This is a genomic window from Kribbella qitaiheensis (assembly GCF_014217565.1).
Lineage (GTDB): Bacteria > Actinomycetota > Actinomycetes > Propionibacteriales > Kribbellaceae > Kribbella > Kribbella qitaiheensis_A.
On record NZ_CP043661.1, the window covers coordinates 2,852,539 to 2,910,209 of the forward strand.

Annotated in this window: 47 protein-coding genes and 1 pseudogene (2 of these 48 only partly in view); 25 read left to right on the forward strand and 23 right to left on the reverse strand. The window is 64.2% G+C overall.

What is annotated here, in order from left to right:
• From F1D05_RS13110 to F1D05_RS13125, 4 genes are all read right to left on the reverse strand, one after another.
• Positions 1-25, reverse strand: partial view of a copper resistance CopC family protein gene (locus tag F1D05_RS13110; RefSeq protein ID WP_246486654.1) — the 5' portion only. 485 nt of this gene lie to the left of the window's left edge; only the first 25 of its 510 coding nucleotides appear in the window; it begins with the start codon at positions 23-25; its stop codon lies beyond the left edge, outside the window.
• A 2-nt stretch (positions 26-27) separates the two neighbouring features.
• Complete coding sequence (locus tag F1D05_RS13115) at positions 28-705, reverse strand: YcnI family protein (protein WP_185447965.1); 678 nt, start codon at positions 703-705, stop codon at positions 28-30.
• 62 nt (positions 706-767) lie between these two features.
• Positions 768-1,367, reverse strand: coding sequence for a hypothetical protein (locus F1D05_RS13120; RefSeq protein ID WP_185447966.1), 600 nt, complete (start codon positions 1,365-1,367; stop codon positions 768-770).
• 137 nt (positions 1,368-1,504) lie between these two features.
• Positions 1,505-2,338 carry an alpha/beta fold hydrolase gene (locus F1D05_RS13125; protein WP_185447967.1) on the reverse strand — a complete coding sequence of 278 codons (834 nt, stop codon included), beginning with the start codon at positions 2,336-2,338 and terminating at the stop codon, positions 1,505-1,507.
• Positions 2,339-2,406: 68 nt separating this feature from the next.
• On the opposite strand from F1D05_RS13125, the gene F1D05_RS13130 reads away from it, so the two are divergent.
• The 3 genes from F1D05_RS13130 (at position 2,407) to F1D05_RS13140 (ending at position 4,555) form a co-directional block, all read left to right on the forward strand.
• Positions 2,407-3,255: an ROK family protein gene (locus F1D05_RS13130; protein WP_185447968.1), complete on the forward strand. Its 849-nt coding sequence runs from the start codon at positions 2,407-2,409 to the stop codon at positions 3,253-3,255.
• A gap of 9 nt (positions 3,256-3,264) precedes the next feature.
• Positions 3,265-3,960, forward strand: a complete 696-nt coding sequence (locus F1D05_RS13135; protein WP_185447969.1) for a pentapeptide repeat-containing protein — start codon at positions 3,265-3,267, stop codon at positions 3,958-3,960.
• A 244-nt stretch (positions 3,961-4,204) separates the two neighbouring features.
• On the forward strand, positions 4,205-4,555 hold the full coding sequence (locus F1D05_RS13140) for a hypothetical protein (RefSeq protein ID WP_185447970.1): 351 nt from the start codon (positions 4,205-4,207) through the stop codon (positions 4,553-4,555).
• On the opposite strand, the gene F1D05_RS13145 is transcribed toward F1D05_RS13140, so the two are convergent.
• A complete protein-coding gene (locus F1D05_RS13145; protein WP_206686192.1) occupies positions 4,542-5,276 on the reverse strand; it encodes a TetR/AcrR family transcriptional regulator in 735 nt (244 codons plus the stop codon). The two genes, F1D05_RS13140 and F1D05_RS13145, sit on opposite strands and share 14 nt — an antisense overlap.
• A gap of 61 nt (positions 5,277-5,337) precedes the next feature.
• Here F1D05_RS13145 and F1D05_RS13150 point away from each other — a divergent pair, with 61 nt between their 5' ends.
• Positions 5,338-6,171, forward strand: coding sequence for an alpha/beta fold hydrolase (locus F1D05_RS13150; protein ID WP_246486655.1), 834 nt, complete (start codon positions 5,338-5,340; stop codon positions 6,169-6,171).
• A 2-nt stretch (positions 6,172-6,173) separates the two neighbouring features.
• Here F1D05_RS13150 and F1D05_RS13155 read toward each other — a convergent pair whose 3' ends face one another.
• The 5 genes from F1D05_RS13155 to F1D05_RS13175 all read right to left on the reverse strand — a co-directional run bounded on the left by F1D05_RS13155 (position 6,174) and on the right by F1D05_RS13175 (position 12,526).
• Positions 6,174-7,214 carry a metallophosphoesterase gene (locus tag F1D05_RS13155; protein ID WP_185447972.1) on the reverse strand — a complete coding sequence of 347 codons (1,041 nt, stop codon included), beginning with the start codon at positions 7,212-7,214 and terminating at the stop codon, positions 6,174-6,176.
• 124 nt (positions 7,215-7,338) lie between these two features.
• Positions 7,339-8,325, reverse strand: a complete 987-nt coding sequence (locus tag F1D05_RS13160; protein ID WP_185447973.1) for a helix-turn-helix transcriptional regulator — start codon at positions 8,323-8,325, stop codon at positions 7,339-7,341.
• Positions 8,326-8,378: 53 nt separating this feature from the next.
• Entirely contained in the window at positions 8,379-8,720 is a 342-nt protein-coding gene (locus F1D05_RS38820) for a hypothetical protein (protein ID WP_206686193.1), read from the reverse strand.
• Positions 8,721-9,785: 1,065 nt separating this feature from the next.
• Positions 9,786-12,155: an ATP-binding cassette domain-containing protein gene (locus F1D05_RS13170; protein WP_185447974.1), complete on the reverse strand. Its 2,370-nt coding sequence runs from the start codon at positions 12,153-12,155 to the stop codon at positions 9,786-9,788.
• A 29-nt stretch (positions 12,156-12,184) separates the two neighbouring features.
• Positions 12,185-12,526: a VOC family protein gene (locus F1D05_RS13175; RefSeq protein ID WP_185447975.1), complete on the reverse strand. Its 342-nt coding sequence runs from the start codon at positions 12,524-12,526 to the stop codon at positions 12,185-12,187.
• A gap of 133 nt (positions 12,527-12,659) precedes the next feature.
• Here F1D05_RS13175 and F1D05_RS13180 point away from each other — a divergent pair, with 133 nt between their 5' ends.
• A complete protein-coding gene (locus F1D05_RS13180; protein WP_185447976.1) occupies positions 12,660-13,223 on the forward strand; it encodes a dihydrofolate reductase family protein in 564 nt (187 codons plus the stop codon).
• Between the two features lie 547 nt (positions 13,224-13,770).
• Complete coding sequence (gene fdhA / locus F1D05_RS13185; RefSeq protein WP_185447977.1) at positions 13,771-14,985, forward strand: formaldehyde dehydrogenase, glutathione-independent; 1,215 nt, start codon at positions 13,771-13,773, stop codon at positions 14,983-14,985.
• Positions 14,986-15,209: 224 nt separating this feature from the next.
• Here fdhA and F1D05_RS13190 read toward each other — a convergent pair whose 3' ends face one another.
• Positions 15,210-16,703 carry a S8 family peptidase gene (locus tag F1D05_RS13190; RefSeq protein WP_206686195.1) on the reverse strand — a complete coding sequence of 498 codons (1,494 nt, stop codon included), beginning with the start codon at positions 16,701-16,703 and terminating at the stop codon, positions 15,210-15,212.
• A gap of 240 nt (positions 16,704-16,943) precedes the next feature.
• Between F1D05_RS13190 and F1D05_RS13195 the strand changes: the two genes are divergently transcribed.
• Entirely contained in the window at positions 16,944-17,552 is a 609-nt protein-coding gene (locus F1D05_RS13195; RefSeq protein WP_185447979.1) for a hypothetical protein, read from the forward strand.
• A 694-nt stretch (positions 17,553-18,246) separates the two neighbouring features.
• Here the strand turns inward: F1D05_RS13195 and F1D05_RS13205 are convergent.
• Both F1D05_RS13205 and F1D05_RS13210 read right to left on the reverse strand, forming a co-directional pair.
• The gene (locus F1D05_RS13205) at positions 18,247-18,543 is read right to left on the reverse strand and encodes a hypothetical protein (RefSeq protein WP_185447980.1); all 297 of its coding nucleotides are present in this window, start codon (positions 18,541-18,543) and stop codon (positions 18,247-18,249) included.
• Positions 18,544-18,556: 13 nt separating this feature from the next.
• On the reverse strand, positions 18,557-24,868 hold the full coding sequence (locus tag F1D05_RS13210; RefSeq protein ID WP_185447981.1) for an RHS repeat domain-containing protein: 6,312 nt from the start codon (positions 24,866-24,868) through the stop codon (positions 18,557-18,559).
• A 304-nt stretch (positions 24,869-25,172) separates the two neighbouring features.
• Here F1D05_RS13210 and F1D05_RS13215 point away from each other — a divergent pair, with 304 nt between their 5' ends.
• Complete coding sequence (locus tag F1D05_RS13215) at positions 25,173-29,099, forward strand: RICIN domain-containing protein (RefSeq protein ID WP_185447982.1); 3,927 nt, start codon at positions 25,173-25,175, stop codon at positions 29,097-29,099.
• Between the two features lie 229 nt (positions 29,100-29,328).
• On the forward strand, positions 29,329-29,526 hold the full coding sequence (locus tag F1D05_RS13220) for a hypothetical protein (protein WP_206686196.1): 198 nt from the start codon (positions 29,329-29,331) through the stop codon (positions 29,524-29,526).
• A 152-nt stretch (positions 29,527-29,678) separates the two neighbouring features.
• Here F1D05_RS13220 and F1D05_RS38825 read toward each other — a convergent pair whose 3' ends face one another.
• From F1D05_RS38825 to F1D05_RS13235, 4 genes are read right to left on the reverse strand one after another with little or no spacing between them, the layout of a single operon-like run.
• Entirely contained in the window at positions 29,679-29,888 is a 210-nt protein-coding gene (locus F1D05_RS38825; RefSeq protein WP_206686197.1) for a hypothetical protein, read from the reverse strand.
• Positions 29,873-30,580: a haloalkane dehalogenase gene (locus F1D05_RS13225; RefSeq protein WP_281388976.1), complete on the reverse strand. Its 708-nt coding sequence runs from the start codon at positions 30,578-30,580 to the stop codon at positions 29,873-29,875. The genes F1D05_RS38825 and F1D05_RS13225 overlap by 16 nt, the downstream gene beginning before the upstream one ends.
• The gene (locus F1D05_RS13230) at positions 30,577-30,981 is read right to left on the reverse strand and encodes a pyridoxamine 5'-phosphate oxidase family protein (protein ID WP_246486657.1); all 405 of its coding nucleotides are present in this window, start codon (positions 30,979-30,981) and stop codon (positions 30,577-30,579) included. Before F1D05_RS13230 ends, F1D05_RS13225 begins: the two co-directional genes overlap by 4 nt.
• On the reverse strand, positions 30,978-31,805 hold the full coding sequence (locus F1D05_RS13235; protein ID WP_185447983.1) for an NAD(P)H-binding protein: 828 nt from the start codon (positions 31,803-31,805) through the stop codon (positions 30,978-30,980). The genes F1D05_RS13230 and F1D05_RS13235 overlap by 4 nt, the downstream gene beginning before the upstream one ends.
• A 98-nt stretch (positions 31,806-31,903) precedes the next feature.
• Here F1D05_RS13235 and F1D05_RS13240 point away from each other — a divergent pair, with 98 nt between their 5' ends.
• The 9 genes from F1D05_RS13240 (at position 31,904) to F1D05_RS42965 (ending at position 42,669) form a co-directional block, all read left to right on the forward strand.
• On the forward strand, positions 31,904-32,290 hold the full coding sequence (locus F1D05_RS13240) for a winged helix-turn-helix transcriptional regulator (protein WP_185447984.1): 387 nt from the start codon (positions 31,904-31,906) through the stop codon (positions 32,288-32,290).
• A gap of 126 nt (positions 32,291-32,416) precedes the next feature.
• Complete coding sequence (locus tag F1D05_RS13245) at positions 32,417-32,713, forward strand: hypothetical protein (protein ID WP_185447985.1); 297 nt, start codon at positions 32,417-32,419, stop codon at positions 32,711-32,713.
• 368 nt (positions 32,714-33,081) lie between these two features.
• A complete protein-coding gene (locus F1D05_RS13250) occupies positions 33,082-33,471 on the forward strand; it encodes a helix-turn-helix domain-containing protein (protein ID WP_185447986.1) in 390 nt (129 codons plus the stop codon).
• Between the two features lie 423 nt (positions 33,472-33,894).
• Positions 33,895-35,196 carry a hypothetical protein gene (locus F1D05_RS13255; protein ID WP_185447987.1) on the forward strand — a complete coding sequence of 434 codons (1,302 nt, stop codon included), beginning with the start codon at positions 33,895-33,897 and terminating at the stop codon, positions 35,194-35,196.
• Positions 35,197-36,004: 808 nt separating this feature from the next.
• Positions 36,005-36,493, forward strand: coding sequence for a hypothetical protein (locus F1D05_RS13260; protein ID WP_185447988.1), 489 nt, complete (start codon positions 36,005-36,007; stop codon positions 36,491-36,493).
• A complete protein-coding gene (locus F1D05_RS13265) occupies positions 36,490-39,606 on the forward strand; it encodes a hypothetical protein (protein ID WP_185447989.1) in 3,117 nt (1,038 codons plus the stop codon). The genes F1D05_RS13260 and F1D05_RS13265 overlap by 4 nt, the downstream gene beginning before the upstream one ends.
• An 84-nt stretch (positions 39,607-39,690) precedes the next feature.
• Entirely contained in the window at positions 39,691-41,091 is a 1,401-nt protein-coding gene (locus F1D05_RS13270; protein ID WP_185447990.1) for a Wadjet anti-phage system protein JetD domain-containing protein, read from the forward strand.
• Positions 41,092-41,365: 274 nt separating this feature from the next.
• Positions 41,366-41,800, forward strand: a complete 435-nt coding sequence (locus F1D05_RS38830) for a hypothetical protein (protein ID WP_206686200.1) — start codon at positions 41,366-41,368, stop codon at positions 41,798-41,800.
• 482 nt (positions 41,801-42,282) lie between these two features.
• On the forward strand, positions 42,283-42,669 hold the full coding sequence (locus tag F1D05_RS42965; protein ID WP_428995028.1) for a DUF2690 domain-containing protein: 387 nt from the start codon (positions 42,283-42,285) through the stop codon (positions 42,667-42,669).
• On the opposite strand, the gene F1D05_RS13285 is transcribed toward F1D05_RS42965, so the two are convergent.
• The 3 genes and pseudogenes from F1D05_RS13285 to F1D05_RS13295 all read right to left on the reverse strand — a co-directional run bounded on the left by F1D05_RS13285 (position 42,670) and on the right by F1D05_RS13295 (position 45,641).
• The gene (locus F1D05_RS13285) at positions 42,670-43,005 is read right to left on the reverse strand and encodes a hypothetical protein (protein WP_246486659.1); all 336 of its coding nucleotides are present in this window, start codon (positions 43,003-43,005) and stop codon (positions 42,670-42,672) included.
• A gap of 243 nt (positions 43,006-43,248) precedes the next feature.
• Positions 43,249-44,448, reverse strand: a pseudogene (locus F1D05_RS13290) (IS3 family transposase).
• Positions 44,449-44,681: 233 nt separating this feature from the next.
• Complete coding sequence (locus tag F1D05_RS13295) at positions 44,682-45,641, reverse strand: hypothetical protein (protein WP_185447993.1); 960 nt, start codon at positions 45,639-45,641, stop codon at positions 44,682-44,684.
• A 724-nt stretch (positions 45,642-46,365) separates the two neighbouring features.
• Between F1D05_RS13295 and F1D05_RS13300 the strand changes: the two genes are divergently transcribed.
• From F1D05_RS13300 to F1D05_RS40140, 3 genes are read left to right on the forward strand one after another with little or no spacing between them, the layout of a single operon-like run.
• Positions 46,366-47,016 carry a hypothetical protein gene (locus F1D05_RS13300; RefSeq protein ID WP_185447994.1) on the forward strand — a complete coding sequence of 217 codons (651 nt, stop codon included), beginning with the start codon at positions 46,366-46,368 and terminating at the stop codon, positions 47,014-47,016.
• Entirely contained in the window at positions 47,013-48,053 is a 1,041-nt protein-coding gene (locus tag F1D05_RS13305; protein WP_185447995.1) for a helix-turn-helix domain-containing protein, read from the forward strand. Before F1D05_RS13300 ends, F1D05_RS13305 begins: the two co-directional genes overlap by 4 nt.
• A gap of 36 nt (positions 48,054-48,089) precedes the next feature.
• Positions 48,090-48,602 (forward strand): tyrosine-type recombinase/integrase, encoded by a 513-nt coding sequence (locus F1D05_RS40140; protein WP_281388940.1) that lies wholly within the window; start codon positions 48,090-48,092, stop codon positions 48,600-48,602.
• Between the two features lie 244 nt (positions 48,603-48,846).
• Here the strand turns inward: F1D05_RS40140 and F1D05_RS13315 are convergent, their stop codons facing one another.
• The 3 genes from F1D05_RS13315 to F1D05_RS13325 all read right to left on the reverse strand — a co-directional run bounded on the left by F1D05_RS13315 (position 48,847) and on the right by F1D05_RS13325 (position 51,839).
• Positions 48,847-49,617: a hypothetical protein gene (locus F1D05_RS13315; protein WP_185447996.1), complete on the reverse strand. Its 771-nt coding sequence runs from the start codon at positions 49,615-49,617 to the stop codon at positions 48,847-48,849.
• Positions 49,618-50,308: 691 nt separating this feature from the next.
• A complete protein-coding gene (locus F1D05_RS13320) occupies positions 50,309-50,758 on the reverse strand; it encodes a hypothetical protein (protein ID WP_185447997.1) in 450 nt (149 codons plus the stop codon).
• Between the two features lie 67 nt (positions 50,759-50,825).
• Positions 50,826-51,839 (reverse strand): hypothetical protein, encoded by a 1,014-nt coding sequence (locus F1D05_RS13325; protein WP_185447998.1) that lies wholly within the window; start codon positions 51,837-51,839, stop codon positions 50,826-50,828.
• Positions 51,840-52,627: 788 nt separating this feature from the next.
• On the opposite strand from F1D05_RS13325, the gene F1D05_RS13330 reads away from it, so the two are divergent.
• The 4 genes in view from F1D05_RS13330 to F1D05_RS13345 are tightly spaced (at most 5 nt apart) and all read left to right on the forward strand, a layout consistent with a single transcriptional unit that may run on beyond the window.
• Positions 52,628-54,889: a sigma factor-like helix-turn-helix DNA-binding protein gene (locus F1D05_RS13330; RefSeq protein WP_185447999.1), complete on the forward strand. Its 2,262-nt coding sequence runs from the start codon at positions 52,628-52,630 to the stop codon at positions 54,887-54,889.
• On the forward strand, positions 54,886-57,021 hold the full coding sequence (locus tag F1D05_RS13335; RefSeq protein ID WP_185448000.1) for a DEAD/DEAH box helicase family protein: 2,136 nt from the start codon (positions 54,886-54,888) through the stop codon (positions 57,019-57,021). Before F1D05_RS13330 ends, F1D05_RS13335 begins: the two co-directional genes overlap by 4 nt.
• A 5-nt stretch (positions 57,022-57,026) precedes the next feature.
• Positions 57,027-57,224: a hypothetical protein gene (locus F1D05_RS13340; protein WP_185448001.1), complete on the forward strand. Its 198-nt coding sequence runs from the start codon at positions 57,027-57,029 to the stop codon at positions 57,222-57,224.
• Positions 57,221-57,671 carry the 5' end (the start) of an AAA family ATPase gene (locus tag F1D05_RS13345; protein WP_185448002.1) on the forward strand. 1,607 nt of this gene lie beyond the right edge of the window, so only the first 451 of its 2,058 coding nucleotides appear in the window; its start codon is at positions 57,221-57,223; its stop codon lies off the right edge, out of view. The genes F1D05_RS13340 and F1D05_RS13345 overlap by 4 nt, the downstream gene beginning before the upstream one ends.

The following is a 57,671-nucleotide window of genomic DNA, read 5'->3' on the forward strand; positions in this document are numbered from 1 at the left end:
CCAGTACTGCGATCAGTCGACGCACGATTACGGCTTCCGCGGCCGAAGCCCGAACGCGAGCCCGATCAGGCCGACCAGCAACCCGGCGCCACCGAGAATCCGCGCCAGGTTGCCCGAGCCGGACTTCGTCTCGTTTGTCGTCGCGGCGACCGGAGTGATCGCGGCCGTCAGCTTCAGCGCCGGGGCCGGATGTTCCGGCTTCTCCGCGCCGTCCTTGGCGAGCTCTTCCCACTTGACCACCTCGCCGTCACTGTACGTCTGGACAGCGGGGAAGTTGATCGAGTCGACACCCTCGGGCAGCCGGCCGACCGACAGCGCGAACTCGTCGAATTCGTTCGGAGGCACGCCGACGCCGCCGGGCACCGACGTCCAGGTGACGGTGGTGATCGCCTTGGTCAGCGTCACGTCGCCGGCCTTGACCGGCGCGGCCAGCTTCTCCTCGGTCTTCTCGACCTTCCAGCCGGCCTTCACCTGCGCGCCGACACTGGCGAACGGGAGATCCTTCGGCAACGAGACGACCAGCTTCGTCGTACTGGCCGTGTCGGACTCGCTCGGGACCCGGAACACCAGCTTGGCGTAGCCACCGGGCTTGGCGTCCGGCGACGACACCGTGACATGGGCCGACGCCGAGGTGGCGGCTCCGACCAGGACGAGCGCCGAGGCCGCGGTGATCGCGGCAGCGCGGAGTACGAATTTCTTGGACATGACAGTGAGACCCCTTTGCGGACATACGAGTTCACCCGGTCGACGGGCTTTCCCGTGACCGGTCAGGACGAGGCGAGCAACACTTGTCCGGCCGGCGGTCCGCGCCGCGATCCGTTCGAGTTCAGCCAGCGTTGGGTCCGCCGCGGCTCCTGTACTGCGATCAGCAGGCGCCGGACACCCGGTACGACGATCAGACCGGCCGGGACCTCGGGGACCAGCCGCGCGAGGATCCGAAGTACGCGAGTGACCCAGCCGTGCGCGCGGCCGATCACGAAGACACTGGCGAGCAGCGCCAGCAGGTGAGCAGCCGTCATCGCCAGCGCGCCGCTGAAGCCGGCATGCATCGGTGGCTCGGTTGCCATCGGCATCGGCATGTCCATGTCCATCGGCATCTCGTGGACATGGGCAACAGCGACCGGCTCTTGATGCGCCGCGCCCAAGGTCAGGTGGACGACGAGCTGCACCCCGGCCAGTACTACGATCGCGAGCGATCGCCGCCCGGCCAGGAACTCACCGAGCAACCAACAGGCACCAGCCAGCGCGAGTAGTTGCGGCACGACGGCGAGCGGGACGGAACCGCCCGGGACCAGGACGTGCCCGGTCACCGCGACCGCGACGCTCAGCGTCACGACAGCGGAGGTCGCACTCGTCTCGGCACGCAAACCGGTCACCTTCGTCGTCAGGGCGGCAGCAGCGTGACCGGGATGGGCGGGTCCCGCTGCTGACCATCGTTCCACAGCCACTACGCGCGGGCAGCCGACATCGGTTCCCCCTTGTTGCGGGAACGGTTACGGACTTTTCACTGCTTGGCCGTGAAGGCCTCGACCGCCGCGTAGAACGCCTCGGGCTCCTCGAGGTGGCCGAAATGGCCGCTGTCGTGCAGGACGATCAGCTCGGAGTCCTCGATCCCGTGGTGCAACTGCCGGCCCCACTTCTCGCCGCAGATGAAGTCGTACTCACCGACGATGACCAGCACCGGTACGGCGATCGCGCCGAGCCTGTCGCGGACGTCCCAGGGCGCGGGCTGCCGGTTCGGGTCGACCGTGATGTCGACCAGCGATTCCCAGTCCGCGATCCGGTCCTTGATCGCGGGGTAGTCCTTGAAATAGACGGGCAGCAGCCGGCCGAGTGCGTCGAGCTGGCTCGCCTTGTCCTCTTCGGTTTCCTCGGTCCACGCCGCGATCACCTGCGCCGCGAGCGGATCCCCGGCCGGCCTGCGAGCGGCGTACGCCTCGATCTGGCGGAACGCCTCCTCGCCGAGCTCCTGCCCGTTGAACGCCATCCCGTCGTACACAATGACTCCGGCGAGGTGCTCGGGATAGTCGAGCGCGAACTGCAGCGCGACGAAACCACCGTGCGAATGGCCCAGGAAGAACACCTTTCCGGCATCGAGGTGCTGGGCAACCTGGTCCGCGAAGTACGCATACCGCGCCACGCTGTAGTCGCCGTCCGGCAGCAGCCCGGAGTTCCCGGTGCCGACGGGCTCGACGTACACCATCGTCAGGTGCTTCTCCAGCTCCGGCATCCGCAGGTAGTCGTAGTGGATCCCGGGCCCACCCGAGTGCACCAGGCAGACCGGACCGTCCCCAGCGACGTGATAGCTGACCTTCACGCCGTCGACCATGATCTCCATACGGTCAGTTTGCCCCAGGCATCCAACCGATCCGGCCACCGGCCGCACTCGTCAGGGATGATGTGCGGATGGGTGAGACGGAAGTTGTGGCGGTGCTGGAGGTTGGCGGGAGTCATGTGACGGCGGCTTCGGTCCGGCCGGGGTCGTGGCAGGTCGAGGTGGCGCAGCGGGCGACGCTCGACTCCAAGGGGTCGGCGGGGGCGATCGTCGAAGCGCTGGCCGCCGCGGCCCGGCAGTTGCCATTGGCAACTGGGCTGGCGGTGGCGCTGCCGGGGCCGTTCGACTACGAGACCGGCGTCGCCTGGTATCGCCTGGACAAGTTCGCCGCGCTCTACGGGCTGGATCTGCGCAAGGCTCTGCGGGAGTCGCTCGGCGTCGAGCAGGTGGTGTTCCTGAACGACGCGGAGGCGTTCTCGGTCGGCGAGTGGGCCGCGGGCGCGCTCCGCGGCCAGGACCGCTGCGTCGGCGTCACCATCGGGACCGGGATCGGGTCGGGCTTCCTCGACGACGGCCGCGCGGTGCGGACCGGCGACAGCGTGCCGCCCGGCGGCGAGCTCTACCGCACCGACTACCGGGGCAAGCCGTTGGAGGACTGGATCTCGGCCCGGGCGATCCTGCGCCTGTACTCCGAGCGCGCGGGCGCCCTGCCCGAGAACTGGGGCGTCAAGGAGGTCGCCGATCACGCGCGTGGCGGTGATGCGGTCGCACGTCAGGTGCTGCTGGACACCTTCGGGGTGCTGGCCGAGGTGCTGGGCGGCTGGCTCGAACGGTTCGGCGCGAGCCGCGTAGTACTGGGTGGTGCGATCTCCGGGGCGTTCGATGTGGTCGAGTCGGTCTTCCCGTTCCACGCCGCCGCGACGGCCGATACGGAGCACTCCGCGATCCTCGGCGCGGCCGCTCATTTCGCTCGGAACTAAGGTGGCTGGATGGCCGCTCGCAAACCCGCTGTCCGGATCGCCACGCCTCGACTTCGGGCCCAGCTCGACGCGTACGAGGTCGGGCCGGACGGATTGGAGGACGAGGACCGGCTGACCGATGTGACGCTCGACGACCAGGACCTGAGCGATGTCGTCGCCGAGCACGTGGAGATCAGCGGCGGCCGGCTGACCCGGTGCAAGTTCGGTGGGTCGGACCTCGAGAAGGCGATCCTCGTCGACGTCGTACTCGACCACTGCGACCTCGCCAACGCCCGCTGGTCCGACGCCTCGGGGACGCGGCTCGCGGTCACCTCGTCGCGGCTGACCGGATTCGCCGGCCCTGGTCTGAGCCTGCAGCACACGACCCTGCGGGACTCGGTGCTCGACTTCAGCTCGTTCCGGTTCGCGAAATTCGTCAAGGTCGAGTTCACCGACTGCCGGCTGCAGAACGCCGACTTCGTCTCCGCCGACCTGACCGGCACGATCTTCCGCCGCTGCGACCTGGCCGGCGTCGAGTTCTCCCAGGTCCGCGCGACCGGCGCCGTCTTCGTCGACTGCCGCTGGGAAGGCACCAAGGGCATCGCCAGCCTGGCCGGCGCGAAGATCGCCAACACCTCCCCCATCGACACCCTCGCCGTCACCATCGCGATGGCCTCCGCCCTGGACATCACCCTCACCGACCCCACCGACCACCCCGAAGACTGACTTCCCCCCCGCCCCCATCCGTCCGCAGACCCCCTCGACCCAACTGCCTTTGTGCATGGACCCGGTACGCCGACGCGACGAACCCACGAATCTGGAGCACAAGGCGGCCACCCATCCGGTCGGAAGTCGGGCCCTCGGACACCAACCAGGGGGTCCGGTCACGTCATTACTTGTCCGAAGTGCCGGGTTGGTGTCCGAAGTGCGGCGTGGATGGTTGTATGCGACCAGGAGCTTCAGGGGTGAAGTGGTCGGGGGCCCGATCACGATGCTCGGGTGGCTGCCGTACCGGACGATCGGGTCGCGCGCGATCTCGCCGTACCCGGGCCGGTCGTCGGAGAACTCGCCCGCCTCCCAGAAGTCGTTCCAGACCAGGATGCCGTCTTCGTCGCAGGCCTGGAAGAACTCCGCCCGGGTGCTGGACCCGATCCAGTTCCGGATCGTGGTGAGGCTCATGCCCCGGTGCGTGCCGATCACCGCGCACATCTTCTCCGGCGACATCCGGAGCAGCAGCTCGTCCCAGCCCCAGTCGCCGCCCCGGCAGAACACCTTTGAGGATCTTCTGACGGTGCTCTGGCAAGGCGTCAGGAAGCGGTAAGGCGTGGTTCCAGCCCGTCGAGCAGCAGGGTGACGGCATCCCTGAACGCATCCTCGGCTGCCTTGATCCAGGGTTTGGGGCCGAGTTCGCTCTGGTCGTGGGACAGGGCCACGCTTTCGGGGAAGCGGGTGGCGAAGTCCGGGGCCACAGCCTGGAGAGCCTCTGCTCGGCCAGCCCACCATTCGGCGCCGTGCTCCGACTCCGCTGCCGCTTCGGCTTTTCGCTTGGCGGACTCGCGGACGATGCTGAAGAGTGCGCTCGTGACGGCACGGCGGTCACTTGCCGTCGTGCCCTCGCCGGCCAGGATCGCCAAGAGGCGCTCCAGCACCTCCTGCTCGTGTGGCCCGAAGACTGGGCGGGCCTGGGATATCTCCAGCACCCACGGATGCCGGAAGTACAGGTCGCGCAGGTCTGTCGACCACGCCATCACGGCCTTTCGCCAGCCCAGCCGTCCCCGACTGCTGGTCGCCTCCCCGTGCGCCCGGTCGTACATCAGGGCGACCAGTACGTCCCGGCCCGGCACGTAGGTATAGAGCGACATCGCCGTCCGCCCCAACTGCTGACCGACCGCTCGCATCGTGACGCCGCTCAACCCGTCGCGGTCGGCGAGTTCGATCGCCGCGCCGACGATCTCTTCCACGCTGGTCTTCTGGCTCGGCCCGCGCCTCGACGCCGGCTCCTGCCCCCAGAGCAACCCGAGCGCGCGCAGAGCGTCGTCCACTTTTCTCCTTACGCCGTAAAGTGTTACTCTCGAAGACACTATACAACGTAAGGAGTAGTTGGTGACGGCAATTCTGCACGACAGCAGCACTATCGAGTTCGAGGTGTACGGTCCCGTCGACGCACCGGCGCTGCTGTTGCCGGTCAACCCGGCCCCGCCGGTCGAAGGGCCAGAAGCCGACCAACTCCGCGCGTGGGGCGGCGATCCGGCCTTGGGCCACTCATTGATCAAGGGATTCAGCGAGCACTTCCGAGTCGTCGCCTTCGACTACGAGGCACAGCTCCAGACCAGTCCGAAGCCGGAAACGCTTACCCCGGGCAACCTCGCCGCCGACTTCCTCGCGGTCGCTGACGCCGCCGAAGTACCGACCTTCGCGTACTACGGGTACAGCTGGCTCGGTCTCGCCGGACTCCAGTTGGCCATCCGGACGGATCGACTGACCGCCTTGGTGATGGGCGGATTCCCACCATTGGACGGCCCGTACGCCGCGATGCTCCAGGTGACGGAAGCGACGTACGAGCTGGCCGGCGCCCCGGTCTCGACCACTCCCGTAGAACCGGGCGACTGGGATTCCACAGAAGTTGCCATGAGCAAGGAACAGGCGCAGCAGTTCGTCACTCTGTACCGGGCGCTGCAGTCCTTCGACGACCACGCTGTCCATGTCAGTTGCCCACGGCTCTGCATCGCGGGCAGCGCCGACAACATCCAGTACGGCGAACGCTGGGGGAACGCCTACGTCAGCATCGGCGCGGCGGTCGAGAAGAACCAGTCCCGGCTCGAGGAGCTTGGCTGGGCCGTCCACCTGCTCCCCGGCCTGGACCACCTGCAGGCGATGCACGCCGACAAGATCCTGCCGATCGCGGAACCGTGGCTCCGCGAGCAGCTCCTTGCCTGAGGTCAGGACGTGAAGGGGACCCGCGTCCAGCTGAGAACGGCGGGGGTGCCGGGGTTGATGGTGACGCGAAGGTAGTTGTTGACGCCGGAGGAGCCGTCGACGGTGATACGCGAGAGGTTGGTGACCGGCTTACTCACGCCGTACAAGGACGACCACTTCGAGCCGGCGGCCAGCGGCTGGTCACTGTTGTAGACGTGGCTGTCGCCGTTGAAGAGGTAGACCGGACCGCGAAAGGCGGCCGACTCCTGGGCGATCGCCTGCACGATGGGCTGGAACGCGAAGTAGTCCGCGAAGGTCGGGTCGGCCACCGTCGGGTCGAACATGTCGGCCTGAGTCAGCAGGACCACCGCCTTGTCGTGGTGCTGCCCGGCCCGCGCGAACGTCTCGCGAATGCTTTGGATGACCGCGGCAGTCCGGCCGAGCACCTCGGCGGTCTGCTCAGCCGTCGGCCCGGTCTTCCCGGTCCACGGCGCCAGACTGTTGTTGCTGCCAACGACGTGCAGCGCGGCGAACGCCACGTGCGCCCGGCTGAACTCGACGTCCTCGGGAATGCCCTGAGCGGCCTGGCTGGTCACCTTGGCCGGGTGCTCACCGAGCGTGCGGCCCGGCTGCGGGAAGAAGATGGAGCGAACCTTGGCCAGCCGCTCCAGCGGGTTGTATGAGCCGTTGTTCGCCCGGTGGCAGTCGGTCCACTCGTTGTCGCCGATCGTGTAGACGAGCGGGTCGGAGAACTTGTCGAACTGCGTCTTCACCTCAGCGAAGTACTCATCCGTGCACAGCGAGGAGCCGCTCTTGATGTCGCCGAGGTGGCTTACCAGGCGGACCTTGGGATCGGCATTGATCTGCTGGACGACCTTCGGGAAAGCGGCGATCTGCGCCGGCCCGTACGGGATGTCGCCGATGACGGCGAAGGTGTAGGAGTCGTCGTCATGACCGGATCCGTGGCCGGCACCGGCACTGCCGGCGGTGGCGGACGGAACGCCGACGGTCAGAGTGACCAGAGCGACGCAGGCGGAGATGACACAGGCACGGGGAATTCTCACGGCTACTCCAGGTTCAGAAGGGATACCCACTCACCTTTCGGCTTCTCCGTGAACGAGGCACCACCCCCGAATGAACATCACCGGCTGAGAACCGGCTGAGCGCCCGGGCCGAACCCATCGCGGTCTAACGGGCCAGATACTTGCGGATGTCGTCGGCCACCTGGGCACGCGTCGCCATCTGGTACTTCTTCAGGATCGCGCTCAGATGCGTCTTCACGGTGTTCAGGCTGATCCCGAGCTCGGCGGCGAGCTGATCGTTGTCCAGGCCGTCGACCAGGAGCACCGCGACACCTTGCTGGGCCTTGGTCAGACTCGCATACCGCTGCTCAGGCCCGAGATCGGTGTCCAGCATCATCTCGATCAGTTCGGACTGGATCTGCTCCGCGGCCTGGACCAGCCGGGTCAGATACTCCTGTACGACGGGGCTCGCGGCGGCCGGCTCCACCATCGCCTCGCCGGCGATCTCCCGCAGCGTCCCGATCCGGTGCGCCAGGTACTCCATCACGTGGTCCGAGGTGAGCAGGTTCGGCACACCGTCACCCGCGGGCAACCGGCGAAGTGCGTCCCGGTCCTCCACCTCACGGGTCAGCACCCGGGCCACCACTCCACAGATCCATTCGAACGCGCGGACCACGTTGTCGTCGTACGTGTTCGGCTCGTAGGTGTGCATCGAGATCATGCCGAACAACTGGCCGTCCCCCGACGGCACCGGCCGGAAGAGTGGCACCGTTACCACATCTGCTGACTCGCGCTTCGAGTCACCGAATCGATGACCGGCCCGGAGTACGGCACCGTCGTCGTAGGCATAGCGGTAGGTCTGCCGGTGTTTGAGCAGCCACGCGGTCTGGCCGCTCGGCCCGAAGTTGTGGGTGTCCGGCTCCTCGTACTTGCCGGAGTCGAAGCCGTACGGATACCGCACCCGGCTGGTCCCCTGCAGGAAGCCGACATAGAAGGTATCGACGGCGGCGATCTTGCCAACCACCGCGCGAACATAGTTGTAGAGGTTGTAGTGGTCGCCTCGGTAAAGCGCCTCGATCTTGTGATACGCCTCGCGCAGAATGATGGCGGTTTCGGCATCCACCCGCAGCGGAGCTGGCTTGTCTGCTTCCACGGCCGCGGACCCCCTCGTGTTCAGATCCATTCTGAACTATGCCGAGGTCACGCTCAGTTGCCAAGACCTCGGGGCCTGAGACGGTGCCAGCTGGGATCGTCGGACCAGATGGACAGCGGGTCGACGTACGGGCGGAGCAGGGTGGTGAGTTCGGCGTCGTCGGTGCCGTTCAGCTGGTCCGAGGCGATCTTGCGGGCGACGCCGGCGAGGAAGTCCGCGACCTGGACGCGGGGATGCGAGAAGGACTCGACCAGTTCCAGCTCGGCCAGGTTGCCAGTCAGCTGCCTCAGCTGGCCGATCCGGTCGGGCGAGAGCGTGGTCTGGCGGTCGTGGGCGATCGCGACGGTCCGGTCTGGTCCGCCCCAGTATTCGATCGCGCGCACGATGGCAGGCATCAGGGGATCCAGTGGCGGGATCGCCCGGGGATCCTCGAACAGGCTCGCACGCAGCGGATCGGCGTACGGCCGGGAGGCTTTCAGCGGCTCGAGATCGGCGAGAGGGAGCGCATCGAGGGCTTGGTAGAACGACTCGACCGGGTGTGGTCGCCTCCGGGAGATCCTTGGCGCGGAGGAGGTTGTTCGCCGTGGCGAGGAAGGCATCCCATTCCGGTCCCCCGGTACTGCGGCCCGCGGCGTACAGGCTGTCTGCCAGGCTGCCGTCGGCGCTCGTGAGGAAGCCGACCAGCCTGGAGACGAGGAAGTAGGCCTTGTCCACGAGGTGCACCTGGGCCTGTCCCAACAGCGGTCCCGACGGGCCGAGCAACCAGATGAGCACCGGGCGATGCTTGGACCGGAGTACATGGTTGGCCTTGTACTCCGTGGCAGGTGAGCGGATCCGCTCGCGGAGCTCCTTGATGCAGCGTGCCGCGTTCTCCTCGTCGAGCAGGACGGCGGCGTGCGCGAACACGTCCGTCACCCCACCGATCAGCTTCTCCCCTTCGTACCCGGACTCGTCACAGGCGATCTCCACGGGAGACTGCTCGGATCGGCCGGTCACGGCACGACTCTCTCACCGAACAGGGCCGTCGTACACGCAGAAAAACGCCGCTCCCGGATCGGGAGCGGCGGCCGCGGGTGATGCGGGACTTGTCCACCTATCGAGCTCACCACCAGATTGAGCCCGTTCTACTGGATTCCTCTCTCTGCCGGCCGAGGCGCCCTCCCAGGACCTCCACCGGACTACATCACCCGCGGCCACTCTCCGGACGCCTGTCAGTCGAGCCCCTGTCAGCCGATCCCGCGCCCCCACGTGATCTGCTTTCCCCCCCGACATACCCCCCGGCGTCCACCCAAGAGTCGCACTCCCCGTCGCCGGTTGCCTATCGCCCACCGCATGACCTTGAACGCTCACGCACCTCACTCCAGGGATGAGGTCCAAGCCCACGCCCCGCCATCCCCGCCAATCTATTTCTGAATCTCCAGGAATAGTGGCGGGAAATGACCTCCCGACATCGGTTGGATTCAGTTTCCGAGGTACGTCGCGAGGTGCTCGCCGGTGAGGGTGGAGCGGTCGGCGACGAGGTCGGCAGGACTGCCTTCGAAGACGATCCGGCCGCCGTCGTGGCCGGCACCGGGGCCGAGGTCGATGATCCAGTCGGCATGCGCCATCACCGCCTGGTGGTGCTCGATGACGATCACCGACTTGCCGGAGTCGACCAGCCGGTCGAGCAGGCCGAGCAGGTTCTCGACATCGGCGAGGTGCAGGCCGGTCGTCGGCTCGTCGAGGATGTACACGCCGCCTTTCTCGCCCAGGTGCGTGGCCAGCTTGATCCGCTGCCGCTCACCGCCGGACAGCGTCGTCAGCGGCTGGCCGAGGGTGAGGTACCCGAGGCCGACATCGGCGAGCCGCTCGAGGATCTTGTGCGCGGCCGGCAGCTTCGCGTCTCCGTCGCCGAAGAATCCCTCGGCCTCGGCGACCGGCATCGTCAGCACCTCGCTGATGTTCTTGCCACCGAAGGTGTACTCCAGCACCGCCGCCTGGAACCGCTTCCCCTCACAGACCTCGCAGGTAGCCGCGACCCCGGCGATCATTCCGAGGTCGGTGTAGATGACTCCGGCACCGTTGCAGTTCGGGCAGGCCCCTTCGGAGTTCGCGCTGAACAGCGCCGGCTTCACGCCGTTCTCCTTCGCGAAGGCCTTCCGGATCGGGTCGAGCAGACCGGTGTACGTCGCCGGGTTGCTCCGCCGCGAGCCACGGATCGCGCCCTGGTCGACCGACACCACGCCGTCCCGGCCGGAGACCGATCCGCGGATCAGCGAACTCTTGCCCGAGCCGGCCACACCCGTGACGACGACCAGGATCCCCAATGGGATGTCGACGTCGACGTCCTGCAGGTTGTGGGTGTCCGCTCCGCGAACTTCGAGCAGGCCTGACGGCGTACGGACCTTCTCCTTCAGAGTCGCCCGGTCGTCGAGGTGGCGGCCGGTGATGGTGTCGCTCTTCCGCAGCCCCTCGAAGGTGCCCTCGAAGACCACCTCACCGCCCTTGCTGCCGGCCTGCGGCCCGAGGTCGACGACGTGGTCCCCGATCGCGATCGTCTCCGGCTTGTGCTCCACGACCAGCACGGTGTTGCCCTTGTCGCGCAGCCGGAGCAGCAGCTCGTTCATCCGCTGGATGTCGTGCGGGTGCAGCCCGATCGTGGGCTCGTCGAAGACATACGTGACGTCGGTGAGCGACGATCCGAGGTGGCGGATCATCTTGGTGCGCTGGGCCTCACCGCCGGACAGCGTGCCGGCCGGCCGATCGAGGCTGAGATACCCCAGGCCGATGTCCACGAACGAGTCGAGGGTCTCGCCGAGCGCCTCGAGCAGCGGGGCAACCGACGCCTCCTTCAGGCCGCGGACCCAGTCGGCGAGATCGCTGATCTGCATCGCGCAGACGTCGGCGATGTTGACCCCCGCGATCTTCGAGGACCGCGCCTCCTTGCTGAGCCGGGTGCCGTTGCACTCGGGACAGATGGTGAAGGTGACCGCGCGCTCGACGAAGGCTCGGATGTGCGGCTGCAGCGAGTCGACGTCCTTGGACAGCATCGACTTCTGGATCTTCGGGACCAGCCCCTCGTACGTGAGGTTGATGCCGTCGACCTTGATCTTGGTCGGCTCCTTGTAGAGCAGGTCGTCGAGCTGCCGCTTGGTGAACTTCTTGATCGGCTTGTCCGGGTCGAAGAAACCGCAGCCGCCGAAGATCCGGCCGTACCAGCCCTCCATGCTGTAGCCCGGGATCGTCAGCGCGCCCTCGTTGAGCGACTTCGTCTCGTCGTACAGCTGGGTGAGGTCGATGTCGTTCACCGCGCCGCGGCCCTCGCAGCGCGAACACATCCCGCCGAGGACACTGAAGCTCCGCCGCTCCTTCGTGGTCCGGCCGCCGCTCTCGATGGTGACCGCGCCGGCGCCCGAGATCGAGGCGACGTTGAAGGAGAACGCCTGCGGCGAACCGATGTGCGGCTTGCCGAGCCGGCTGAACAGGATCCGCAGCATCGCGTTGGCGTCCGTCGCGGTGCCGACCGTGGACCGCGGGTCGGCACCCATCCGCTCCTGGTCGACGATGATCGCGGTGGTCAGACCTTCGAGGATGTCGACATCGGGCCGGGCCAGGGTCGGCATGAACCCCTGGACGAACGCGCTGTAGGTCTCGTTGATCATCCGCTGCGACTCGGCGGCGATCGTACTGAACACCAGCGAACTCTTGCCCGAGCCGGAGACCCCGGTGAACACCGTCAGCCGGCGCTTGGGGATCTCGATACTGACATCCTTGAGATTGTTCACGCGCGCCCCGTGCACGCGGATCAGATCGTGGCTGTCGGCAACGTGCTCGGGCGACTTGCTCATCATCTCTCCATCTGTCGTGCGGAACGGCAAGCCTAGTGCGGGTCCTGCACCAGCCCGAGAACATTTCCGTCGGCATCGGTGAAGGTGGCCACCAGGCGGCCCTCCGCGACATCGCGCGGCGCGTCCTTCACGGTGGCCCCGGCAGCGGTCACCTCGGCCAACTTCGCCTCGATGTCCGCCACATGCCAGTACGACACCGGCGAGGTCATGTCCTCACCCGGCACCAGGCCGATGTGCTGCCCCTCCACATCAAACCCCACGTAGTACTTCGAATCCGTCTGCGGCTCGATCCCGAGCAACGCGGTGTAGATCGCCTTCGCCTTCTCCAGATCCGTCACCGGGTGCAACACGGTCTTGATTCCCTCAGTACTCACGATCACTCCAGTTTCGCTTGATTGCCTTCGACACGACTCAAGCTATCCGCGCTCGCATCGCCGCCGCTTCTCGATTCCTGATCACTTCTCGGCCTACCCTGGCCTCCATCGCTATCAGCCTGCGGGAGGCTTCGTGCGCAAGCTCGTGCTCTACACCTTGATGTGCCTCGACGGTGCTGTCGACCACCCTCATCGGTACTTCACGCCGACCGAGAGAGCCGGCCAGCCGCCTGAGTTCGACGCCGTGATGGACGACCACGAGGCGAAGGTGATCGGCACCCAGGATGCGGTGCTGCTGGGCCGCAACATGTACGACGAGTGGTCGCAGTACTGGCCGACCGTCACGCAGCAACCGTTTGCCGACTTCATCAACACCGTCAAGAAGTACGTCGTCACCTCCACGCCCCTGTCGACCACTTGGCACAACTCCGAGGCAGTCGAGGGCCCGGTCGAAGACCTCGTCCAGGACCTCAAGGCCCAACCAGGCGGCGACATCGGCATCCACGGCAGCATCCGACTCGCCCAGTCCCTCCTCAACGCGAACCTCGTCGACGAGCTACAACTGGTAGTCGCCCCAGCCGTCGGCTTCCCGGGCCGCCACCTCTTCGAGAATCCCACCGACATCCGCCGCCTGGCCCTGCGATCCGCCACCTCGACGCCCACCGGCAGCCTCCTCCTCACCTACCGCACCCCCTGACCGGGCTCACTCGGTGACAGACGCCTCAGTGACTGTCGTCGACTGCTGGTCGACAGCGGACACTGCTGCGAACGACGGGCTCGGTCTCCACAGGCCGGCATCAGGAGTTCCCATCTTGCTGTACAGCCTGATCAGGCACTCTGGAAGGAGCCCTGATCCCAACCCCGATAACGGGGGAACGCCCCTACCGGAGACCTGTCAACGGGTTCGTCAACTCCCGAGGTTCGGAGCCGTTGACGGGTTCGGCGGACGGGACTAGCGTCGGGAGTAATCCCCTTACCGGCATTGGCTTTGCGCGAGTGCGCATGGGTTGACCGGACGGGATTCACCGGGGACGGGGCCGGGGACGACCGCATCGCTTCTGCCACAGGGCGGTCGCGGCCCATGGATCGATCGGCGGCGAAGCATGGCCGAACCAGGACGTAGTGCCGTCGGGTTCGTGAGGCGGTGATGTCACTGGTCCGTTTGCCATCACACCTCACAGCAGGCCGTATCGCATGGCTCCACGACGTTCAACTGCGGAGCTTCCCGGAGAGGAGCACTACTCGTGCCAGGCAACAGGGCAGTTATTTACAAGGGCCCGGGCAACGTGGCGGTCGAGACGATCGACTACCCGAGCCTGGAACTCAAGGACGGCCCAGGGGTCAACCCCGCCAACGTAGGACGCAAGGTCAACCACGGCGCGATCCTCAGGGTCGTCGCCAGCAACATCTGCGGCAGCGACCAGCACATGGTCCGCGGCCGTACGACGGCCCCATCAGGACTGCCTCTCGGCCACGAGATCACCGGTGAGGTGGTGGAGACCGGCCCGGACGTCGAGTTCATCAAGGTCGGCGATCTGGTGTCGGTCCCGTTCAACATCGCCTGCGGGCGATGCATCAACTGCAAGGAGGGCAAGACCGGCGTCTGCCTGAACGTGAATCCGGACCGGCCGGGGTCGGCCTACGGATATGTCGATATGGGCGGCTGGGTCGGCGGCCAGGCGGAGTACGCGTTGGTGCCGTACGCCGACTGGAACCTGCTGAAGTTCCCCGACAAGGACCAGGCGCTCGCGAAGATCCGCGACCTGACGATGCTGTCGGACATCTTCCCCACCGGGTACCACGGCTGCGTCACCGCTGGGGTCGGGCCCGGTTCGACCGTCTACATCGCAGGGGCCGGACCGGTCGGCCTGGCCGCGGCCACCTCGGCGTTCCTGCTGGGTGCGGCGGTCGTGATCGTCGCCGATCTGCAGCAGGAAAGGCTTGAGCAGGCCCGCAGTTTCGGCTGCGAGACGATAGATGTCTCAGCCGGCGAGCCGCGGGATCAGATCGAACAGATCCTCGGTGAACCTGAGGTCGACTGCGCCGTCGACGCTGTCGGGTTCGAGGCACACGGTCACGGCACCGACGCCCGGACCGAACGTCCAGCGACCGTGCTCAACACAGTCATGGAGGTCACCCGAGCCGGTGGCGCGGTCGGCATCCCCGGGCTCTATGTCACCGGGGATCCCGGCGCAGGTGACGATGCCGCGAAGACCGGTTCGCTGTCGATCCGGCTGGGCCTCGGCTGGGCGAAGTCGCTGTCGTTCACGACTGGGCAATGCCCGGTCATGCGCTACAACCGCCACCTGATGAAAGCGATCCTGCACGACCGCACGCAGATCGCGAAGAACGTGAATGCCACGGTCATCCCGCTGGACCAGGCACCGCAGGGATACGCCGAGTTCGACAAGGGCGCGGCTCGCAAGTACGTGCTCGATCCGCACGGAATGATCAGCTGATCACACCGGGCACCTGACGGGAGCAGGGTCACCGGCCCGGCTCCCGTCGTTCTTGCTCGCGGAGTGCCCGCTGGACCACGACGGCGTACACGCCTTGGGCATCGGCTCGAGCCGGCTGCGCTGGGAGCATGAGCCCGATCACGCTCCGCACATGCTTTCCTAACCCGGACTGATTACACCGGACGGTGCGCGCCGGGTCGGCGGCGCGCACCGTCGACGGGTGGCTACTGCACAGCCTTCAGGGCGTCCACCTCACCCGATCCGTAGAAGCTGTTGTGGCCGCTGCCACCCTGGCAAGTCTGCGGCGCACCACTGTTCTGCGGGAACGCCGCGTAGATGGACGTGTCAGGGCAACTCAGCGCGTTGGTCGCGCCTTGCAGGGCGGCCGAGAGCTGACCTGAGGTCATCGCGCGGTGTGCACTGAGCAACAGCGCCGCGACGCCGCTGGCATGCGGAGACGCCATCGAAGTGCCTTGCAGGTAGCAGTACTTCGCGCCGTTCTCGACCACCAACCGGCGCGGCAGGCAGATGGTCCCGACGCTTGAGAACGTCGAGAGGACCCGCCCGTTCGGTGCGTCGGCGGTCAACTGCAGGATCGAGTCGCCACCTGGCGCGGCGACGTCGGCGGACGACGTTCCGTACGAGGAGTAGAACGACTTGAGCCGCTTGTTGCCGGTCGCCGTCACACCGACCACCCCTGGTACCTCTACCGGCACCACGGCGCACGCGTTGGTGACATCGCGCTCGACCGAGGAGTTCGGTGGGAAGTCCGGGCTGACCACGTCGGTAGTCGGATGGGTGAGGTCTGTGCTCTCGTTACCCTCGGCCGCGACGACGAGTACGCCGTTGTGCTGGGCGTAGCCGATGGCCCGCCGCTCGGCGTTCCAGATCGCCCGCTGCCCGGCGTCGTTGCGGCAGTTGAACAGCCACGGGTCGGCAAAGTAGCTGTTGTTCGTGACGTCGATCCCGTGGGTGGCGGCCCACACGAAAGAGCAGATGACCATCTCGGGGAAGAAGAAGCCGTCGTCGTTGCTCGACTTGATCCCCGCGATGGAGACGTTCGGCGCCACCCCGACGATGCCGGTACCATTGGCCGCGGCCGCGATGGTGCCGGCGGTGTGCGTACCGTGCCCGTTCTTGTCGTTGCCCACGGCAAGGGGTTGCGGAGTTCCGCTGGAGCAGTCGGTACTGCGCGACGCGTCGTAGTTGGGCGCCAGATCCGGGTGGGTGAAGTCGAGCCCGGTGTCGATGTCACCGACAACGACCGACCTGATTCCTGAATTGATCGCGTGCGCCTGCGGGACGTTGATCTGCCGCATGTCCCATTGCAGGCCGGACAGCGAGTCGCCCCACGTCGCAGCCGCCGCGGCTACCGGCTGCTCGCTCGACGTGTCCGTGACTTTGGTGGCGAACTGACCGGTGGCGACAGCACTGTCGACCCCCCGGCTGCGGCCAACCGCTGCCGAGAAGTCACTGCGCGACGAGCGAGCAACCACTACGCCGATCGCCGAATAGTCGGCAACCAACGTGCCCCCGGCGGACTCGACAGCCTTCTGTGCGCCGGTGGTCCTGGCGCCCGCCGTGTAGAGGACGAGATAGGTGGACTGGACTCCAGTGTCTGCCGCCGCAGCAGGTGCCGCCAGGCTACCCCCTGCGAGCGCAACGAGTCCGACGGCAACGAATGCCCTGCGGATCCGGTAAATCGATGTACGGCTCACGGTTTCCTCCTTGGTCGACCTGTTGGTCTCTCCGTGTGCCGCGGGCCGGCTTACCCCAGGCGCCATGCTCTCGGTGGCCGGATCATAGATCTCGTCCCTCCGCCCAGCGCAAGAGCGGAGGGCCGATCAAAGATTGAAGAGGCCCCACAGTGCCGCCTCGTTCGTCGGGTATCGACGCTGGGGAGGGGCAGGAGTAGCGTCCGAAGGGATCCGAACCACATCCCCTGAAAGGAGCCAGCCATGTTTGTCCAGGTGATTCAAGGACAGGTAGCCGACCCAGAGCAAGCACGGGCAGCGCTCGACAAATGGGCGCAGGAATTGGCGCCCGGCGCTGAGGGCTGGCTCGGTAGTACAGCGGGAGTGACGGAGGACGGCAGATTCATCGCGCTCGCCCGCTTCGAATCCGCGGAGGCGGCCCAGCAGAACAACGACCGGCCGGAGCAGGACGCCTGGTGGGCGGAGACCTCCAGGCTGTTCTCGGGTGACGCCACCTTCCGCGACAGCACCGACGTCCTGGTCGACTCCACCGGCGATCCCGAGAGCGCCGGGTTCGTCCAGGTCATGCAGGGACGCGGCACCGATCCTGATCGGGCCCGAGAGTTGATGTCACAGGACTCGGATGCCTGGGCCGCCTTCCGCCCCGACCTCATCGGCAGCCTCGTGGCCCAACACGAGGCCGGTGCGTACACCATGGCGATGTACTTCACCTCCGAGGAGGATGCGCGTGAGGGCGAAGGCAAGGAGCCGCCACTGGAACTGAAGGCGCAGATGGAAGAGATGAACAAGCTCAGCATCGGCGTACCGGACTTCTTCGATCTGAAGCGACCGTGGCTCTACTCTCCGCGGTAAGAGCTCGGCGGGAGCCTGGCCGGGCTGGCCTGTGAGAAAGGTCGCTGCTGCTTTGCTGCCGCGCCGGATGGAGAAGGCCCCCCGATGACTCGGAAAGGGCCTCTGACCTGGGTGGACCTGCGGGGACCGCATTACAACACAAACGCGCAGGTCAGGGACCTGGAGCGGCTCGTCAAACAACTGCCGAAGCAAAACTCGTCACCCGAACCAGCCACAGCACCGCGGAAACGACCCCGGACAGCCAAGCAACTCAACGCCGAGCAGGCGGCACAGCTGATCGCCGGCTACCAGGCCGGAGCCAAATTGCGGGAGCTTGGCCGGCAGTTCGGCATCCACCCGGAGACAGCGGGGTTGATCCTGCGACGAAACGGGATCGAAATACGCCGGAGGGGACAGCTTCCTCGACTACCTGGCCACGGTCGGCCTGATCGCGCTGCTGCTCAACGTGATCAGCCTCGCCCTCGGGTACGTCGTCCCGCGGGCCGCGCGCCTCGGCGAACGCCAGTCCATCGCCTGCGCGATGGAGATCGGCATTCACAACGCCACGCCGGCGCTCACCATCGCACTCAGCCCCGTCGCTGCTGAACAACAGCGAGATGTCCGTCCCGGTCGCCGTCTACGGCATCGTCATGTTCTTCCCCACCGCCCTCGTCGCCTACCTGCTGAGCAGGCGGACGACGAGGGTTGCGGTCAGCTAGCCCAGGAGCCAGTCGAGGAAGCCGGCCGCGCCGAGGCGGGTGACGGCCGCCTCGGCGGTGGCGCGGCTGAGTTCGCCGACGACGATGACGTTGGCCTCGTAGAACAGGCCGCCGTTGTCCGTCTCGCCCGCGGCGTCCTGGGCGATCCGGTCCGGGTCGTAGACGATCACCGGGAAGGTGCGGTCACCGTAGCCGAGGTGACCGCCCATCAGCAGGCCGCGGTCCTCCACCTCGGACCAATCGAGGTTGTCGAAACCGTCCGGGGCGACGAGCCGCCAGCCTGCCTGGGTCATGTCTTCTCCTCAGCTACAGAAACTTCATCTTGTCGAGAAGTCCGTGGAAGGCTTCCTCGGTCAGCTTGCCGGCTTCTCTGGGCATGATCTCGAAGTGGCTGGCGCTTTTACCAGTCTGCCGGATCATGAGGTCCGGATGGATCGACGAGCGGTCGATCAGCCGGGGGTTCCAGCCGCCGCCGTCCAGCTTCGCGAAGTTGCTGTCGACCGACATCCCGTGGGTCGGCTTGACCATCCCGTTCTCGTCGAGCTTGTAATGGTTCTTTTCCAGCGCCTTGGGATCGACACCATCTTTCGCGCCGCGGTAGATGGGCTCGTCCGGTCTAGGCTCCCGGCCGAGGACCCGTTCCTGCTGCTGCGGACCCTTCGGCTTGCGCGGCTGCTGCTGCCGTGGCTGCTGCCGTGGCTGCTGGCCCTTGCCCGGATTGCCTTCCTGGGCCTTGCTCTTGGGCTGGTTACCCCGGTTCTGGTTACCCCGGTTCTGGTTACCCCGGCTGTTGCTCTTGCCGTCGTTACGTTGGGCCTTCTGATTGTTCCGGGGTTTCTTCTTGTCCGCAAAGTGTTTGATGATCGTGTGGTAGATCACCACTGTCTTCGCGACGATGCTCATCACGACCACCGTGATCAGTCGCCAGAGGGTGACGATCACGGTCGTGACCACCTTGACCAGCTTGACCACCGAGTGCCACGCCCATTTCAGGACGTCCCAGATGTTCTGGATCTTCTCCTCCCAGCTGATCGTCGTGACCGGCTGCTGGTAGGCCTGCAGCATCGCCACGAGCAGCAGGACGACGATCAGCACCACGACGATCACCGGTACGGCGACCACGACGACGAAGTTGCCGTTGGAGTCGTTGTAGCTGACCGGGTTGTGGTTCGCGTAGGCGTACCCGTTCATCTGCCGCTGGTCGGACATGTCGATGAGTGAGTCGACCGAGATGAAGCGCCCGATGCTCTTGTCGTACTGCCGTGCGCCCAACTGGACGAGCCCGGTGTCCGGATCACTGGTCCCGCCGTGGAAGTCGCGCTGCCCCGGCCAGTCCGTCGGCGCCGTACCACGGGTCTCGCCGTACGGCATCACCCGGCGCTTCTGCACGACCTGCGTGACCGAGTCGATCGCGGTCAGCGGCGTCCCTTGCAGGTCGCCGAGAAGCCAGCTCAGCTTGCCCTCGGACCGTGCAGCGACCACCCGGTCCCCGAACCCGTAGTAACGGTTACCGGTCACAGTCTGACCGGCCTTGTCGAGGTGCAGCTCGGTCTCACCGACGTACAGCGTGGTTCCGGAGGCGTCCCGGCGAATCAGCCGGCCGCCGTCCGCGTCGTAGACCGCACTGGTCGAGGCGGCGCCCTTCGTCGTACCGAGGAGCTGGTTCGACGCGTCCCACTCGAGGACCTCGTCCACCCCGTTGGCAGTCCGCCGGGTGGTGTTGCCGACCTCGTCGTAGCCGAAGGTCTTCGTCTTCGTACCGGCCGGGCCGGTGCTGGTGACGCCGGTCAGCGCATGCGGTTTCGCGCTGCCGTATTCGTACGTGCTCGTCGTGGTCCCGGCCGGTGTGGTCGTCTTCTCCGACTTGCGGTTGCCCGACTTGTCGAACGTCCACTCCTGTGCGTACGGCGCAGGTCCGCCTAGGTCCTGTGCACCTGCGCAGTCGCCACCCGTGTTGTCCGCAGCCGGCTTCGGAGTCCAGGCCTTGGTCAGCCGGCTCAGGTAGTCGTAGTCGAAGCACTGGGTGTCAGTGGCCTCGCCCGACTCCGCCGGGGCGATGTCGGTGGCCTTCTTGATGTTGCCGCCCGGGTCGTACTCGTACCGGGTGTCGGAGACCCGCTTGGGCGAGAGCTCCTTGTCCACCACGACTCGACTGACCCGACGGGTGATCTGGTCGTACTCGAACTTCTGCTGCACGAACGGACCCGACGCCGTTCCCAGCGTCAGTATGTCGGCATCCTCGAACGGCGTGTACGAGAGCTGCCGGACGTACGTGTCCTGACCGGCCAGCGACGTCGGCAGACCCTGGTTGTTGTACCCCAGCGTCAGCGTCTCCGCCCCGAGACCACCGGCAGCCGGAAGCGACCGGGTGGCCACCTTGCCGTCGTCGGTGTAGGTCTGGCCGACCGTGTAGCTACCGGCCAGCTTCCCTTCGGAGGCAGGCAGAGTGAGCGTGGTCCCGGTCGCCCGGCCGGAGACGTCGTACCCGGTGATCGCAGACGTGTAGGCCTCGGTCTTGCCGTCCTTGGTGACGTACCGGGTGGAGGACGTCGCCCGCCCGGCTGCGAGCGAGTCATACTTCCACTCGCTCTGCAGCGGCCCGTCCGGACCGTTCAGTCGCGTTGCGGTCTTCCGCCCGTTGCTGTCGTAGCTGTTGTACAGCTTGACCCCACGAGAGTCCGTGGTCGACACCAGTTGATCGGCAGCGTCGTACTCGTACTTGCTGATCCCCTTGTCCGGGTCGTTCTCCTCGATCTTGCGGCCCTGGGTGTCGTACTTGTAGCTCCAGACACTGCCGGCCGGGTCGGTGACACTCTTCAGGCCGCCGCTCGGCCAGTAGGTGTACTTGGTGCTGTCGTAGTCACCGGTCGCGCTGTCGCCGCGGTACTGGCGCAGTTCGGTGAGGTTGCCGTCGGCATCCATGATCCGGGTGGTCGGCGTCTGGCCGGTGGGCGGATCGATGGTCTGCTTGTTGGTGCTGATGTCGTGCTCGATCGACCACTTCTGCACGCCCATCGAGCGGAACGTCTGGCTCTTCGGCCGCTCGGCCGCGTCCCAGACGGTCAGCTCCTGCTTCGGCAGCGTGGCCTCGTCGACGACCTTCAGCTCGCCCTCGGCCAGGGTCGCGGTGTAGTACGGACCGTTGACCTTGGTCTCGAGACCCCGCGAGTCGTACCGGTTGTCGGTCACCAGCCAGCCACCGCGCGGGGACTGCTCGTGCGTCTGCCGGATCCGGCCCAGACCGTCGTACAGGTCGTAGGAGATGTCGTAGACGCCGCTCTTGACCCGGCGCTTGGTGGTCACCATCGACGGACCGTCGTCGCGCAGCTTGTACTCGAACTCCATGTCGGCCGGACCGCTGGTCGCGTGCCCGGAGTCCCAGGTCTTGCTGACCCGGCCGACCGCGTCGAGCTGACGGACCCCGCGCCGGCCGTCCGGCATCTGCAGGGCGGTCTCGGTGCCGAACGCCGGTTCGAGCTCCTTGATGACCTGCTGGCCGTTCGCTGCGGTCTCGGTGATCTTCGTGATCGGCCCGTACGTCGGGTCGTACGTCCTGCGGGTGGGCCGGTTCACCGCATCCACGGACTCGGTCTGGCGGCCCTGGGTGTCGTACTTGGCCGTGTAGACCAGCTCGTACTTCGGCTGACCCGCAGTGTCGAAGCCGGCGAGCCGCTCGGCGCGGGTGATCTGTCCCTTGACCGGAACGGCGGTCACCGAGGTCGCGTCGTCGTAGAACAGCCGCTCGTCGGTCAGTACGTCGGTATTCGTGAACGGCTGGTCGCACCGCTTCGCGACCTGCTGCAACCGGGCCGGCAGCTCGCGCAGGTTCTTCGCCGGGTTCTCGACGTAGCTGTAGCGCGTGCAACTGTCGTCGGTGGTGTCGGTGAGGTCGCCGGCCTCGTCCTTGCTGCTCAGCCGGCCACCCGCGTCGTAGCTGTTCTGGGTATCGAGCTTGAGTGTGCCGGTGTCGGTCGGCTGGTACTGCGTGAGTTGCTTCTGCCCCGAATACCGCGAGGTCAGGGTGCCCCACGGCCGCGTCATGGTCGCGGTCGGTGCAGACATGTAGTAGTCGGCGATGCTCTTGTTGATCACGGTGGCGCCGTTGTAGGTCATCTGCTCGCGCGCCTGACCGGCGTACTCGTTGACGTCGTCCACTGCGGTGCCGGTGGAGTCGGTGATCTTGACGTCCTTGGCACCGCCGGCGGCGGTCCGGTCACCGTCGAGACCGCGGAAGTACAGGGTCTCGTTGACCGACTGCGGCTCGTCCGCACGGCCCTTGATCACCTTCACGCGCCCGAAACCGCGCCACTCCGACCAGGTGGACTCCTTCAGGTCGGTGCCGGCATCCTGCTCCGCGAAGCGCCAGGCCGGCTTGTCGAGGTACTCGACACTCGTGACGACCGGAATTGGCGCCTGCCACGGGTCGTTGGCCGCGACCGTCCGATCGGTCTCCTGCACAGAGGTGACGACGTACTTGTGGAACCAGTCCGTGCGATCCGGTGAGTCGTCCAGCAAGGACCACTTCTGCGGACGGCAGCGGCGGTCGTTGTTGTCCGGCGCCGGCAGACCCGTCGGCAGACAGTCGATGGCGCTGTAGTTCACCGAGACGTCGCCACCGGTCCCACCGTGGACGGCGTTGATCCGGAACCACTCCAGCGGCGGAACGGTGTCGCTGCCGGTGTCGACCCGGTTCGCCAGCGGGACACCGTCGAAGCTGGTCGAAGGCATCTGGACAGGCGTGCCGACCAGACCGGTCGGGCTGATCTCCTTCAGCCACAGGGCCGGACTGCTGTTGTCACCGCGCAGGTACTCCTGCCGCAGTGACCACGACTGCACATCCTCGTGCTTGTTGCTCGCAGCACGCCAGACCTGCGTGGACACCTTGTCGAGCCGGAGCTGGGTCCAGAACGTCGGGGTGAAGTGGTTCTCGCAGTTGGTGGTGCTCGCGCAGGTCAGGTCCCACGGAGTGTCCGGGTACGTCGTCTTCTGGGTCGGTCCGCAGGGCAACGGCGTACAGCGCTCGGCCGTCGTGAACAGGATCTGGCCGACCGGCTTCTGCGCGAACACCTGGCCGTCGGTCTGGCCGTACTCGATCCGCTTGGGGTTACCGGCGCGCACGTACGTGCTGACCGAGGCCTTCGTGAGGTTCCGGGCGTACCGGTCGACCTCGGTGTTGTAGAACAGGCTCATCGTGTTGCCGCTGGAGTCGACCACGTAGTCGAGGTTCCACTCGTACGCCTGCTGGCACCACGAGTCCGCGAACGCGGTCTTGTTGCACTGCTCACCGCTGTTGTTGCCGAAGACGGGCACTGTGAAGGCGGACTTGGTCTCGTCCTTGCCGGTGGCCCATCCGGGCAGCCGGTTCAGGCCGAAGTAGTACTTCGTCCCGTCGGACGACGTCATCCGCCAGTACTCGCCCTTGTCGGCGGCGGCCACGCCGTCGTCGCCGTTCGTCGCGCCACTGAGCCGCTCGATGATCGCGCCGTCGTCGCCGCGCATCCGCCAGACCTCGCCACTGGCGTCCTTCTTGGCCAGGACCAGGTCGCCGGACTTGCCGTTGACCGAGATGTTGATGCTGTCACCGGCGAAGCAGAGGTCACCGGTCTTGCGGGTGCCGTTGTTGCCGTTGAGGTCCTTCGAGCAGCTCCGGTACCGGCGCTCGACCTTGCCGCCGCCGCTGGTCGTGAACCCCTGGCCGATCTGCGAGGTCTGGTTGTTGGTCGCCGACGACAACCCGTCCAGCGCGCCGGACGAGTAGTTCAGGCCGATCGTCGGCTCCGGACCACCGGTCGACGGCGGCGTGTCGAACGGCATCTGCCACTCGAAGTCACCGGACGAGCCACCGACACTCCAGGTCGAACTGCCGTCGCCGGACGAGGACTTCTTGTAGTCACCCGCACCGCTCGAGTCGCCGGCCGCGACCATGACGGTCTGCGCCTGCGCTGCGACCGGTACGTCGGCAGTCACCTGACCGGAACCGTTGTTGCGGCTCGGCAGCACGACCGTCTTGCCGTCGCGCTGAACGGTGAACCGCAGCCGGGTGGCCCAGTCGCCGCCGAACGTGTCGCGGAACTCGCGATAGTCGACACCGACAGCGACCTGGCCGGACTTCGCCGAGCCGTCGGCCCGGCTGAGCTTCAGCTCGAGCGCGTCACCGCGCCTGCCGAGCAGCTCGACCTTGACCTTCGCAGGTGCGTTGGTTGCAACGCCTTTCGCGAGTACTTCGCGGGCGGTCGCAGCGGTCGGTGCGATCCAGACCGGCAGCTGACCGGCCTTGGCTTGCTGGGTGACGCGGCCCCCGTTGAGGGCCAGCTGCCACGTGCCGTCGGCGGCGGGCGCCGGTACGGCGACCTCGGCGGAACCGGCCGTCGGCCACTGCACGGCCGGCGATCCGTGGAACTCACGCGCAGCGGTCTTGGCCGCCGGGCGGGGATCGGCCTTGGCAGTGCGGCCGTCGACGGACTTGTACTGGGTGGAGTTGAACGCAGGGTCAGGCCGGGCTGCGGCCGCGGCGGTAAGACCTTGTTGCTGGGTGGACAGGACCAGCGAGACAGCCAGTCCAGCGGCGATGGCCGTGAACGTGGCAGCGCGGTTCGAACGGAACCGTCGAGAGGACATGGGCGGGCCTCCAAGGTAGACGCCCACACCTTGCGGCCTGCGCACTCATCGTCACCAGGTAAGAAGTGGACAACTTCCGGAACCGGCCAGTCTCCCGGGGCCGGAAACCGTCCGAAACATGTCATTGTCTTCTTCGTCCGGCGGAGAACTCTGACGTGAGGGTGGTGGGGGGATGCGTCGGCGACGCTTGTCCTTGAGTGTGGTCCTGATGGCGTTGGCTGCAGTACTGGTGGCTGGTCCGGCCGGTGCTGGTGCGCCTGCCCAAGCTGCACCGGTTGCGGCTCCGCCTGTCATGGATCCGAACGTGGCATCACCGGAAGCCCGGGCGATGGCAACAGCGCTGCGGACCGGCCAACGGGTCGAACAGGCCGAACACCGCACCGAGACCGGTCAGGTGTTCGCCAACCCTGACGGCACCAAGACGATGGAGCAGCACAGTCAGCCGGTGCGGGTCCACAAGGGCCGCGACTGGGTCGACCCCGACCCGACGCTCAAGCTGGAGGCGGACGGCCTGGTTCGACCAGTGGCCACGGTCTCGCCACTCGTCCTGTCCGGTGGCGGCAACCAGGACCTGGTGTCGATCGGTGCTCCCGGCGCCCGGATTCGCCTCGGCTGGCCGGGCGTGCTGCCGAAGCCCGTGCTGAGCGGGAACATCGCGACGTACCCGTCGGTGCTGCCTGGGGTCGACCTGCAGATCACGGCTGAGGTGGATCGGTTCTCCGAACTGCTCGTGGTCCACGACCGGGCCGCTGCGGCGAACCCGGCACTGGCCACGCTGCGCTTTCCGGTCAGCGCCGAGGGCATCACCTTGCGCGTCCAGCCGGATGGTTCGACTCGGGCGACCGATCGGACCGGAAAGCTTGTGTACACAGCCGATCGGCCGACGATGTGGGACGCGTCGAGTGACGTCAAACCCCGGTCGGCGAAGCTCGGCATCCGGCAGGAGCCCGGCCACTTCGTCCTCACGCCGGACCGCAAACTGCTGACCGACCCGGCCGCGAAGTTCCCGCTGTACATCGACCCGTCGATCTCCGGTACGTCGATCAACTGGCTGCACGTGAACAAGGACTCCACCTCGGTCGACGGCTGGACCTACGACCGGGACGCCGGCGGCGCCAAGGTCGGACCGCGGTGGGGAGAACCGGCCAACGTGTACCGGTCGATGTTCCTGATGCGGACCGTCAGCGGCGCACAGGCGATCGCCGGCAGCACGATCCTGAGCGCGCAGTTCCGGATCACGCTGGACTGGAGCTCGTCGGGTACGGCGAAGCCGGTGCAGCTTTGGCAACTGCCGGATCTCGACACCGCGAACAAGAACCTGAACTGGGGCACCACCAACGCGACGTACTGGAAGACCCTGCTGGACACTCGCAGCGGTGCGGCGTGGCCGGAGGAGAAGACCTTCCCGATGGAGTTCGGCGTCCCTGATGCCGCAAGTCCGTTGCGGACGATGGTTCAGGCCGTGGCCAACGCCCGGAAGCCGACCCTGTCGCTCGGCCTCCGTTCACCGAACGAGGGCACCAGCCAGGAAGCACAGTTCCACTGGAAGAAGTTCATCCCCAGCTCGGCGGCGCTCGCGATCAAATACAACACCACGCCGAAGATGCCGAAGGGTCTCAACCTGACCCGGCCACGACCCTGCGGTACGGCGGCAGCCCCGATCCCGGTGCTCACTGCACAACCGCAGTGGGCCTCGGTCGCGGACGACCCGGACCTCGGCGACAACGTCACCACCACCCTGCAGATCAAGGACCCGGCCGGCACGGTCGTGCACGAGAGCGCGGTCGGACCGACTGTGAGCGGTGCCGCCTTCGCCTGGCCGGAAACCCCAGTGGGTAAGCTGACCATCGGTGTCGTCTACAGCTACACCGCCTTCACCAAGGACGCCGCGAACGCGACCAGCCCGGTCACACCGGCCTGCTACTTCGTCATCGACACGGCGGCACCCGCCGTACCGAAGATCGAATCGACAGACTTCCCCAACGCCGGCGACCCGGTGATCGAGGCGCGCAAGACCGGCAAGGTGACGTTCAAGCCGGCTGCTGGTGAGACGGACCTCGACGAGTACGTGTACGGGTTCCAGGCGGACGCACTGAGCAGCCGGGTCAAGGCCGGAGCAGACGGGACCGCCACGATCCCGATCACGGTGCACCCCGACCCAGTCACCGGCGTACCGAGCCTGCGGCTGTATGTCCGGGCTGTTGACCGGGCCGGAAACAGCAGTGCGATTCGGGAGGCGTGGGAGCTCTCCGCGAAGTCCCCTGTCGGAACAGCGCCGACAGTCCGTGGCGACAGCAACGGTGACGGCAAGGCCGATATCACTGCGGTTCTGGACCACGGGTTCGGCCGGACCGGCATCTGGAACATCGTCTCGGCAGGGTCCTCGTTCTACGCCGGCACGATGGCCTGGGACACCGGTGAAGGCACCGGGTTCTCGCTGGCCAAGGTCAAACCCGTCCAGGGCGATTTCGACGGTGACGGCAAGACCGACATGGCTGTGTTCCGTTCCGGCGCCGGTGGCCGGATGTGGTTGTACAAACTGCCGTCGGACGGGAACGAGTACCAGAACCCGCCGGCGGCCTGGAGTACCGAGACCAGCCCGTGGCAACTGAACACCGCCCGCGTGGTGTCGGGTGATGTCGACGGCGACGGCAAGGACGACATCGTCGTCCAGAACGCCGGCACTGGCGACAACTGGCAGGCGCAGGTCTACCGAGCGGCCGATGACTTCGCCGTACCGGTCACCTGGGCACAGGCTGCGGCTGGGAACACCTGGTCGCGCAGTGCGCCGCTGCTCGTCGACATCGACAAGGACGGCAAGGCGGACCTGCTGAGCGTGCGCAACCTGACCGGCTGCCGCACTGCGGTGGACATGTACCGCTCGACCGGTACGGCGTTCGCGGCGGCGACCACGATCTACGACTCCGGCGTCGATGGGTTCTGCTGGGACAAGAGCCGGTTCACCGTGGCCGACCCGGACGGCAACGGCAGGGACGACGTGCTCGCGTTGACCGAGAACACCCCGACCGACGGCACCCTGGTCGTGTTCAGCTCCGATGGCACTCAGCTGACCAAGTCGGAGCGGCGGCACGTCACCGGACTGGAGTTGGCCAAGACAACGCTGGTCAGCGGTGACTACGACGGCGACCACCTCGAGGACATCGGCCTGCTGTACGCCGCGGCAGACGGTGATCGCGAGGTGTACACCCTGCACTCCACCGGGACTGCGTTCGACGACAAGGCGAAGACCTGGTCAGGTGCGGTCGCGGCAGTGACCGGCCCGAAGTTCGACATCGAGCACCGGCAGTACGAGCTGGTCAACAAGAACAGCGGTAAGTGCCTGAACGTCGACGCCAGCAGCGTTGCCGACAACGCCAAGGTGATCCAGTACGCCTGCATTGGGAACAGGCTGAACGAGCGCTTCCGACTGATACCGATCGCCGGGACCGACCAGTACAGCATCCGGCCGGTGCACACCGCGGTCGACGCCGGACCGATCAAGTGCCTCAACGTGACCGGTGGCAGCTCACAGGACGAGGCGAACGTCGTACAGACCGCCTGTGGCGGTGGGCTGGGTGAGCCGCGGGCGTGGGAGCAGGTGACGTTCGGCTACGTCGACGGCAGCGCCTACGAGACCGTCGTCCAGTTGCGGTTCGCGCACAGTGAAAAGTGTCTCGGCGTGGCCGATGCCTCGCTGAACGACAGTGCGCTGATCCAGCAGACGTCCTGCGGCCAGTCGGCGAGCGAGCAGTGGATTCTGCGGCCGACGTTCAACGCCACCCAGCTGGGCGGCGTCAACGGCAGCGCCCGGTACCGCGTCGACGCGGCCAGCGGTACGACGACGGTTCTCGAGGTACCGAAGTGTGTCACCGCGGCCGGCAGCCCGGTCCGGATGGGCACGTGGTCGACGACCAGCCTCTGCCAGAAGTGGACACTGCGCAGTCTCGGTGACGACATGTACAAGATCATCGACACCAACACCAAGCAGGCCCTCGAGATCAACGGCTGCTCGAAGTTGCCCAGAGCAAACATGATCATCTTCACGGACAACACGTCCGAGTGCGAGAAGTGGCGGATCGAGCCGACCCCCGGCGGAAGCTACAGCGTGATCGCCGTCAGCTCCGGCCTCTCACTGGACGTCGCCGGAGGCAGCTCCACCGCCGGCGCCGAGGTGATCACCTGGTTCTACCACGGCGGAAAGGGCCAGCGCTGGTCCTTCAAACCCCAGTAACCCCATAGCGTCCGAAGGATCGGAGGGCGTGGTCTCCGGTCTTTCGGACATTAACGGGGTTCGCCCCGGATGCGTCCGAAAACCGGAGGCGCGCAACGCCGGGTTCTGTGGTGGGTGATCGGTCGCGTTCCCGGCATACGCAATCCGCCCCGCGGCTGGCAAAGGGTTCGGCTGTGACTCGCTGCGGCGATCGAGGCAGGTCTGAATTCTCCACCGGCACGGCGTGCCGATGCGCCGCCGTGGCCTCTTGCCTGAGCAGGTCGACGACGCCATCCACCTCTACAACCTCGGCTGGTCACTGGCGCGAGTCGGCCAACACCTGGGTGTCGACCACACCACCGTGCTGAACAAACTGCGCGAACGCGGCATCCCCACTCGAGACACCCACGGACACCCACGCATCGAAGCAGGTGCACCTATGGAATGAGAGCGGGTCCAACGGCTGCGGTCATGGCCGTGGCCGCACTGGGCGCCGTCGCAGGGCTGGCCGTCGCCTGGTCACGCGCACGGTGGGGAGCCTGACCCGTTCCGTGCCCGAGTCGACTGGTCCGCGCTGCTCCGTCGGCCACGAGGACCCGCTCACCCAGCTGCTCGCAGGTCGTGCTTGTCCAGCCAGGAAACGATGGCGGTGGCGATCGCTTCGGGCTGGTCTTCCGGGGTTTGGTGGCCGGAGGCAAGATCGTGCGCGGCGATGTCGAGACCGGCGATGTTGGTGGCGCACCAGTCGATGAGCTCCGGGCCCATCATCGCGCCGAAGAGGGGCTGGAAGGTGATCAACAGCTTGGGCACGTCGGCACTGGCCGCGAGCCAATCGTCGTAGCGGTTGACCCTGGCCACGACGTCGGCCGGCTCGCCGTCCAGTGGCATCGATCGTGCCCAGCGCAGCAGCGGCCTGCGGCTGGCCGGCGTGGGATACGGCTTGCGTAGGTTTCGAAGTCCTCATCGGTGAGCCGGGCTACCATGCTGGGCATTGCCTCGATGAACGCGTTCTGGTCCAACATCATCGTCTCGCCCACTCCGGGGGTCTTGATCGACCGGAACAGTTCGCGGCCGGCCTCAGGGAATTCCTGCCAGGACATCGGCTTGACGATTGTCTCGGTGAACGCGATGCCCCGCACCCGGCCGGGATGGCGTGCGGCCCAGTCGAAGGCGAGCGCGCCGCCCCAGTCATGGCCGACCAGTACGACGTCGTAGAGACCTAGCGCGTCGAACCAGGCGTCCAGATAACGGGCGTGATCGTCGAAGGTATAGTCGATGTCCGGCTTGCCTGAGTCACCCATGCCGATCAGGTCCGGCGCCAGTCGTCTGCCTGGGTCGCCGACGGCCGACATGATGTGCCGCCACCCGTATGACGACGTGGGATTGCCGTGCAGGAAGACGATCGGCGACCCGGTACCGTCCTCACGATAGAACATCGTCGAGTCGAGAACATTCTTGGTAGGCATGAGAAATTCCTTTTGTCGCGTTGAGTGAAACGTCAGATATTGAGGCCCAGCACGCGGTCCATCGCGATCTCGATCACGACTCGCCCTGGCGGGTTGGGTGGCGGGGACTGGTAGCGCCTGGTGTAGCGGCGCACCCCTTCGGCCACTCGGCGGGGATCGTCGGACACCGTGGCCGTGCCTTCGATTGTGATCCAGCGAAAACCCGCCACCTGGCAAAGTGCGGCGCGGCTACCTGGGTTTGCGGTCAGATTCCTGGCCTTGCGCGAGGCTGCGACGGTCATCACCCTTGCCAGCCCCGCGTCGCCGTCCCAGGTGAAACGCACCACCACCACGTGAAGAGAGCCGTCATGCCGCACAGTCGTCAGCGTGGCAACGTTGGCCTCGGTCAGGAAAGCCTTGGCCGAAGCCAACAACGGCTTCGCCTTCGCGCAGGTCACTTGAAGGCCGCGATGTTGCGCGCCGCCCAGTCGGCGAAAGTGCGGGCCTGGCGGCCCAGGATCTGCTCGACCTCGGGGCTCACCTGCTGCTCCTCGGCCGACGGCAGGCCCAGGATGTCGAGAGTGCTTTCCGCGACCGGCTCGGGCATGAACCGCAGCATCTGGACCCGTGCCTCCTCGCGGCTCTGCTCGCCGAACCGCACTGGCTCGCCCAGCGCGGCTTCGATCGCCGCGGCCCGCTGCCGGGGCGAGATCGGCGCCGGCCCGGTCAGTGCGTAGGTATTGCCTACGTGACGGGCGTCGCGCAATGCGACCGCGGCGACTTCGGCGATGTCGGCCGGATCGATGCCCGGTATCGCGACATCGCCGAACGGCGCGGCAACCATACGTCGCGTACGGACCATTTCGGCCCACTGGAGCGTGTTGGAGTGAAAGCCACCCGGCCGCAGCATCGTCCATTCCAGACTCGACTGCTGGACGGCGGCTTCGAGGTTCGAGGGGTGGCGCCCGGTGGCGACGCCCTGGGAGGACAGCAAGACGACCCGCCGAACGCCGGCGGCTCGCACGACTTCGAGGACGTCGCCGAGGTTGCCGCCGGCCCCCATAAAGTCGCCGGAGGTCAGGAGGAACAGCGCCTCAGCCTCGTCGAGGGCAGGTTTGAGGTTCTCCGGCTCGAGCAGGTCGGCCTGCTGAAACGCCACCCCTGCGGGCACATCCTGGGCAGCGATCCGTCGAGCGACCGCTGTCACCTCTTCGCCCGCGGTGACCAGTGCCTCCACCAGCGGTCGTCCCACGTTTCCCGTCGCTCCGGTTACCACGATCATGTTCGCTCCCGAATCCGAGTTCGTTTTCTGATTCGGCCAAGCTACTGTCGAGGAGCTAGTAGGTACCTAGAGGAAAGTATTGGGGAAACGGTGTGAAAGTGACCGAGCTCACCGAGGTCGATCCGGAGCAGGCCTGCCCGATCGCGCCCGTGGTCGACATCGTGTTCAGCCGCTGGACCACCCCGATCCTGTGGGTGCTCAACGAGTTCGGGCGACAGCGATTCGTGGCACTGTCGCGCCGCGTCACCACGATCACGCCCAAGGTGCTGACCCAGCGGCTACGGCAAATGGAACGCGACGGGCTCGTCGAGCGCACCTATTACCCTGAGGTCCCACCGCGGGTGGAGTACGAGATCAGCGAACTGGGCCGCAGCCTGTCGCCGCTGTTCGCGGCGCTCTCGGAGTGGTCGGTCAACCTGGACAAGGTCGAGCAGGCCCGGCAGGACTACGACGCCCGCGAGCAGGCCCCCCGGCGTCGAACCTGACTCGTCCGTGGCGTTCTCATCCAGCATCCAAGCGACGCCGCCCGTATCCGGCGAACAGGCATCGACCTGGACGGCGCACCGTACGCCGATCCGCCCCGGCCGCAGTCGATCGAGGTGTGTCGTTCGGTGCGGGAGGGCGGCGACACCAAGACCCACGAGTCCCGGCGAACCCCGCGACTGCCGGAGCGCTGCATAGAAGCGCTCCGGGAGCACCGGGCGCAGCAGCAGACCATGCAGGCGACGGCTGACGATCGGTGGAGGCATCTCAACCTGGTGTTCTGTATTGCGATCGGCACCGAGCTGGACGCTGCCAACGTCCGGCGAGATTTCCGGCGCGTAGCCGACCGCACGCCTGGCCTGAACAGTGCCGAGTGGACGCCTCGCGAGATGTGGCACAGCTTCGTGTCAACTGCTGCTCGGTGAAGGCGGGCTGAGCATCGAGAAGATCTCACTGCTAGTCGGCCACAAGAGCACTCAGGTGACCGAGTCGTCTACCGCCACCAGCTGCGACCGGTACTCACTGAGGGAGCCGAAGCGATGGACGGACTGTTGCCTCAGAACCGGTAGTCACTCAGTTAGAGACTCGGGTCCCTTTCCCTAGCCGGGAAAGGGCCTCTGACATGCGGTGGACCTGCCGGGACCGCATTACAACACAAACGCGCAGGTCAGAGACCTAGAGCGGACTCGTCAAACAACTCCCGAAGCCCTCCTCGACGCCAAAGTCAGCCGATCTGCCCCGCCAACGACCTCGAACAGCCAGACGGCTCAATGCTGAGCAGACGGCACAGCTGGTGGTCGATTATGTGGACGGCGCGAACCTGCGCGGGCTGCGGAACGCGCCCAACATCTATCCGGCCGGCGCCCATCTGGCCGCGACGGCGGCCGCGACGGCCGAGGCGCTCGGACGCGAACGGGTCCGCCGGGCCGAATTGATCTTGCGACTGGGCACACGGTTCGGCATCCACCCGGATACGGCTGGGCTGATCTTGCGGCGGGAGAGGGTCGCGATGCGGCCGAAGGGACTCGCGCCAAAGCAGGTCGTCGAAGCCGCGCGGCTCTACGAAGAGGGCTGGTCATCGGCCCGGATCGGTAGGCGGCTGGGCTTCAACGGGGCGACGATCGTCACCGCCTTAAGCAAACAAGGTGTGCGTACCAGAGGTGCTCAAGAGCGACCTCGGTAGACAGCTGATTGCTATCGCTCTCATCTACTGCACCAGCCAGCCTCCGACTGGCCCCGGCATGCCAGGCGTAGCTATGTGAGGCCGGTGGGCGACCCATCGGGCCCCACACGCCCGCCGACGTCCAGTACGGCCTCACCGCGGCCAGCGACCAGCGCCGCCGTCGCGCCCTGACCACGGGCCGGACCGCAGCCCCCCGAACAATTCACCACCGCCACAACACTGGCCATCCTCACCCTGCCTTACGCAACCTCGATCAACCAACTCATCCAGAAGAGCCCGCGGCCTAACTCCCGCGGGCCCTCAACCACCTTGGACTTGACGAATTCCGCTCCGCCAAATACTTGCGTGGATGGCGATCGTCGGCGCCGCTCGCTACGCTCTGTGGCAAGCCGAAGCAATCAGTTAGCGGAGAGTCGATACCCTATGGAATCGTTGTTCGAGGATGCACAGCGCGACGGCCTGCTGGCGCGCGTTTCGGCGTTCATCGCTCCAGTCGCAGCCAATGCCGGTGCCGTCGTCGACTCTCTCGACGCTCTCGACTTGGCGGATGCTGTCTACCAGGCGTTCGGCGATTTGGACGCCGATGGCGGCCTGGGCCGCGCTCAGTTGGCGGAGGCTTGCGCCGACATCTGTCCGGACTCAGCGCGATTCAACTCTCGTTTCGACCTCTACTGTCATCTCCGCATGCTCATGCCGGTTCGCGATAAGGCTCATCAGCAGCGATACGTCTTCAACCCCACATCAGCCGCAGCTTTGATGGTGTTTGAACGTCTCGGACAGGATGGCGGAGTTCAGGAGATCCTGACCCTGCTAGACCGCACACGCAGCGGATTGCGTTCCGGTGTGGCCACGTCGGAGCATGTGCAGCATGCGCTGGCACAAGCCCGTCGAGGATTCTCTGTCAACGCGGATCACCTGAATCGGCTGGTAGCCTCGTCGCCCCTTGAAGAACTACTGGCGGAGCGACGGCACCACCGAACCGGAGATACGCTCCTCAAGGATGCAAGAGACCTCATCACGCTGGTGGTTCAAAGGTTCCCACCTCTGGCAGCCGACGGCGATCGCTTGATCCGCGAGGCAGTTCGTTACTCCCAAGCGGTGCAACGCTTCATCGGCAGACTCCTCGACGAGGCTGCCGCCCACCGGGACTTCTCGATGCTCGACGCGGAGCAATACCTGACCGCCGCTCTGACCGCTGACGTCGAAGCGCTATCCCATCCGTTTTCACAGGTGATCTTTGATCCCGCGAATCCACCTGTGGACGCGGATGGCATCGTCGGCGCGGTCGACGATGTGGTCCCACGACCTACCCGCCGGCGAGCTCCGCAACCTGCCGATCCGAGCCCCGGAGACGATCCAGTCCTACTGGCGCGCGAGCGTACGGAGCGAACCAGGCGAAGGCGCCTGCTCGCCGCGGAAATGAGTCTCGACGGAGAGCCAACCGCAGACGTGACGACAGCACTGCGACTGGCAGGTTGGCCTGGAGCAGCGGTGAGGGTCGCCGATCTGCTCGCCGCGCACGCCGATCCGGATTTGCCGTACAGCGTCGAACTAAGTGAGGCACTGATCGTCGACCCGCCCGGTGTTGTTACACACGTCTCCCCCGTCAGAGTCAACCGACACGCCACGATGGCTTCCCTGGCCGACGCATCATCCTTGACGTGGGAGCCCCACCTGACCGATGAGCTACAGATTGACGTCGAAGAGAGCTTGCGTGAGCACTAAACCGACCATCGTTGTCGAAACCCGACTGCTGTACGAGAGACCGGATCGCCAGTTGCTGGCCGCCTTAAGGACTCTGCGGACCGCCCCTGGACCTGAGAATCCGTCGGAGGAACGAGTACTCCGGGCAGCTGCGCGCAAGATCGGCCGGTCCGTCGTCGAGGTACATGCCGGACAAATCCTACTGGGTTGGGATGCCGATACTAATGGCACCTGGGGAGGCGAGGGGATGGACTCCGTCCGCTCGGCGCGTCCGGCTCAGCCTCGTCTGCTTCGGACGCTGGCTGCCTGCTTGAGATGCTGCTGGACCGACCCCAATGCGCCCATCTACCCGGCAGAATTAGCAAGTGTTGACGACGTGCTCGCTACAGTGAACTTCCTGAGGGCGCCCAACGAAACAGGTGGGACCAATGTCGGAGGTACCCGGCATGCACGCGGGGCGTTAACCACCTTGGATTTTGCCGGATTGATCGTGCTCAACCAGGCAGAGCAGACCATCATGCTGGGACCGGTGGTCGCGGCCCTGGCCAGACCACGAGGTGTCAGTTCTACGCGGAGTCTGGTCGCGTCTGCCCCGGCCGCCTGCCGAACGAGTCACCAGAATCAGCGACGGTTTCGGCGAGTCCAAATGAGGTCTCCTTCACGTGGTCCAGGTCTCGCAGACCTCGATACTTCCGCCCGTGCGGATGTCCTGGTTGCGGTCAGGGCCGTGGAAGAGGCCGAGTTACCAGTCCCCCGGACGGCGTTTCGAGCACTGGGAGATGCAGCCCTGCGTGCTGCGGTGGAACGCGTTCTCGACGATTCTGGCCGAGTGCTGCTGGAGAGCGCACAGGGCTTCCTTTCCGGTTACGCAGAAGATGTTCGGGAAGCATTGGCCAACGATGGCCTCGGTGTACTCCCGCCGGAAGACCGTGCCGTGCTGTGCCTCGTACTGCTGCACACCGTCGCTATTCCTCGCGCGAGGGGTGTCATCGCGCGTGAGGCTGCCTGGACAGTCGCCGAGGCGGTCGACCCGCGGACACTCTTTGACTCGAAGCTGCCTGATTCACTGATCAGGGCCGCAGTCCGCCGCTTGCGAGATGCCGGAATCCTGCGTTACGGCGCCAACCGATGGATCGTTCCAGGTCCACAACTCTCACGGCTGACTCCGGCGGCCATCGAGTGGATCTTCGAGGAACTCATCGTACTGGCGGAACCGGAGGGTCTACTGGCCGAATCCGTTCGCCGCCGACGTTCGGCAAGACGAGAGTCGGCGAACATTGAATCCCCTCCTGCGTCAGCAGAAGGAGACAATCCATGAGCACCGCGCAACCACACCTGCCCGGCACAGCCATCAAGGAAAGCGTTGGGGCGCACGGGCTGGTCGGTTCCCGTGAGCTAGTCGCCGTCCAGACGTTCGATATAGCCCGCCTCACGAACCACGCCATTCCCATCGTTCCCGGCACGTTTATCGCCGTCTCTGGAGTCGGGCCGAAAGGAGACAGCAATGGGTCAGGAAAGACCAGCTTTTTAGCAGCTGTAACCGTACTGCTGTCCGATCCACAATGGCGGTTGGACGTTAACGGCGGTCAGTTGGCTGCTGGTCTTCTATTCAGGCCCGACGCAGCCGGGCAAGAAGCCAGCCGGGTTTCGCCCGCACCCCACGGCTACATCGTCGGAGTTTTCGCCGACTCGACCGGTGCTCCTGACAATCTTCTGTCTCTCTGGATCCGGTTGTCGACGACCGCTCCGTATCTGCAGGCCAAGTGGTCAGTCGGCCTGCGTATCGCGGACGCCGACACGGATCCCGAAAGGTACGAGCAGGCCGACATGATCTGGACCTCGATTCCACCGACCCAACGATGCTCGGCCAAGTCGCTGCAGGCCACCTTGTACGGCGACGCACCCCGATGCATGGCGTACCTCGACACCACCCTCCGACGGACTGCCGCTTCTTTGTTGTCCCAGCAGATGACGGAGATGAGTCCAGAGGCAATTGGCCAGTCGCTGATAGACCTTGCCGGTCTGCGACAGGTACTAGAACAGGAACAGGAACAGCGCAATGCACTGGCCGAACAGCAACGCGCACAGCACAAAGCCCAAACCTCGCACGAACTGCGACTGCACGTGGAGGATGCTGAACTGGCGGCCGTGGCCAACAGACAGAGGGCACGCTCGGCCCTCGCTCGCGGAGAGCTTATGTGGCGTCTGCACTTCGCTCGCCGCTACGTCGAAATCACTCCGCAACACGAGTCTGCGACGCAGCGTGTGGAGCTAGCCGGTAAGGAAGTGAAGAAGGCTGAGATCAGCTTTGCCGAGACAAAGGAAGCTCACTCCCTACTCGCCAACCGCAAAGACCTCTCGGCTGCGGAGCGGGAAGCCAAAGTGGACTGGGAGGACCAGCAGGACAAGCGGCAGCACGGCGAACAAGCCCGAGCCATCCTGGCAGCCGGGTACAGCAAGATCGCGGCTGAGCGTCCACGCCTCCTCACCGAGGCAGACGGATGGGACGGAACTTCGGTTGCCGACCGCGGCCACGGGCTCGCCGTTGCTCAGCGGACAGTTTCAGACCTGCGCGCGAAGCACGAGTTGGCGCAGGAAACGATCCGAGGCGCGACCGAGGCCCTGCAGCAAGCCGAGAGAGGAACACCGCACGAAATCCTCGAGGTAATGGCGGCCCTGGAGTCGCGTCAGATCCCACGTTGTGCGCTTGCAGACACGCTCTCCATTGACGAGCCTGCACGGTACTGGTGGGAGCCCGTCATCCATCCCTGGCTGTCTGCAGTAGTCGTCGCGCCAGGCGACCTTGACTACGCGGCATCGGCCGTCTCCCATCTGCCGGGCACCATTTTGATTCCCGCCGATGGCCCTCTCACCGGTGATGACGGTCTGCTGTCGTCAACCCAACTTCCACCTGGGCTGAACACAGGGATTCCGATCGGGAGATTCCTATCTGCCCTGGCCAGCCGTCATGACCACCACGACATGCCACCACGCGCTGTCGATGCCGCCACGGCGGGTGTCATCGTGATTGGCGGGTTTGATACCGCGATTGCAGGCAGACAGGCCCGTGTCGCGACGGCTCAGGCCGTACTGGACGAGGCGATGGAGAAGTTGTCCCAGCTTGGGCGGGCTGCGCACCGGGCAAAACTATTCGAGGCTCAGGCAGACACGGAACTGAAGCAGGCAGAGGCGGCCGAACAACTCGCTAGCAACGATAAGGAGGCCGAAGGTCTCGAAGAACAGATCCGCCAGCTCGACGAGGACACGGTTGCCGCAAGGCAAGCCGAGTCTGAAGCGTTCGAGACCTGGAAGGATGCCAACCTTCTGGCATCGCAACACCAGAGCCAACTGGAGGTGGCCAAGGGAAACGTAGGGCGCGATGAACGCGGGCTCCGTGAGGCAAAGGACGCTCTAAAAAAGGCCCAGGCGGATCGTGACTCCCTGCATTTGCCGTACTGGCGCGCCGGGTGGGCGAACACTATAGACGCGGCTAAGTCGCTGCTCGACGAGCAAGACGAGGCAATTCGTCGGCTAACCGCCAAGCGATTGCGGAATCGTGCCCAGGAAGCACTCAAGGAGGCCTTCGACGCTTACCACGCCAACGTCGAAGAGTTGCCCGCCGACATCAAAGACGTCGCGGACCATCGCGAGGATTTGGTCGATGGCGACGAGCCAAGCCCTGGCAGCAGGACCTTCATGGAGTTGTCACGGCCGCTGCAGACCAGGCTCGACGGCACTGCGGAGCGGGACAAGACCACCGAGACATCTATCCGCCTGGATCGTGCCCGCCGGCAGGAAACGGTTAGTACACTGCGCGACGAAGTCCATGATCGTACCGAGGCTCTGGAAACCATCCAGGACATGATCGAGCGAAGCATCGAGGGCCACTTCTCCAGAATGAGCGCCGCCCTGCAGGCGCTCGACATCAGCCGCGGTGGATACGGGGCGGATCTCTCTGTCGTCTCTCGGCGACCCGAGACCGCGACGAGCCCCTGGCGATGGCAGGTCTCACCGCAGTGGCGACGAGTCCGAGACGGCAAGCTGATCAACTATCGCGAGGTGGCGAATGGCGCCCAAGTGAAGGTGTATGCAGTCCAAGTCACCTTGGCAGCGCTCTTGGCATCCGACTCCACCGCAGGTCGAGTGCTGGTGATCGACGAGCTCGGCAACTCTCTCGGCGAGGTGAACCGAAAAGATGTTCTCGCAGCGCTTCGGCAGGTGGCCGAGCGTCAGCGTGTCACCATTCTCGGCACCTGCCAGGACTCGGTGCTTCACGATGCGGCCGAGGCATGCCACGAGATTCTCTGGTTTACTCACGCATCGACAGCCGACGCCTATAACCAGCCAGTTCGGATTTGGGCTCACGATCCAGAACAAGGACGCGTGGAGCTCACCGCGGACTGGATGAGGTCCTTTCGGCCATGGGGATAGACGAGACTGCGGGCTCAAAACGAGCAAACTGGCCATCCCTCTATGTGTTTCGGCTGGCGCACCGAGCTTTGGTAAATGATTCCTATGCGTGAGCGCTACAAGCCCCTGCTAGGGGAGCTCGCCGGGCGTACGTCGATCGTGATACGCGGCATACCCAACGGTGTAGAGGCGGTGACTATTCCGGTTCGACGCGATGGCGAGTCGCGCGTGCCGAAGGATCGGCGCGGCCGTATCAACGCAACACGGGTTGATCTCATCTGCTCCGACCGCACGGCGCTTTTCGAGCCACCAGCTGGCTTGTCTCGTCACGATCTGGCCTGGGTGCTATCCACGGGACGGCGGCAATGGTCGACGGTACAGAAGCGATTCGGCGACCGCGCATTCGCAGTTGCTCTTGGCCTTGTCCGCGCTGGCGGCGTTATCCTGCGCTGCGGAGTTGACCGGCACACAGTCGAACTGGGGCTGCCTGAAAGCTGGACCTTGTCGCATGCTTGGGCCGAGCAGGCTGACGATGAACTTGCAGAGCTCAGACCTCAACGCAACGTGGACGAGGTTCGCGAGGAACTCGTCGGGCTGCTGAATGGCCTCCAGACGCCACTACAACTCGTCGCAGAAAGATCGGCCCTTCACGCGGTGCCTGTCGGCTCGGCTCTTGCCCCACCAGCCTGCACGATGACGACCGCGAAGAGCTGGGCGACCTACGAAGCCGCGCTGCGTGCCGCCTGCATCTGGGCGCGCATGGAGCGGATACCCGGCGCAGCCGAGCTTGCCGGCCTGGCTTGGGGTGACACGCACACCAAGTGGTCGGCCGCTCGCTCCATTGTTTTCAGCCAACTCGTCGGCGTCGAGTTCTCTCGAGCCGTGCAGAAGTCTGACATCACTATCAGGGTGCGTGGGCCACTCGTGTGGCGGCAGGGAAATGTGATCGCCGATGCAAGTCGCAGTAGGCCGTGGATCGGCTTGCCCTCCGAAGGCGTTCGCCTTGCCGGTGAGATTGATTTCACTGCGACCGGAGTTCTGCTGATAGAGAACGCCGAGACCTTTGAACAGGTGTGTGGGATCGACGAGATCACCGATTCCTGGTTGTGCATCTGGGGACAGGGAAAGGCAGTTGTCAATACGATCGACCTCATCGCCGCACTACCACCGGTGAGAGTTGCGGCATGGATGGACCTCGACGCCGCTGGCCTCCAGATTTTCACGATGTTGACCCAACGATTAGGCCGGCCGGCGACACCCCTCGGGATGGATCTGGAGCTGCTCAGCTCCGGCCCCGCTAGGAAGCGAGCGAACCTGGACGAGCAGCGTAAAGCGGAGCGTGAAGACCGGCGTCTTGCCGCAAGTTTGAAGGACCGCCTCCCACCGTCGCTCCGCAAAGTGGCTGAATACATCGAGGAAACTGGCAAAGCCGTGGAGCAGCAGCCCCTCCATGACGTCGTCCTGCCGATCCTCGCTGATCAACTTGCAGCGCTTCCGCAGGTGTAGCGAGAATCATAGGTCCGTTCGTCCCAAACGATGGCGAGCCCCACCACCTCCGACCCACTGCCTCGGCAAATTTGGCCGACGAGCGCAAGGCCAGCAATGACTCGGCAGAAGGCGCGCCGCACCCAGGCACCCACACGACGCAAGAGCGAGCCGGTGGGTGGGAGCGCCCAGAGCGGGCCGCGACGGAGGATCGGCCGGCGACGGGTGTACGGGGTACTTGCGTAGCACAAGCACAAAGCCGGTCTCCGTGGAGACCGGCTTCGCCTGGGTGGACGTGCGAGGATCGTATTACAACACGAACGCGCAGGTCAGCGATCTAGAGCGGCTCGCCAAACAGCTGCCGAAGCCGACTACCTCGCGCGAACCAGCCGCCGCATCACGGAGGCGACCGCGGACCGCCAAGCAGCTCAACGCCGAGCAGACCGCCCGGCTGATTGCCGGCTACCGGGCGGGGGCGAAGTTGCGGGAACTCGGTCGACAGTTTGGCATCCATCCGGACACTGCCGGGTTGATCCTGCGGCGGCATGGGGTCAAGATGCGATCGAAGGGCCTATCGCCCGACCAGGAGGTGGAGGCGGAGCGGCTGTACGCCACTGGGCTATCGCTGAAGCGCGTCGGTGAGCGGCTCGGTGTCGATGGTGAGACCGTACGGAGAACGCTGATCGCCAACGACTTCAGGCTGCGGGATCAGCACGGAAGGTCGAGGTAGGTCTCTTCGGTCGCCCTCCCGAAAGAGAGCTCACTGCAAGCGGCGCCAGACGCAGCTCATCGACAACGCGCTGTCCGCCGACCTGCTAAGTCGAGGCGTAACACGGGCTGACGCAGTTGCTTCTGACGCCGAGGATGTCTGTCGTCACGGATATGTACCAGTCATGGACTGGGGCGCCGATTCAGCTCCGCGCCAAGGACGAGTAGACCACGGTAATCAGCCACGAGTGTCAGGCATCTGTCAACTGACACCGCGCTCATGTTCGCGAAGGCCCTTCTGCGGAAAACTAGCAGTACATCGCCCGTAAACCTCGACACAGATCCGTAGGAGTCCAGATGCACACGATTCCCCGAACACAGCCGTCTTCTGTAAATGCGTCACAACAATCGACCTCCACCGGTCGACTGGGTGATCCTCTCCGGAGGCGTATGGCTCGACGGCTGAGCACCATAACGATATTCCTTCTGCTGGTTGCCTCCAGCATGCTCTCCCCAATCGGAATCTCACCGGCGTCGGCGGCGGGCTGCTATCGGCAGGGCTGTAACAATCAGGATCCTCAGGCAATGGGCTGCTCTGCGGATGCGAAATCTCTCGACTCTTACACATGGAACGGGTTCTACGTGGAGATGCGTTTCTCCCCGTCCTGCAGCGCTGCTTGGACGAGAGCGACTGTCAATGACTGTAGCCATGGCGGCTCGATCAAGACGATCGCGTGGTACGACTGGCAGGCAACGCAATGGGCGGCTCAAAGCAACGTGCAAGTACCCTGCTACGGAACCACATGGACGAAGATGTTCTCCTACTACTTCTACATCCAGTCCTGTATTCAGCTGTACGGCGGTCCTCAGTACTGCACACGTACTCATTGATCACGGCAGGTCAATCCGGTCTGTCTCGCCGTATGCGACCTCCGCGCCGTCGAAACATATGCGAACCCATGCGTGGAGACGGCCGGAGCCAGTCTTCAGGAGATCACCCCACTGGTAGTCAAACCAATAGTCATCCTGATATTCAAGAGACTCGCCATCCGATTCCCGATCTACACCGATCACAAGATCTACCTCGTGTCGATGCAGGGCCAGTTTGTCTAAACCCTCGCTCCCGACGAATCTTCCCCACGCCGCTTGCTCTCGATGGGAATATCTCAGCTCGATTTCTCCAATGATGTGGCGGCGATCCATGAGCGAGACCTTCTTCGCCGACACCGTGGCGGCATCCAGGTAGCAGCCCGAATCTAGTGGATCAGCCCCGTCAATAACCTGCTGTTTTGGGCCGGGCGGCCCAGCCATAGCGGCTGTCGGAGGACCTTCAGGTGCCACGCCGGCGAGAGATATCCATCGGCGTCGCCAGGCCAACGGATCACCATCGCAAGCTACAACAAACGCCACAGTCACATCGAGTGACGGTGAGGTGCCACGCGCTTTCCGGACAGCTTTTTGATGGCTGATTCAGGCGGCGGATTGTGTTTCCAGGTAGTCGTCGTGGGCTTGCTGTGGGGTCCGGTAGCCGAGCCCTGAGTGACGGCGTTTAGTATTGTAGCGCAATTCGATGTAGCGGGCGATATCGCGGCGTGCATGGTCGCGGGTCGGGTACTCGGTTCGGTGGGTACGCTCGTTCTTGAGAGCGCCGAAGAACGATTCGGCCATCGCATTGTCGTAACAGATACCGGTCCGCCCGACTGATTGGCGAAGATTATTGTTCTTCAAAGTCGCGGCGAACTGGGCGGAAGTGTAGTTGCTGCCCCGGTCGGAGTGAAAGATTGCGCCGTCGACAAGATCGTGATTCCGCACCGCCATGTCGATCGCGGCTTCGATCAGCGGGGTTTTGTAATTGTCGTCCATGGCCCACCCGATCACAGCTTTGGTGTGGCAATCGAGCACGGTCGCCAGATAAAGCCACCCTTCCCAGGTCGAGACATAGGTAATGTCTCCGACCATCTTGTGCCCCGGAGCATCAGCGGTGAAGTCCCGATCTACCAGATCCGGGATCGGGCCGGCCCTGGCCATCCTGCTCGGTCAGACAGTGCCGCCACGGCCGCGGCTGGCACGGCTCCAAACCCAACTCACGCATGAGCTTGCGCACCAACTCCAGCCCACAGGTCACACCCCAGGCCACCAGGTCGGCATGCACCCGCCGGTACCCGTAGGTCTCGTCGGACTCTTCGAACGACTTGACGATGATCAGCTTGAGTTCGCCTTGGCGGCGCGCAGTCGCCGACATCGGACGGCTCCGCCAATCATTGAAACTGGACCGTTTCACCTCGAGCCACCGGCACATCTTCACAATCGACGGCGCATTTCCGTTCTCTCGGGTCAACCTGTTGGCATACTCCGCATCGATGAACTCGAACTTTTCGCTCAACGATGATCCTTGGCAAAGTATGCTGCGGCTTTTTTTAGGAACTCGTTTTCCATCCGGAGTTCTCGCGTCTCCCGCTCCAGCTCGCGGAGCCGCGCACGCTCGTCCATGCTCAATGCCGGTTCCTCGCCGGCATGGTCTCGCTTAAAGGCGCTCACCCAGTTACTGAGGGTTCCCGGGTTGATGCCGAGCTCTCTCGCGACCTGAGTGACAGAACGTGAAGTCTCAATCACCGACTTCACAGCTTCCTCCCGATACTCAGGAGTGAAATTCTTCTTCGGACGCGGCAACATCTTCCCTTTCCGGACAGCTCAATCTTAGTTGAGCCGCTGTCCGGAAGGTTCGTGGCACCTCACGGAAGTGTCCGTCCAGCGGCTGCCTCTGCGAGGCCCGTGTGTGAGTAGTGCGCCAGTTTCGCAAGCGCACGATAGCTGCGGATGCCGGCTACAGCGCGGAGCCTCCGGAGATCCGCAGCGAACCGCTGAATCGCGAGCACATCCAACTGACTCACCGTCGGCGGCCCTCAGCAAAATGTCGGCGCGGTGGTGGTATCGGCGCGATGAAGCTTTGTGGTGTCTTCGCCATCCATAAAGGTCCATACGGGAGTCTCTTGAATGGGAGCGCCTGCGCTGCGGAATGGTGCACTAGACGTCCCCAAGATCCTCTTGTAGGTGTGTCCACCGGTAGAGTACGTCAGCTCGACGCCGCATTCGTGGTAGCCAGCGCACACGTGCGACTGGACCACAATCACTGCCGGCTGGTCATGGCTGACATGGAATCGTGGGCCCAGTTGTGCAGCTGAAATATTCTTGGTTGCTGGTACTGACTCCCCGTCGTTGTTAACCACGCCTAAATCTTTCCAGCCGTGAGTATCGAGATTCAACGCAAAGATTCGAGCGTATGAGCCGCCACATCCCCCCATTGGGTCGTATACCCATTTGGGCTGTACCTGCTTCTTGTCGCGGTAGAAGATCGGCTTCAGGTTATCGATCTGCACCACGGTGCCGACTTTGGCTGTAAGGCTGACCGAAAGATTGGCACGACCGTATGCAGCCGCATGTTGTTTCGTAAGCAGAACTCGAATGTCTTTGAGTGGATCGCGCCTAACCCTCTCCGGCGCAACATCGTGCTGCATTGCGGCAACCGTGGTACCTCCATCACATCCCAATGAAACCGGCCACGTGGTACCGATACCAAGAGAGTCCTGATCCTCGATCACAGGCGCCGCAGATATTGTGCAGTTGTTGCCATTACCGACATTGACACAATTGCTGCTTCCATCGCCGCCGACACTTATATTGCCTCTCGGCCGCGGAGTTTGCTGTTGCGTCGGTTCTGGCGTTGGCTGTTGTGTCGGTTCTGGCGTTGACTGTTTCGCAGCCTGCTCAGGCTTGGCGAGCTGCACCACCGATATCACGAGGCCGATGGCTGCGAAAACTGCACCGATACCCTGCCACATCTGCTTAGATAGCAATTTCTCCAACTGAAATGCACCGCCCCATGCTGTCTGTACGTGTCGAAGTACGACTCTCTGAAGAGACCTGCTGCATTAAATTGACAGGGTTACTCGTCGTCTTCCACAGCCGCCAGATTCGCCGGCGCTTTGGCAGCCGAAACTGGAGCCTTCGGTGGCAGGGCGCCGAGTCCGACCTTATCGAGCGCCTGGTGCAAGGTGCCACGGAGGCTCTCAGTCATTTCGTTCACCGCCTGGAAGTACGCAAGCTGGGCAGCAGCCCCTCCGGCAGCGCCAGCCCTCGTGTACCCACCCCAGACCTCAAGCTGTTCGTACGTCTCGCTCTTCAGGCGAAGCACCCAAAACGTCCGCCCATACTTCCGGACTGTCCAGTACGTGCCATCTGCTGTGTAGTTGCGATATCCGTTCGTCTTCTTCGCGGCCACTAGCTTCCCCCCACAGGAATCGGCGCAACCGGTAGGCACCTGGCTCACCGGATATCAAGGCACTATGCACCGATCACGCTGCGTTGCCAAGAGGCCGGTAGCGGAAAGTGATGAAACCCAACGCAGTCTCTTGGGGAGGATCTTTGCTAGTTGGTACCGGTGGACTGAGGGCGCCCCCTGGTGTCCGATGTGCTTGCCGGGAGTGCGGCCCGTCTCCAGCGAGCCGACATGCCTGCATTGACTTCGCGATTTTCAACCTCAGATGAGGTAGCGTTTCCGGAAGTAGCCCGCCTAGATCAGGAGGACCTGTGCGCACTGCGGTGCTGACAGACAAGGCAGCAGTCGATCGCTTGACCAAGCTCGGACTTGACGTCGAGACGATCCACAAGGTCCTTCGCCAGGCCGATGCAGAAGCTGCAACTTGTACAAAGCTCGACCCTCCTTACATGGGCGGCAGCCTGCGGCACGGTCGCACAGTCCGCTTCCTCCGCGAGGAACTGCTGCCCAGAGACTGGGATTATGACAACCCGCGAAACCAGTGCCGCATCATCAGCCCGGCGGGTGACTTTGCAGTCGTTGCGAGCTCTGGGGATGCTGCTACTGGTAATGAGCGCATGAAGCCCACGACGAAGAACCCCAAGGGCATCACCATCTTTGAGGCGGTAGCCACAAACCAGCTCACCTTCGATCTTGGTTCGGATTTCGAACCTGAGCGGAAGACGCCGGAGCTGCTCACATGGCTGTTGCTCTACTGGTTCGATGATGGCGAGATCAGGTCCGAGCTCTCCCTCCCTCGCAGCATGGAGGGCTCATACATCAACGATTGGGATGTGCGGATTATCTTCCCGTCAGTGCCGCGCGACCCGGGCCCATATGTTGGCGCCGCCCCCGGCAGCAGTGATGGTGACTCCTCGAGCGACGCGGCCGCATACGAGGTTCCGGTCAGTCGTCGAGCGTGAACGAGCAAGAGATTGCGCCGACACGGCTCAAGATCGCCCGCAAACGCCGCGGGTTGACCCTGACGGCATTGGCGAAGAGTACGGATATCAGCTCCAGGAGTCTGTCCGCCTACGAGAACGGGGAGTGGAAACCGACTAGCGAATCGCTGCAGACGATTGCCCATGTCCTCGACTTCCCGATCCAGTTCTTCCACGGCGATGAACTAGACGAGATTCCCGAGGACTCGGTGAGCTTTCGAGCTGCGACGAAGATGACGGCACGCCAACGGGATGCCGCACTGAGTGCCGGCCGAGTCGCCCTCATGTTCGACCGTTGGATTGCCGAGCGATTCGACCTGCCAGAGGCGAGCATTCCGACACTGACGGGTTACGACCCCGAATCTGCGGCCGACAGCCTACGTGCGCGATGGGGTCTCGGCCTTCGACCGATCCGGAACGCGGTACATCTTGTCGAAGCACACGGCATTCGCGTGTACTCGCTACCGGCTGACACGAAGTCACTCGACGCGTTCTCCCTAGCCTGGCGAGGTCAGCCCTACATCTTCTTGAACACTGAGAAGTCGGGTGAGCGAGGCCGTTTCGACGTCGCGCACGAGTTGGGCCATCTGGTCATGCACGGCGAACATGTTGTTCCCCACGGCCCCGAGATTGAAGCTCAAGCGAACGCCTTTGCCGCCGCGTTCTTGATGCCGCGAGCATCCGTCGTAGCGCAAGGTCTTCGACACGCCACCGTCCCCCAGATCATCAGCGCCAAGACCATCTGGCGCGTCTCCGCCTTGGCTCTGACTCACCGCCTGCACGAGCTCGATCTCACCACTGACTGGGGCTACCGCAACGCCTTCGTGCAGTTGGGGCGTCTCGGCTACCGACGCGATGAGCCGGGAGGCATCTCGCGCGAAGCATCACTGCTTCACAGCAAAGTCCTGCAGAGCCTTCGCGAGGACGGCATCGGCGTGAAATCATCCGCCGCCACCTTGGGAATCAGCGTGGACGATCTGAAGTCCTACCTCTTCGGGCTCACGCTGACGACGGCCTAATGCAGGCCTCGATGCTGCGGACAACTCCTGTTCGAGGTGCTCCCGATCGCACTCCAGGCCGTCAAGGCAATCGCGAGACACGGCGACGGCGGGCTCAGGTTCCACAATCTGCGGCACTCGTACGCCTCGTGGCTGATCACCTCGGGTGTGCCGGTTCCCGACATGCAGCGGGTCATGGGACACGAGCGAGCGACAACCACACTCGCGATCTACACCCACGTCCAGGGAGACTCCCAGGAGAGGATCCTAGACGCTCTCGCTGCCTTTTCGCTGCTGACGAGGCCTGAAGTGGATAGAACGGGGACTCGGCTGGTGCCGGGTTCCCGCTCTGACCTGCAGTTTCTTGCTGTGGACCTGTGGGTTGCTGATTGCGACACAAACGCGCAGGTCAGGGACCTAGAGCGACTCGTCAAACGGCTGCCGAAGCCAACTTCAACGTCCGAACGAGCCACCGCACCGCGGAAACGGCCAGGGACAGCCAAGCAGCTCACCGCCGAGCAGACGGCGCGACTGACCGCGGGCTACCAGGAAGGGGCCGAAGCTCCGTGAGCTCGGTCGACAGTTCGGCATACATCCGGATACTGCCGGGTTGATCCTGCGGCGAAACGGGATCGAGATGCGTCAGAGGGGACTCTCGTCCGAGCAGGAGGTGGAGGCTGAACGGCTGTATGCCACTGGGCTATCGCTGAAGCGCGTCGGCGAGCGCGTCGGCGTAGACGGTGAGACTGTACGCAAGGTACTCGGTATGCGAGGTACGCGACTGCGCGACCGTCATGGCAGACCGAGGTAGCCGTTAGCCACTAGCAGTCCGCCCACCTGCGGTTTCCTCTTCATACAGCTGGTCACCGATGACCTTTGCGGCAGCCAAGAGCTTCGTGATGACTCCGTCGGTGAAGCTCTCCCCGAGCGGGATCTGTTGCCGATTGACTAGCTCTTCGAGCGTCTCCGGAATCGTATAGGGTACTTCGTCGGCCTCGGATGGCCAGCGGGCGTCTGGCCGCTTCACATAGTTGGCGGTGTAGTAGCCAAGGTTGTGAACCAATGCGTTCCGCAATTCCTGGGCGTGGAGGATGTCTTCCCACGTCACCGCGAGCTTTCGCAACTTGACGCCGCCGAACTGGTCATATCGGTCGACGAGGAACTGGAACTGCCGATCCCATCTGCTCCGCTCGGCATCCACCAGAGATCCTAGAACTGGATGATCCTTCAGGTTGTACTTGAGGCATCGCCGTTCAAGCAGATGGGCGAGATAGACATGGAAGCTCTCCCACGCTGTAACGATGGCGGTGGAGTACAGGATCTGGTCATATGGCGCATAGCCGTAACCTTCTTCCGGGCCCGCCTCCGTTTCGTAGATATAGACCATGTCGGTCTCTGGGTCGCCTGGACGCTGACCGACCTCCGTCCACCGCCGCTCACGGTCGGCTTGGATCAGTGGTGGCACTCGCTTGATGAGGCCTCTCAGTTGCTCAAGCTGTTCTCGCAGCGCGTCGTATGGGTCTGAGTAGGCCCGCAGCTCCGTCAGCATTACGACCCCATTGGGTTTCATCAGCTCCGCGACCATCGCGAGCTCGTTCAGATCATCCCGCTACCGGGTCGCTGTATCAACGAGGTTTCAGCGATCGAAGGTCCGGCTGGACGCGCTCCAATCTCGAAAGCTCCGCCGACAACGCCCGATCTGCGGTCGACGAGGGGATCCCCTTGGCAGTAGGAAAGCCCGACGTCGCTCGGCGATATCGGTTTGACTGAAGGTAGTGAAAAGCCGATGAGCTCAGAGGGCAGCTTCAAGACCGCGCGTTGATAGTTCGAGCCACGATGGCCATGGATCAACTTCCCACTGGTAAGCATGCACGTCATCCGATTTGGCTCGATTATGAATCTCGCAGAGCCAAACGCCATTGTCCGACGTCGAACGCCCACCGAGCGAGTAGGGCCACGCGTGGTCCAATTGTAGGAGCTTCTTGTAACTGCAGTCGTAACCCCAGACGAGGCGCGCCCAGCAGCTCATACCTCGCGAGCTTGGCGTATACGGAAACCTCCGCCCACCCCTAATCCGAAGCCAGTCCGCTTCAGACACCGGGATGACGTCCCGATGAACCAATGCAAGTGCCAATGGCAGATCCGCTTCGACCCGAGCAGTCATACCGAGGGCCCGCCAAGCCTCAGCATCGACTCCTTCATAGCGCGCGACAAACTCGTGGTATCGCATCGCTGCCCCAAAGCGAAGCTCCAGATCTACAGAGAGCGACACCGCGCTACCAGTTGAGCTGAACTTCAGCCTGACTGGATATGTCGCCGTAGTGCTGCATCACGATTACAATATCCAGCGGGTTTTCAAGGGGAGCTTCGAGAATTAACCCTCTGCGTTCCATATCGCGATACCGACGCTGCTTGCCGACTGGATGCACCTCGAGGACCTGCACCTCGCCGACGTTGCTCGTCTTGTTTCCGATCTTCACATGAGGGGTTGTAGCTGTCGCGTGCGATCCCGTGCTTCCGCGAAGCGCGATATAGGCGACCTTGCCCCCTTGGACAGGGCGACGTTTCGGCGACAGCTTGCTGGAAATAATCTCGACAGAAGCGCCATTTCCCTTCAGATGGTCCGCCAGATTGTTGCTATTGGCAGGGAGATTCCCCGACGTCAGAGCTTCCTCGAATACCGCGCGGGCTATCTTCTTGCTCGCGGAGTTGGCCGTGCCATTCAACGTACGAATCCAGGAGAAATCCCAGTTTGTCCCCTGGAAGTTCAGGCTCTGGAATATCGCCGCGTAGTCAGCAGTTGTGCCATTGAGGAGCAGACGAGTCAGGATCCCGACCAGCCAGGCTTCCTGGACGATAACTTGCTGCTTGCCGGTGCCTCCGAAGAATACGGAGCTCGCGTGATTTTGAATGGTGGCATGCAGCGAAAGATATGCACGTCCAATCTCCTCGGCAAGCTTCGCTGGACTGAGGTGCGGTTGTTGAGCCGGCCCTAGCGTAGTAGTGCTTGGCAAGGAGATCGCTCAGCGTAGTGCATTTGAAATCGAATCCGCCATGAGTTGGCCGCACTTGCACATGCTCGTTGAACTGAATCTGATTGAAGAACGGGTTCGCTTGCACTGTAACCCACTGCGCGGTTTTGCATAGTTCAACAACGGATGAAAATGCCTTGATTGCCGCATCATGACCATCTCTCCCCGGATTATATCTGCCGAGTCGAAAGGCATATGTGAGCCATTCATTGTGAAGGTCATCGAGCTTCTGAGCAGCAGTCGTAACCTGCGCGAACAGGCTCGCGAGCAACGGGCTACTGTAGGAAGCCGTTCCGTCGTCAAGCAATAGGACGAGAGGCACAGGATCGTCACGCTGTGCTGAAGCACTCAATCCAGCGATGCGATGTTGCCCATCCAAGATCCACAACGCGCGATCGGTCGGATTCGTCGCGTCCTCTGGTACATCGATCACATACGTGCCGGTTTGATACGGCACGCCATCAATAGACTTGGCTGTAATCTTAATTCCAGTGGCAAACGCGTTTTTCGCTAGCAACACCGGGTTCGGCATCAACCCACCGGAGTTATTGAACGTGCTGGCGATACCTGCGACCCGCTCATCGCTGATTGGTCGCTGCCAGTCACGAACAGGTTGGCTGGTCAGGTTTTCGGCAATCTGCTGATTCGGCGTACTGAGGGCGAACGCCGGCGCCACGGCCACCTGTGCGATCTTCTCTGCAGACGCGAAGCCGATGTACACAGGGTAGGTCTTTCCACCGCTGGTCACGTGTGCACGTAGGCATTCAATCTTCATATCGCACCATCCCCACATTGCAAGCAGAAGTGGGCGACATGTTAGCCCTCCTGAGGCCGCCTAGCCGAGACGCCAGCGCGTCCGGAGTGTTGGGTTCGCGGGTGCTTTCGTCTTCCTGTGCATCGAGCCGGCGCCGGCTTTCGCGCCCGCAACATCGGAAGTCCGTGCCCCCTCAGCCCGGACCGATCCGGTCACTCTGCACTCTTCGCCAGCTCCTTCATGTACACCCTGAGCGCGGAGTCCCACAGACCGGTCAGATCGAACATCTGATCGTCTGGACAATTTGCCTATGCTCTCCAGCAGATCCTTGCCTAGCTACTCGCCGTCGACAAGCGACATCGGCTCCTCGCCGATCTGTTTTGGATGCGGCTCGCCTTCTCGGCGCTGTCCTCCGGATCGATCGCAAGACCCTCTACAAGGTCACTGACTTGTTCCGCGGGACTGATGCCCGCCGGCGCGAGCATAGCGCGTTACTGAATCGAGATGTAACGCTCAGTGACACTGCTTCGATAGCTGAAGTGTGCAGATCAACGAGCCCCGACGCAGAGGTGGAATAGATCCAGCGCTCAGCGACCAAGTCGGCGCGAGATCGCAGACCTTGTCATCGCCGAATCCAGGATGGAGACTCCACATGGGCACCCAATTCGAACGATCCGATCACCGTCAGCAAGCTCAATCCGTTGGTGCGTACGAGCCCCGTGGCGCACGTGATCGCAGGTCCGCTCGCGAAGCGGGCTCAGATTGTCGGAGCCGGGGTGTAGACATCACCGTGAAGAAGGGGGACAACGGTGACCAATGATTCAGTCGACGGCAGCGGGGCCATCAGCTGGCTGGACGCATTTCCTTGGATACAGGCAGCTGCTGGGAGCGAAGCATTGCTCGACGGCAGTGGCAAGCCGTGGTGGGACGATTCAATCGTCGAGTCGGGACCGATACGTCAGACGGGACTGGGGCAGGTTTCCAACCTTGCGCTGGAACGCCTAAACCGGTGGACGGTCAGCCAGATCTTTCCTGGTCTGCCGCCCGGTAAAGCACTGCCTCAGATTCTCAGCAGCACGCGGGCCCGTAACGCAGCTGCTCGGCAGGGGTACAAGACGACTGGTGATCTCTTCGGTTTGGAACTCGGTGACATCCTGCGGTGGCCACAGATCGGTATCGGAACCGTCGACTCCATGCTGCAGTCGCTCGCGAGCGTCGCGACACAGCTCCCGGCCTTCCTAAACGCCCCACAGGCCCCTGACGACGAGACGGATCTGATCTTCTTCGCAGGCGACCTGTCGGGGAGCGACTTCAGCGAACCCATCATCGACAAGGCTCAGCTGGGCGCACCATGGAGCGACGCGATCACCGACGACCTCCGCACGATCGCCACTTGGTACGTCGCCATGGGCATTCCAGATGCCTACCTGGTTGCTGACGGTCTTCCACCCTGGGCGCCCGCCGATGTCATCAAGGCAAAGGAGCGTGTGTGTCTGCTCGGCAGTGGCGATCTCCTTGATCCAGCAGAGGCCGAATTGAACGCGGCAGCGCTCCTACAAGACCGGATCGCGACGCTCGACGCCCGCACGCAGTTCGTCTTGGCCCATCGATTCTTCGCCGATCAGCCCGAGACCCTCGACGAGCTTGGCCAATCGCTGGGTGTCACCAGAGAACGCGTGCGCCAGATCGAGGCGAAGGCGCGTGCAGTAATGGTCGGCTTCCTCGATTCGGCGCGATTGACGGATGTCGCGGCGAGTGTACGAGAGCTTGTTAGCACCGTCCTGCCTCTCAGCGGGCTTATCCAACTGGTTCCCGCCCTCGGAAGTCTGGTCGAGGCGGTAAACCAACCCGCGTGGCGTGTTCTGGATCGATTGGACGACCAGTACGAGATCGAAGACGGCTGGTGTGCTGTGCCGACCATCGATGGGGCGGTTGCCGCAACGCTCACGGCTTTGCAGGAAGTCGTCAATCAGCACGGCGTCGCAGATCTCCACGACCTTCCACACCTGAACGCGCATCTGCCAGATGCGGCTGGTCGCGACGCCTTGCGGAGTTGGTTGGCCTACTGCGGTTGCACCCTTGACGGTGACTACGTTCTTACTCGAGTTCAGACAGTGGCGGACCGAGCTGCGGCCATCTTGTCAATTACCGGTTCACCCTTGGCGTCCGAAGAAATACACGACCGTCTAGGCGTTGAGCGGAGCATGAACTCCTTGAAGAACGCACTTGCTTCCGATGATCGGTTCAAGCGAGTAGACCGCGACAGCTGGGCACTCGCCGAGTGGGGGATGGAGTCCTACGAAGGCGTGCGAGCATTGATCCGAGGTGAGCTTTCTCGAGCCGGCGGACGGTTGGCTCTAGATGCCCTGATCGAGCGCATCACGGGCCGATACAGCGTCACCGCCAGCAGCGTCACCGCCTACGCGAGCGCGCTGCCGTTCGAAGTTAAGAACGGCACGGTGCAGATTGCCGCCGGCAACCGGCAGATAAAGAAGTCGCCAGAGGCAACGAGGCGACTCTATCGACGCGCTGCCGAGTGGCTCTATCGAGTGCACATCACCAAGGAACACGCACGTGGCAGTGGCTCGGTGGCGCCGATCGCGATCGCAACAATTCTCGACCTCCAGCACGGATCGACCGTCTACCTCCCATCTCAACCCGGTCAGCAGACCGTCAGCTGGGTCGGCGCTCAGCCCACGTTCGGTTCGATCCGACGTCTGCTCATCGCACAGGACATAGAGATCGATGCCGATGTATTCATGGTCCTCGGCGACGACGGAGCGTTCCGAATCGAGCGGATCGACACTGCAGCCGGAGACACCCTGTCGATGGCCCTGGCATTGACAGGGTGTCCCGCGAGTGGCGCTACCGATCCGCGGGTGGATCTCGCGCTGGCGATCGGCCTGCCAGAAGAGTCTCCGGTGGCCAGCGTCATCGGCGGTTACCGCGAGCGCGGCGACACAGATATCGCCGACCTGCTCATCCAGGTCCGCACCACTCTGGAGGTCGGAAACTCACCTGAAAGACCGACCCACAACGCCGCGGTTGACGAGATCCTGGACCTGTTGTGACGGCAACTCAACCTGGCCTTCGCACGCTGTCGCTTAGCGACCGCTACCGCAGCGACAAGGAAGACGTCGTCGCCACCTTCTATCTGCCGGCATTCACTGTCGCGACTAGATACAGCCGCGCGGTCGGCTACTTCACGTCAACGAGCCTGGCGTTGTTTGCCCGTGGCATCGAGGCATTCACCGCACGTGGTGGCGAGATGCGGCTGGTCGCCTCACCTCACCTCAACGAGGACGATCTGATCGACATCGAGCGCGGGTATGACATCCGGGCCGTGGTCGAGCGCGCGACTCTACGAGAGCTGGACAGTGAGCAAAAAGAGATTGTGCTCGACGGGTTGGGTCTACTTGGACGCTTAGTTGCCCGGGGCCAGCTCGAGATCAAGCTGGCATTCGTTCAGCAAGGTGGCGGTGTTGGGATCTATCACGAGAAGATCGGCATCTTTCGAGATGGTCTCGGTGATCTGGTCGCCTTCACCGGCAGCAGCAATGAGACCTTCGGTGGACTCATGGCTAACTTTGAGTCAATCGAGGTCTATCGCGGATGGGAGGCCGTCGACGGATCACGGGCGCTTCGATTGGAGGCCGATTTTGAGGCGCTCTGGTCAGACCAGACACCGCACCTTAGCGTCGAACCGTTTCCTGAGGTCGCTCGGGATCGGCTAATCAAGCTCGGCAACGATCGTCCGCAGCGACCGTTGCCGGCGCGGGATGATGCTCTCCTTCCTCCAACCGTCACCACCAGCGGTCCAGCGCGGCTCGTCATCCCTAGCTTCATGACTGTCCGCGACTACCAGCGTGAGGCGGTGGAGGCATGGCTCAAACAACGAGGCCGCGGCATGCTCAAGATGGCCACCGGTACAGGTAAAACGAAGACCGCGATGGTCGCCGCGACACAGATTGCAAACGTGCTCCGGCAGCGAGAAGAACCGCTAATCCTCCTGATCCTCGCACCTCTACAGCACTTGGTCGATCAGTGGATCACGGAGGTCGAGGACTTCGGCGTGCGTCCGATAGCCGTCTACGAGTCGAGCCAGAAATGGCTGCCGATCGTCGAGGACCAACTGAACGAGGCACGCATGGGCCAGCGCCCCGTTGTCGCCCTAGTTGCCACAAATGCCTCTTACGCAGGCGAAAAGTTTCAGTCCGTGCTGTCGCGGATCACGCAGCCCTTGCTCGTCATCGCTGACGAGGCCCACAACCTCGGCTCGTCAACCTACCGTTCGGCCCTGCCGCAGAACGCCACATACAGACTGGCCTTGTCCGCGACACCGGAGCGCTGGTTCGACGACGATGGCAGTGATGCGCTCATCGACTACTTCGGCCCGATCGTGTTCGAGCTTGGCCTCGGCAAGGCAATCGAGATGGGTGCCCTAACGCGCTATCTGTACTCGCCGCGCCTAGTGGAGCTAAACGAGGCCGAGACCCACCTCTATGTGGAGCTGACTGCTCAGATCGCCACTCGGATCGGAGCCGGCGATGACCTTAAGAACGCCGATCCGGCATCACCTCTAGGATTCCTGCTACGCCAGCGGGCAGGGATACTCGGTCATGCCGAGGGCAAGTTGGCAGCGCTGAAGTCTGATCTCGCGCACCGCGGGGATTCGTGGTTTCAGCTCATCTACTGTGCTGAGGGCCGGAGGCCGACCGAGCCAGGCGAACCGTCCGGTCCGAACCAGCTCCAAGATTCAATGCGGATGGTCGGGAACGAGCTGCACATGTCAGCTCACTCATACATCTCGGAGACACCGCGCGCCGAGCGCAAGGTTCTCCTACGCCGTTTCGGCACAGGCAACGACCTCCAAGTGCTGGTCGCAATGAGATGCCTCGACGAGGGAGTGGATATCCCGGACGCCCGGACGGGATACCTGCTCGCCAGTAGTTCAAACCCACGCCAGTTCATTCAGCGCCGCGGACGTCTGCTTCGCCGCGCTGAAGGCAAGGACCGCGCCGAGATCCTGGACTACCTGGCGGTGCCGCCATCAAGCACGCCAGTGAACTTCGAGGTCGAGAGGAGCCTGCTCACCCGTGAGCTCGAACGGGCCAATGAATTCGGCAAGTTGTCCGAGAACTACGAAACAACGCTTCGGGTGTTGCGCCCGCTCAAGAAGCGTTACCAGCTCATGGACATGTAGGAGCGGTGAATGAAGAACACCACGTTAATGGAGGTCAGGCAGTGACCGAAGGTCGCACCGAGAAGCAGGTGCTCGAAGAATTGAGTGCCGAGGAGCGGGCGCTTCTTAAGCGCGTGCTGGAGATCGAGCGGGCGAAGCTGCACCTGACCGCCTACGACGCCACGGATGACCTGCTCGCCGCCGTGAAGGAGATCCTTCCATGAGACTGCAGTCGATCACGCTGACCAACTTCCGCCAGTTCGCGGACGTGCAGACCTTCGATCTGACGTCGGACTCAGTCAGGCCGGTTTCGCTGCTCTTCGGAGCCAACGGCGCCGGCAAAACCACCTTTCTGAACGCTTTCACGTGGGCGCTCTATGGCACGATGTCAGATGACGTTGAGCAGCAGGACCGCATGATCACGGACAGTATCTGGCGAGCGCTGCCGATCGGCGACTCGGCCGAGGTGGCAGTCGAGGTGCGTTTCGACCACGAGGGGCGGGACTACCGGGTTCTCCGGAGCGCAGCGCTCCGGAAAGAATCGGACCAACAGGGCGTGTTCTCCCCCAAAGTCCAGTTGTGGACGACGAAGCCCGACGGCTCGTCAGAGACCGTAGGGGCACCTCAGGAGACGATCCACAGTATTCTCCCTCGCGGGGTTAGCCGGTCTT

Bases quoted from the DNA above. Each gene is read 5' to 3' on its own strand.
- F1D05_RS38820 (WP_206686193.1), bottom strand. From the start codon at position 8,720: ATGCCTGCCATCGTGCGCGCGATCGAATACTGGGGCGGACCAGACCGG.
- F1D05_RS13115 (WP_185447965.1), bottom strand. From the start codon at position 705: ATGTCCAAGAAATTCGTACTCCGCGCTGCCGCGATCACCGCGGCCTCG.
- F1D05_RS13235 (WP_185447983.1), bottom strand. From the start codon at position 31,805: ATGATCGTGGTAACCGGAGCGACGGGAAACGTGGGACGACCGCTGGTG.
- F1D05_RS13255 (WP_185447987.1), top strand. From the start codon at position 33,895: ATGGAATCGTTGTTCGAGGATGCACAGCGCGACGGCCTGCTGGCGCGC.
- F1D05_RS13125 (WP_185447967.1), bottom strand. From the start codon at position 2,338: ATGGAGATCATGGTCGACGGCGTGAAGGTCAGCTATCACGTCGCTGGG.
- F1D05_RS13220 (WP_206686196.1), top strand. From the start codon at position 29,329: ATGCGCCGCCGTGGCCTCTTGCCTGAGCAGGTCGACGACGCCATCCAC.
- F1D05_RS13195 (WP_185447979.1), top strand. From the start codon at position 16,944: ATGTTTGTCCAGGTGATTCAAGGACAGGTAGCCGACCCAGAGCAAGCA.
- F1D05_RS13210 (WP_185447981.1), bottom strand. From the start codon at position 24,868: ATGTCCTCTCGACGGTTCCGTTCGAACCGCGCTGCCACGTTCACGGCC.
- F1D05_RS13130 (WP_185447968.1), top strand. From the start codon at position 2,407: ATGGGTGAGACGGAAGTTGTGGCGGTGCTGGAGGTTGGCGGGAGTCAT.
- F1D05_RS13325 (WP_185447998.1), bottom strand. From the start codon at position 51,839: ATGAAGATTGAATGCCTACGTGCACACGTGACCAGCGGTGGAAAGACC.
- F1D05_RS13170 (WP_185447974.1), bottom strand. From the start codon at position 12,155: ATGATGAGCAAGTCGCCCGAGCACGTTGCCGACAGCCACGATCTGATC.
- F1D05_RS13135 (WP_185447969.1), top strand. From the start codon at position 3,265: ATGGCCGCTCGCAAACCCGCTGTCCGGATCGCCACGCCTCGACTTCGG.
- F1D05_RS13270 (WP_185447990.1), top strand. From the start codon at position 39,691: ATGCGTGAGCGCTACAAGCCCCTGCTAGGGGAGCTCGCCGGGCGTACG.
- F1D05_RS42965 (WP_428995028.1), top strand. From the start codon at position 42,283: ATGCTCTCCCCAATCGGAATCTCACCGGCGTCGGCGGCGGGCTGCTAT.
- F1D05_RS13205 (WP_185447980.1), bottom strand. From the start codon at position 18,543: ATGACCCAGGCAGGCTGGCGGCTCGTCGCCCCGGACGGTTTCGACAAC.
- F1D05_RS13265 (WP_185447989.1), top strand. From the start codon at position 36,490: ATGAGCACCGCGCAACCACACCTGCCCGGCACAGCCATCAAGGAAAGC.
- F1D05_RS13315 (WP_185447996.1), bottom strand. From the start codon at position 49,617: ATGGTCGCGGAGCTGATGAAACCCAATGGGGTCGTAATGCTGACGGAG.